This window comes from Mycoplasmopsis arginini, assembly GCF_965278885.1.
Lineage (GTDB): Bacteria > Bacillota_I > Bacilli_A > Mycoplasmatales > Metamycoplasmataceae > Metamycoplasma > Metamycoplasma arginini_B.
The window spans coordinates 1-46,867 of the sequence record NZ_CBDIHE010000006.1; the positions used below are offsets into that span (position 1 = coordinate 1).

The following is a 46,867-nucleotide window of genomic DNA, read 5'->3' on the forward strand; positions in this document are numbered from 1 at the left end:
TATATATTTTTACAAAAACAGAAATAACTGGAACGCCAATGTTTTAAATTTTAAAAATATTAGCCAATTAAATATTTTTTTAAAAATGGGTTTTGCAAGTAAAATTTTTTATATTTTTTTGCACAAAAGTTTTTATTTATAATATAATATATCTTGCAATATTTGCGGAGGGGTAGCGAAGCGGCCAAACGCGGGTGGCTGTAACCCACTTCCTCACGGTTCGGGGGTTCGAATCCCTCCCCCTCCACCATTTTGCCCTTTAGCCAAGTGGAAAGGCAGCGGTTTTTGGTACCGCCATCCGTTAGTTCGAATCTAACAAGGGCAGCCATATCATTAAGTTGATTAATAAAAGTCCATTTTTGGGCTTTTATTTTTTAAAATTTCAATAATTTAACTTAATTAAAAAAAGGCAATTTTAAATTTTGCCTTTTTTAATTATTTAACAATAATATTTAAAATCTTGTTTTCAACATATATAACTTTTGCTATCTCTTTATTTTCAATTCATTTTTGAATTGAAGGTAATTCAGTGGCATTTTTTATAACTTCTTCCTTATTTCAAGTTGGAAAAATTTCAATTTGGCCTCTTACTTTACCATTAATTTGAACGCCAATTTGGGCATTTTTAACTAAAATCTTATTAGTATCTGCAAAAGGTCATTTTTGCTCTTGCAATGGTTTTTCATTAATCATTGCTAAAAATTCTTCAGAAATATGTGGCGCAAAAGGAGATAATAAAATAGCAAAATTTTTAATTATTGTTGTTGAATTTATTACCTCTAAACTAGATAAATAATTTATAAACACCATAAATTTACTAATTGCAATATTAAACTTATATTTTTCAATATTTTCATTAATATCTAATATTAGTTGATTAATTTGACTATCTAATTCTTTATTTTCAACAGTTAAATCAATATTATTTCTTAACTTATCAATAGTTGTATATATTTTATCTAATCATTTTCTTATTCCATTTAATGAATCAGTATTTCATGATTTAGATTCAGTTAAAGGTCCCATGAACATTTCATAAAGTCTTAAGGCATCTGCACCATGTGATTCAACTAATCCATCAGGATTAATTACATTTCCTAAAGATTTTGACATTTTTTGACCATCAGGTCCTAAAATTAAACCTTGATTAATTAGTTTTTGGAATGGTTCTTTAGTATTAACAATACCTAAATCATATAAAAAGCGGTGTCAAAATCTTGCATAAAGTAAATGTAAAACAGCATGTTCTTGACCACCAATATATAAATCAACTGGCATTCAATTCTCAAATCTTTCTTTTGCTTCTTTACTATCTAAAGGTAGATAAGATCCGTCAGGATTTTTTAAAATATAAGCTAAAAAGTATCAACTTGATCCAGCTCATTGTGGCATAACGTTTGTATCATGACGATATTTCTTTCCATTAATTTTTACATCTAATCATTCCGAAACATTAGCAAGAGGACCTTCTGTTGATCCGGAAGGTTTAATATTATTTATTTCTGGTAAGCTAACTAATTCTTTTACTAAATAAATATTGTTATCTTCATCAAATAAAACGGGGAATGGTTCACCTCAATATCTTTGACGTGAAAATACTCAATCTCTTAATTTGTAATTAGTTTTCTTTTCAATAACATTTAAAGTTTTTAATTCTTCATAAATTGCATTTTTAGCATTTTCGATTTCCAAACCATTAGCAACATTTGAATTAATATGTTTACTATCTTCTAAATAAGGTAAGGTATCAGCTTCTAAAACTTGTTTAATTTCTAAATTATATTTTTTAGCAAATTCATAATCTCTTGCATCATGAGCAGGAACAGACATCACCGCACCAGTTCCATAGTTCATTAAAACATAATCTGATACCCAAATTTGAATTTTCTCATTAGTTAGAGGATGAATTGCATAAGCCCCAGTAAATAAACCGCTTTTTTCTTTGTTTAATTGGGTTCTTTCAAGTTCATTTTTTGTTTTGGTAATTTCTAAATATTCTTGAATAGATTTTTTATTATCTAATGAACAGATTTTTAAAAGTAATGGGTGTTCTGGACTAATAACAATAGCAGACACACCATAAATTGTGTCTAATCTTGTTGTAAAAGTTTTTAAACTTTTATCTGAGTTAAAAATTTTTCATTCAACAACGTGACCTTCTGATTTTCCAATTCAGTTTTTTTGCAATAATTTTAAACTATCAGGTCAATCTAAATCATTTAGACCTTCTAATAATTTTTCAGCATAAGCAGTAATTTTTAAAACTCATTGTTTCATTGGTTTTTTAATTACTGGGAAGTTACCTCTTTCTGAAACTTTTTGACCATTAACTTCAATAATCTCTTCATTTGCTAAAACTGTGCCTAAACCTTCACATCAATTAACATCAATTTCCTCAATTGAAGCTAAACCTTGTTTATATAGCTCTTTAAAAATTCATTGTGTTCATACATAAAATTTAGGATCAGTAGTGTTAACTTCCTTATCATAATCATATGAAAAACCCATTAACTTTAATTGTCTTCGGAAATTATTGATATTTTTAATTGTAAATGGTGCTGGATGATTTCCGGTCTTAATTGCATATTGTTCAGCTGGCAACCCAAAAGCATCTCAACCAATGGGATGTAAAACATCAAATCCATTTAATCTTTTATATCTTGAAATAATATCAGTTGCTGTGTAACCTTCTAAGTGACCAACATGCAAACCTGCTCCAGAAGGATATGGAAACATATCAAGAATATATGCTTTTTTATTGCTTTTTTCAGTTGTTTGGAATGATTTATTTTCTTCTCAGAAATCTTGTCATTTTTTTTCAATTAATTTGTGATTATACATGTTATTAATTTTACATTAATATATTTTTTTACTATATAAAATAGTAATTTTATTTTAGTGTTTAAATTTAAAAGAAAGAATAAAATCAATTTGTTCAAAATCATAACACGTACATTTTTTTATTGAAATGTTGTAAAATTTATATATTATTTTTAAATAACATATAAAAAGGAAAAACATGGAAGAAAAAAATAAAGATTATAAAAATACATTATTAATGCCACAAACTGATTTTTCAATGAAAGCAAATCTAGCAGAAAAAGAAGTTGTTTATCGCCAAAAATGAGAAGAAAATAATTTATACAAGAAAATTTTAGAATCAAATAAAAACAATCAAAGTTTTATTTTACATGATGGGCCACCTTATGCCAATGGTAATATTCATGTTGGTCATGCTTTAAATAAAATTTTAAAAGATATTATTGTTAGATTCAAAAATATGCAAGGCTTTTATAGCCCTTTTGTTGCAGGATGAGATACTCATGGCTTGCCAATTGAACATAAAATGTTATTAGAAAGAAAAATGACTGCGAAGGATTTTTCTATTTTTGAATTAAGAAAAGCTTGTGAAGAATATGCACTAAGTCAAGTAGAAAAACAAAAAGAACAATTTAAAAAACTTTCATTGTTAACTGACTTTAAAGAAATTTACATTACATTAGATAAAAAATTTGAAGCGCAGCAATTAAGATTATTTAAAAAAATGATTTTTGAAGGTTTAATTTATAAAGATTTAAAACCAATTTATTGATCACCATCATCACAATCTGCATTAGCAGAAGCGGAAGTTGAATATGCTGATCATATTTCCCCTTCTTTATATGTTGCTTTTAAGATTATTGAAGGTAATGATGTTATTATTCCTAATGAAAACCTTGTTATTTGAACAACAACTCCATGAACTTTAATTGCGAACTGTGGAGTTGCAATAAATAAAGATTTTGATTATCTAAAAGTAAAAATTAATAATCAAGTTTATATTGTTGCTAAAGATTTATTAGAATCAGTAGCTAATATTTGTAGATGAGAAAACTATGAAATTTTAGGAGATAGTTTTAAAGGCGAAAAATTATTAGGAATTAAATACCAAAGTCCTATTAATAATTTAGTTTGCCCTGTTGTTGAAGGTCACCATGTTACTTTAGAAAATGGTTCAGGTCTAGTTCATATGGCACCTTTATTTGGTGAGGATGACTTTATCATTGGAAACAAAAATAATTTAGTTAAAATAATGCATGTTAATGACGATGGGATGCTTAATGATAAAGCTTGCCAATTTAGTGGTGTGTTTTATGATGATGCAAATCCATTAGTAGGAAAATTTTTAGAAGAAAATAATTTACTTTTAGGATTTAAAAAAATTAAACACTCTTATCCACACGATTGAAGAACACATTTACCAATTATGTATCGGGCATCACCACAATGATTTGTTTCTCTAAAAAACATTAAAGAAAACATTCTAAATGAAATTAAAAATGTAAAAACTTATAATGACTGATCAAAAACAAGATTAGAACTAATGCTTGAAAATCGTGATACATGATGTATTTCAAGACAAAGAAGTTGAGGCGTTCCAATTATTGTTTTTTATGACAAAAATAAGAATCCAGTTTTAGAAGAAGAAATTTTTGATTATGTAATTAAATTAATTGAAGAATTTGGTTCAAATATTTGATATGAAAAAACTGTTGACGAATTATTACCAGAAAAATATAGGGGATTAGGTTTTAGTAAAGAAAATGATATTATGGACGTTTGATTTGACTCAGGTTCAACTTCGTTGGGTGTAAAACCTTCTGGAATTGAAGCACCTTTCGACCTTTATTTAGAAGGTTCCGATCAATATCGTGGATGATTCAATAGTTCAATGATTAACTCTGTAGCATGACGTAACAAGAGTCCTTTTAAGGCTTTCTTATCTCATGGTTTTACTTTAGACGGAAAGGGTCGCAAAATGTCTAAATCATTAGGTAACACTGTTGATCCGTTAGAAGTTGTTAACAAATATGGTTCTGATATTTTAAGATTGTGAGCAGCAAATTCAGAATATACAGCTGATATTACAATTGATAACAAGATTTTAGATCAAAATGTTGAAATCTATCGTAAATTAAGAAACACAATTAAATTTATGTTAGGTGGAATATCTGATTTTGATTTCAATTTTGTAGAATTAGATTCAATTCATGCTTTAATGATTGAAAAACTTAATAATTTAGAAGCTAAAGTTGTTAATTTCTATGATAACTACAAATTTGTTAACGTAATTAAAGAAGTAAATAACTTTATTATTGATTTAAGTTCATATTATATTTCAATCACAAAAGACATTTTATACTTAAACAAAGTAGATGATTTAGAAAGAAGACAAGTACAAAGTGTTTTTGCTAAGATTATTAAATCATTAATTCAAATATTAGCTCCAATATTACCAACAACAATTGAAGAAGTATACTCATATTATAATGAACCTAATAAATTAGAATCAGTTCATTTACTAAAATGAAATTTAAATAAGGAAATTTCAACAAAATTAAGTGATCAATGAAATGAATTTTTTGAATTAAAAAATGAAGTTTATAAAATGATCGAAGAAAAAATTAAATCGCAAGAAATTAAGAGACAAAATGAAGCGTTTGTTACAATAATAACTAATTCAGAATTTATCAAGTCTTTACCTTTAACCAAATTATTAATGGTTGCTAAATTAACTATTGGCAATGAAATGAAAGTTGAAAAATTAGAATCATATAAATGTTTAAGATGTTGAAATCATTTTGAAGCAAACGATTTTAATTTTGATCTTGAAATTTGCCAAAGATGCAAAGGTGTAATTGATGGAAGAGAATAAAAAAATAAGTTACTTTTCTAAAGAGTATTGAAGAAGAAATTGAAAATTTATTTTAATAAACATATCAATCTTTTTAGCAATTTTAGGAAGCTTTTTACTAATTGATTTATTAACAAAAGAATTTATCTTTAGATGAAAAGATAAAGAAAATTTAATAGTTGATACAGATTATCAAAGTGGAAATGCTTTTATCATCTTTAAATCCGTTTTACACAAAGGTACAACAATTGGTGTCTTTGAAAGCAATTTAACAGTTTTACATATAATTAGCTTTGTAATTGTTTTTGCCTCTTTATGAGGTGTAACATTTATTAAAGAAAAGAAATCAATTGTTATTACCTTCTTTTTAGCGATGGTCAGTGCCGGTTCACTAGGAAACATGGTCGATAGATTTTTATTTGCTGGAGTTAGAGATATAATGAATTTCCCATGAGTGAATCAAGGTGTTTTAAACTTTGCTGATGCTTGATTAGTTTTAGGTGCTGTTGGTATTTTATTATCAATAACAATTATTAATCTAGTTAACCATTTTAAACATAAGAAAGAAAAAGAGAAAATATTAGAAAACAGCCAAATATAAAATGGCTGTTTTTTATTAAAATCTAAATTATTGGTAAGTTTTTATAATCTCAATCACTATATTCTTCATTTTGATTATTACTTTTTTTACGATATTGAAGATAAGAAATAATTGTTGCAACAAAAGCCATAATTGGGATAAACAAAGAAGTGCCAATAATGATTAATCTTGCTAAAACTTTTTGTTTTTTTCTAAAACATCAAATCGCACAAGGAATATTAAATAAAAATAATGCAAAACCAATTAATAAATAAGTTCCAATTGACATTAATAAAATAATAAGTGTTATTGTTCCTTCTGATTTTATTTCAAAAGGTGTTCCGTATATAGAAAGATATATAGGTGCCACTATCAATATAATCAAAAATATTAATGAATGAACTCCATTGATAAAAATAGATTCAAATCTAACCTTCTTTTCATTTTGAACTCACATTAAATAAGACATAAAAACTCCAAAATATTAATATATTAAAAATTCTAATACATTTGATATATATTTTTTTGATTAATACAAAAAAGAAAATAACCTTATTTTTTTCGTCATTTTTTCCTATATTAATCTATTTTAATAGAAAATCAATTAAAAAATTAGTGGAGGTAAAATGGAAAAACTTAGTAAAAAAGAATGTGATGAAATATCTGGCGGGTTTGCAATTAGTGCTTTAATAACTTCAATTGCAGCCGCCATTCCGATTGTAACTTCAGCAATTAGTTCCACTGTTGGTTTAATAAGAAGTGTTAATTCTGCAAAAGGTGAAATTAAAACTAAAGATTTTAGTGCTAAGTGAGAAGATAGCGATAATAAAATCGGTTTTAATGTCGGTTTTCATTATTGTCTTTAAATATAAAAAACTAGGAAGTATCCTAGTTTTTTATTATTAATTTTCTTTTGAAATAGTACTTATTTTCTTGATTTTTCTAATATCTTGTTAAATCTTTCTACACGACCACGAGCCTTAACATCTGTACGGTTTCCAGTGTAAAATGCATGACAATTAGAGCAAACATCTAAAGTAACTTTTTCAGCAGTTGAACCAAAAACGAATTCTGTGTTACATGATGAACATGTTGCATGAATTTCAGCGTATTTTGGATGAATTTCTTTTTTCATAGAATGCTCCTTTTATGTTTAAATAAGTTAATTAACTAGCAAATATTTTACCATAAAAATAAATATTTTTATTCATTAATATTTTTTCATTTTCATTCAACAACTTCAGGCATATCATAGCCATATTCATGAATATAATCATTGTGTTCTTGAATTTTTTGATCCATTAGATTTAAAAAGTCTTGTGCTTCTTTACCATAGAATTTTGCAATAGCATCTTTTGCAATATGATATCTATCCATTTGACTTAATTGTCTAATATCAAAACTTGTAGTAATATCACCATTTTCTCTATAACCATGAATAATTAAATTTCGATTTTTTCTTGTGAAGAAAATATCTCTAATTAAACCTTCAAATCCATGGAAAGCAAAGACTACTAATTTATCTTTTGTAAATACTTGATCAAATTCATCATCGCTTAATCCTCTTGGATCAATTTCTGGACTTCTTAGTTTTAATAAGTCAACAACGTTAACATACTTAATTTTTAATTTTGGAAAATGATTGTGAACAATCGAAATAGCTGCTAATGTTTCTAGGTTAGGCTCAACACCAGATGAAACAAAAACAATATCTGGTTCCTCACTTGATTTAACATTCGAAGCTCAATCGATTACTTTATAACCTTTTTCAACAAGTTCTTTTGCCTCATTTACATTAAAGAATTGTTCTCTTGGTTGTTTTGAGGCCACAATTAGATTAATAACATTTCTTTCCTTTAAAGATTTTTCCATTACCGCTAAAAGTGTATTTGAATCGGCAGGTAAATATTCTCTTATTAATTCAGGGCGTTTATCAGCTAAATGACCTAAAAGACCAGGATCTTGGTGAGTATAACCATTATGATCTTGTTGGAATGCTGTCGAAGTAGCAATAACATTTAATGAAGGATAGTCTTTTCTTCACTTTAATTCAAGAGATTTTTTTATTCATTTCATATGTTGAGTTAACATCGAATCCACTACTCTTAAAAATGATTCATAAGATGCAAAAAATCCATGACGACCAGTTAGAACATAACCTTCTAAAAATCCTTCAGCTTGATGTTCACTTAGTTGTGAATCAATTATTCTTCCTTCAGGACCAACTCATTCATCATATTTGTTTGAATATTCTTCTAATCATTGACGTTTTGTAACATCAAATAAAGCAAATAGACGATTTGATTTTGTTTCATCTGGACCAAATACTCTAAAATTATCTGGATTTTTAACAACAGTATCAGCCATATACTTACCAAGTTCGACCATATCTTGACCTTTAATTTGACCTGGATATTTAATATCAGTAGCAAATTTTTCTCAACTAGATAAATCCAATTCACGGGCTTTTATTCCGCCATTAGTAATTGGATTTGTAGCCATTCTTTGATTTCCTTTTGGAGCCAAATCACTAATTTCAGTTAAAATCTTTCCATTTTCATCAAATAATTCTTCTGGTTTGTAAGATTTTAATCATTTTTCAAGTTCTTTTATATGTTCTAATTTAAAAGCACTAACTGGCAAAGGAACTTGGTGTGCTCTAAAGCTACCTTCGATTGCTTGACCATCTCATTCTTTTGGGCAAGTTCATCCTTTTGGAGTTTTGCAAATAATAACTGGCCATTGTGGTCTTGTAGCATTTTGTGCACCTTTAGTTTTAGCCTCATTTTTAATTGCTAAAATTTCTTCAATGGCACTATCCATGATTTTTGCCATTTCTTTATGAACTTCTAAAAAAGTTTTTTCTTCACTTCATTCAAAAAAGTGTGGTTTTCATCCCATTCCTAAAAAGTATTGTTCAATTTCTTTTTTAGGTTTTCTTGCTAATAAAGTAGGATTAGAAATTTTACCTCCATTTAAATGTAAAATCGGTAAAACTACACCATCATTGACGGGATTAATAAATGAATTTGAAAATCATCCTGAACATAAAGGACCTGTTTCAGCTTCTCCATCACCAATTACTGTAGCAGCAATTAAATCAGGATTATCAAAAATTGCACCAGTGGCATGAGATAATGAATAACCTAATTCTCCACCTTCATGAATTGATCCGGGTGTTTCAGGTGCTGTGTGACTGGCGGTTCCGCCTGGAAATGAGAATCTTTTACACATTTTTTGAATTCCGTCTTCATCTTGTGAGATTTGTGGATAAATTTCTGAATATGATCCATCAAGATAAGAGTTAGAAATCATTACTTGACCACCATGTCCGGGTCCTTCGATATAAAACATATTTAAATCGTATTTATTGATAACACGGTTTAAATGAGTATAAATAAAGTTTTGTCCAGGGATTGTACCTCAGTGTCCAATTGGATATAATTTAATATCTTCTTTAGTTAATTCTTTTTTTAATAAAGGGTTATTTCTTAAATAAATCTGAGCAACACTTAAATAGTTAGCAGCTCTAAATCATTTATCCATTAGTTCAAAATATTCTTTTTTATCAAATTTTGTTTTCATTTTACCTCCGTAATGTTTTTTGTTATAACAAAAATAGTACTAATATTTTACCCTATTTAATTTTAGTTTTAGACAATTCATATATAATAAAACAAAATAAAAAAAATGCCAGTAATGGCATTTTATAGTCCTAATTCTTCATCAGTTGGAATATTTAAATTAGATCCAACATAAGCAAAAATTTCAGGGCTTTGTTTTAGATATTTACCATCTAGAATTCTTTGAACTGATTCAACTGTGTCTTTTAATGAAACATAAACACCAGGTGATTTAGTAAAGTGTTCGGTCATAAAAAAGTTTTGAGTGAAAAAGTTTTCAAGTTGTAATGCTTTCTTAACTGTATTTTTACTTTGTTCATCAAGTTCGTCAAAACCTAAAATCATAATAACATCTTCTAAATCTTTGTATGCTTTTAAAACTCTTTTAGTTTCTAAAATTGCTTCAAAGTGTTTTTTACCAATAATTTTTTCATCAACTGAGTTAGATGAAGAAGCTAAAGGATCAAAAGCAGGGAAGATATTTTTAGATGTTTGATTACGTGATAAAACAAGGTTACCATCTAAGTGATTAAATACAGCAACAGCAGAAGGGTCACTTAAATCATCCATCGGTAAGAAAATTGTTTGGAATGAAGTGATTGAACCATTCTTATTTTTAAACAATCTATTTTCAATATTAGCAACATCAGATTCTAGAGTTGATTGATATCCTCCAACTGATGGTTTTTTTCCTAATGATGCTGAAACTTCATTTTCTGCTTGGACAAAACGGTAAATGTTATCAATAAATAATAAAACATCATCTTTTTCGTAGTCCCTCAAGTATTCAGCAGCAGTTATCCCAATTGGCACAATTGACATTCTGGCTCCAGGAGATTCGTTCATTTTTGAAATATACATTGCTGAATTTTTCATTAAATTAGAAGATTCTAATTCGTTAAATAATTCGATAGCTTCACGTGATCTTTCTCCGGAACCGATAAAAATATTTGATGTTTTAGTTGATTTTTTATTAACGTTAAAAATAATTTCTTTCATTAAAACTGTTTTACCAACACCTGCTCCACCAAAAATACCAAGTTTATAACCTTTAATAATTGGCATGAAAAAGTCAATTGCTTTAATTCCGGTTTCAACAATTTCTAAATCATTTTCTAAATATCTTTCTGAATTTATAATCGAATTCATTTCAATATATTTAGGATTTGTTTTACGATCTTGTAATAATGGTTTACCTTCGAATGAATAAATATTATTTTTTGAATTTGAACCAACAGGAACCATGAAACTTTGTTTTGTGTTAACAATTTCATCGTCAATGTTAATTTCTTTTGAAGAATAAATAATAATTGCTCTAACAGTTTGCTCATCAATAATTCTTTTTACTAATAAAAATGTTTTTCCATTATTTGTAGTTAGTAATTGATTGATTAAAGGTAGATTTTTTTTGTCAAATTTTACTTCAACAATATCTGATCATAATTTAATAATTTTACCCATTATTTATCTCCTAATCTTTTAGCTACTTCTTCTAAATATTCTTGACTAAATTCAACAAATTCATGTTCATATTCTACTTCTCAACCTAAATTTAAATAATCAGAATATTGTTTTAAAGCATAAGCAAAAAAGTCTTTCATGATATGTTCATCATAATTTGTACTTGTTTGAATTGTATTATAAGCGTTTTTAGCTTCTTGATTTGTTTCAATTAAAATATCAATAAATTTTAATGCTTTTTCTTCATCCTTAACACCACGTAAAATGGTTCAAGAAATAAGTTTTGACATTAATAAAACAAATTTATTTGAATATAATGAATACCCCTTTTGGATAAACATTTTATCAATCATTTTACCTTTATATAATAATGCTGCGGTCTCTTTATTTAGTTCATAATCTAAAACTGCTAATTTTAAATGTCTTTTATATTGTTTAAAAATCTTCCCAACTTCTGAAGCAACTTTTGACATAATTCTATTTTGAACTGAAGAACCTGTTCTTGAAACTGATAAATTAATATTAATAGCTGGTAATACACCTTGAGAAAATAAATCAGCACTAGTTACAATTTGGCCATCAGTAATTGAAATAACATTTGAAGAAATTAAAGAAGTAATATCTCCATCAATTGTTTGTAAGATTGGTAATGCAGTAATAGTTTTTCTTCCAACAAATGATCCAGCTCTTTCTAATAATTGTGAGTGTGCAAAAAAGATATCACCAGGCATTGCTTCTTTACCAACTGGTTTATCTGTTAATAAAGCAATTTCACGAATAATGTTAGCATGTTTTGTTAAGTCATCAAAAATAATCACAACATCATCTTTTTCTGAAATATTCTCAGCATGAGCCATACCTACGTAAGGTGCTAAATATTGTTCATAAGCACTTGTAGCAGGCGCATCAACGATAATAGTATTTTTTAATGCATTATGTTCTTTTAAAATATTATAAAGTCTTGAAATACTTTCTCTTTTTTGACCGATTGCTACGTAAACACATTTTGTATTTGTTTTAGCTTGATTTAAAATTACATTAATTGCAATATGAGTTTTACCTGTTTGTCTATCACCAATAATTAATTCACGTTGTCCCTTACCAATAGGAATTAATAAGTCAATAGAAGTAAAACCAGTATATAATTGTTCATTTAATGTTTTTACATTCATTAATTGATGAGCTAATTTAAATGTTGCACTTTCTGGATCATCACTTTGTTTTTTAACTACAGATTTTTGAGGTAAAACAACATTCCCAAAAATATCAATAACTTTTCCAAAATGTTCTTTTGATGTGAAAATGTTTTGTTTTTCTGAAACCTCAATTGTGTCGTTAATTTTTAGTTCTTTATTTTCATTGTTAGCTAATAAAAAGGCACCATCTTTAGTTGCACTAATTAATATTAGTTTAATATCTTTATCTCTTTCGCAAACAAATTGTTGCCCTTGTTCATATGAAAATTCGCCAGATACTTCAACTATGTATCCAAAAATTGAAACAATTTTAGGGTTCTTAATTAATTTGTTATTTTCCATTTTTTTCTTCTTGGCTACTTAAAAAGTAATCTTTTTTAATATATATTTTTAAACTTTCGGTATTGTTTGAAAAATATAAAATTACGTTAGGTAAAAATTCAACATAATATTTTTCATTTATTAATTTTTCTAATTCTTCATTATAAACTGCTTCAAAATTATTTTCAAATGATAATGCTTTTTGATCATATAAAATAATAGGAATATTTTGTTCAAAACTAAACATTGAATTATTTTCATAATCGATGGCAAATTTTTTGAATTTTAATAATTGTTTTTCAGCTATTGACTTATTTATCTTTTCTAAAAACTCAGCCACTTTAACATCATCTTTTTTAAAATTATTTTTTAATAAAACAGTTGATAAAAATTTTTTAAAATCAATTATTTCAATATCATTTTGATAATTTTTATCCTCTAATCAAAATAAAATCTTATCTTTATTTCTTTCAATAAAAAATGTTGATTTTTTAGCCATTTTTCTCCTTATTTCTTGTTTAAACAATAAATATAATTATAAACCAAATGAAATAAAAAAGTTAGGTGTTTTTTATATTATAAAAAAAATAACGGCATTAACCGTTATTTTTCTTCAACAGCATACACAGATGCAAATTTACGATTGATTCTGTTTTCGAATTTAACAATTCCATCAATTAAAGCATATAGGGTATCGTCTTTTCCACGACCAACATTGTTTCCTGGAAAAATTTTTGTTCCTCTTTGTCTATAAATAATGCTTCCTGCGGTTACAAATTGACCATCAGTAGCTTTAACACCAAGTCTTCTACCGGCTGAGTCTCTACTATTAGAGGTTGTTCCACCTGATTTCGTATGTGCCATGTCTTATTTCTCCTTAATTTCTGTAATTTGTACTCTTGTATAAGGTTGACGGTGACCTAATTTACGTTTATGTGTTGACTTTGCATTATGTCTATAAACAACGATTTTTTTTGCTTTTCCTTGTTTTTCAATTGTTCCTAAAACAGAAGCAGTTTCTAAATAAGGCGCTCCAATTTTATCTTCAATAGCTAAAACTTTATCAAATAAAACTGTTTCACCTTCATTGCCATCGATTTTTTCTATGTAAATAACATCGCCTTTTTTAACGATTAATTGTTTACCACCAGTTTCGATAATTGCAAACATTTAAAATCTCCTTATATTTTGTCACATCTTTAAGGTACTTTAAAAAGTTTAAAACCTGTTTAGAATGGTTACTCTATAAGTAACGCTACAATTATACCAAAAAATAATTAACTTTTTTATATATAAAAAACAAGGAAAAAATTTCCTTGCTTTATAAGTTTTATTATTCGTAATCGAAATCTTCGTCAAGATGTTCTTCAACGTCTAAATCATCACTTTGATTGTATTCGTCTTCTACGTAGAATTCATCGCTATTTTCTTCATCTTCAAATTCTAAATTATGTCTTTCATGATCATTATATTCTTGAGTTAGTGTATCTAAATCAATCATATTTTCATCATCAAAATCATTATTGTTTTCATCATCGTTTTCAACAAAATTTGTGAAGTATTTTATTGATGGCTTAATATCATATTTTGAATGCTCTTCAAATGAATATAAAGCTGTTCCTGAAGGAATTTTCTTACCAACAATAATGTTTTCTTTTAGACCTGTTAAATTATCAGTTCTTGAAGAAATTGCAGCATTAACTAAGATTTTTGATGTTTCTTGGTATGAAGCAGCAGCTAAGAATGAATCCGATAGAAGAGGAACTTGTTTAGCACCTTTAATTACAACATTACCGTATGCAGGTTTTTTGTTTTCTGATAATAATAAAGCGTTTTCTTCTTGATAGTCAAAGATATCAACAATTGCTCCGGCGAAGAATTTAGATTCTCCAGGATCACTAATAACAATTTTTGACATCATTTGTCTAATAATTATTTCAATATACTTATCACTAATTGCTATACCTTGAATACGGTAAATTCTTTGAATTTCTTTTAGTAAATAATTTTGAACTGTTCTTACGTCAGTTAAAGCTAATAATTCTTTTAGAATAATTGGCCCTTCTGATATTTTTTGACCAATTTTGATTTCGCTACCAGGAGCAACTCTTAATTTCTTATTAGTATTTACTAAAACAGATTTTTTAACTTTTTCATTATCACTAGTTATTGTTTCAATTGAAACAATGTAGTCATTATCAGTTTTTTCAACTTTTTCAATATCAGTAACAACACCTTCATATGGAGAAATTGTTGCTGGTCTACCTCATGGTTGTTCGTGAGCATCAATTAACTCAATTAAACGAGTGAAACCACCAGTAATATCTTCAACCCCAGCAACCCCACCAGTATGGAAAGTACGCATAGTTAGCTGTGTACCAGGTTCACCAATTGATTGAGCAGCAATAATACCAACTGCTTCACCGATATTAACAACACGGTTTGTTGCTAAATCCTTACCAAAACACATTTTACATACACCATTACGTGTGTTACATCCTAAAATTGATCTAATTTCAACTTCTTCAATACCTGCATCAATAATTCTTTGAGCAATTTTGCTTGTAATTAAAATGTTTCTTTCACAAATTAATTCATTATTTTTATCATAAATTGGTTTGTTTGAAAAACGTCCAATAATTCTTTCTTTTAAAGGAACAATAATTTGTTTTGTTTTTGTATCAGCAATATTTCTTGCTAGAAAACCATATTCAGAACCACAGTTTTCTTCTCTTACAACGATGTTTTGAGCAACGTCAACTAAACGTCTGGTTAAGTAACCTGATTTAGCAGTGTTAAGAGCAGTATCGGTTAGACCTTTTCTAGCCCCATGGGTTGATGAATAGAATTCAAAAGCTGTTAGTCCTTCAATAAATGAAGATTTAACTGGAACTTCAACTGTTGAACGAACAACACGATCATTTTTAGCATCGGCTTTAGTTGTTTTGGTGTTGTTAGCCATCAGACCACGCATACCTGCTAATTGAACATAGTTAGAAATATTTCCCCGAGCTCCAGAATTAATCATTGTAATAACTGGGTTTTGAGGATTATTTTTAATTATTGTTTGTAATTCTTGTTGAATTTTATCCTTAATTTCAGCTCATTTTTTAATTGTCAATGAATATCTATCATCATCAGTGATATAACCTAATTTGTAGTAGTTCTTTAGTTTTCCGATATATTCATCACCTTCAGCAATGTATTCTGATTTCTTTTCTGTTTCTAAAATATCTGAGAATGAAATTGAAATACCTGAAGTTGTTGAATAATCAAAACCTAATTGTTTAACATTATCTAATATTGAAGCAACGATGTTTGTATACTTAAATCAAACACCATCAAGCATTTTAGCTTTTTCTTTAGCAGAAAATGGAATATTGCTTTGACCACGATATCTTTCTTCGTTTTCTAAGTTTAATTTTTCTTTTTCTTCTAAAACAAATTCAGTTAATAAATCAGCGTGATCTTTTTCAAGATTTTGACCTTTATATGTTTTAATTTTTAAAAATTCTAAAACAATATCAGAGTCTTTTAAATCATTAATTTTATCAATAACGCTTGCCACATTTCCGATACTAATTGTTGCAACATAATTATCAAACATATAACGAATAATTTTAGCAATGTTCTTTTTATTAAATGCTTCTTGAATTGGTAATGTTTTAATGTATTCAGGAATATTTGTTCCAGCTGAAACAACATATAAATCATTAAATTCATTTTTATATTCTTCTAAGTTAATAGCTTTTGTTACTTTATTATCAAAAATAAATGGGAAATCTTTTGGAAAGACATTGTTAAAGATAAATTTACCAACAGTTGAAATTACATAAAGCTGTGTACCAGATGTTGACTTGTTAAATACTTTAGAGTTTTTAACTTCTTGGGCAGGCAAAGCAACTCTAGCATGTAGAGAAACTTTTTTAGCTTCCAAGTTTCTGATCATATGATCATAATTATCAAAAACTCTTCCTTCACCCTTAGCATTTTTTTCTTCAATTGTTAAGTAGTATAGACCAAGAATCATATCTTGTGAAGGGTTGATAATTGGTTCTCCATCTTTTGGACCTAAAATATTTTTATTAGCAAGCATTAATTCACGACTTTCTAATAAAGCTTGTTCTGAAATAGGAACGTGAACAGCCATTTGGTCACCATCAAAGTCAGCGTTAAATGGGGTACATACTAATGGGTGTAATCTAATTGCTTTTCCACGTACTAAAACTGGTTCAAAAGCTTGAATTGATAAACGGTGTAGGGTTGGTGCCCGGTTTAAAAGTACTAATCTTCCTTTAATTGCTTCAGCAACGTGTGGTCAAATAATTGGGTTTTGGTCTTCAATTATTTTCTTAGCATTCTTAACTGTTGTTGCAACTTGTTTATCGATTAAACGTGCAATGATTCATGGTTCAAATAATTTAGCGGCCATTTCACGTGGAATACCACATTGGTACATTTTTAGATTTGGACCAACAACAATAACTGAACGACCTGAGTAGTCAACACGTTTTCCTAATAAGTTTTGTCTAAAACGACCTTTTTTACCGGTTAAAGCATCTGAAATCGATTTAAATGGTCTGTTGTCTTTAGATAAAACAGGATTTGGTGTTCTTCTTTGGTTATCGATTAAAGCATCAACTGCTTCTTGAACCATACGAAGTTCGTTTTGAGTAACAAGTTCAGGAGCATCCTTTTCTTGTCATTCTTGTAAACGATTATTTCTAATAATTACTCTACGATATAGTTCGTTAATATCACTTGTTGAGTGTCTTCCACCATCTAATTGAATTAGTGGTCTTAAATCAGCAGGAATAACAGGTAAATTGTAGATTAACATGTTAGTTGGTGATTGTTTAGATTCAATAAATGCATTAATAACTTGTAATCTTTTGTAAAGTTTTTCTCTTGTTTGTCTTGTTGTAGTAGCAAATTTTTCTGGGTTTTTAGATTCTTGTAAATTTAATTGATTAATTTGATCAGTTACATAAGCTTTTTCCGCTTGTAAATCTAATTTTTTCAATAAATATTCAATAGCTCTAGCACCAGTCATGATTTTAGCTTCTGAATAGTGTTGAATAATATCGTTTAATTCATAAAAGTCAATACCATATTCTTGACCGATTTTCGAAGTTGCTTTTTCAACTAATTGCTCAATTGTTTCTGAAATTTCTTCATAAGCTTGTTGATGGTCAGGATTTTTTGGATCAAAACGAGTTAATAATTCATCTAATGCTTCTTTATAAATAACGGCAGCATCATTGATTTCGATAATTAAGTTTTTAGGTAATGATTTTAAACCACCATCTTCAACAACAATATGGTTCTTGTAATAAATTAAATTTTCTAATTCTTCTCTTCTAACAGTTTCTGAACCATTTTGACTTGAAATTCTTAAACCTAATAATTTATAAAGAATTGAATGGTCAACCTTAAAGTATCAAAAGTGTACAACCGGGCTATTTAATTTAATATGACCCATATGATTTCTACGGGCTATTTTAGGTAGAATTTGAACATTTTCTTTTCTACATAAATCTGTTCTTGTACAGTATGAGCCTTCATTGATTTTCTTGTATTTATATCCACAAGTTGGACAACGATAATCAATCATTGGACCAAAAATAATTTCATCAAATAAACCGCCCCTTTCTGGTTTATATGATTTATAGTTAATTGTTTCTGGTTTGGTTACTTCACCATGTGATCAACTTTCTACATCTTCAGGAGTAGCTAAAGATAGAGAAATCTTAGTAATTTTTGATTCATCCAATAAGTCGTATTTTGAATTATTTTTCATTATTCTGTTCCTCCATCTCAATCTTGTTGATATTTGGTGTCAACTCTTTCGATTTCATAATCATTTTCGTCTTTAATATCATCGTGAGCTTCAAGTTTAATTCCTAATCCTCTTAGTTCATAAGCTAAAACGTTAAATGATTCTGGCATACCTGGTTTAGGTAGTTTAGTTTTTCTTGCAAGTGAGTTATACAATTGGTTACGTCCGTTAATGTTATCTGATTTGTATGTTAATAACTCTTGTAATAAATTAGCAGCTCCATAAGATTCAATAGCTCATGTTTCCATTTCCCCGAATCTTTGTCCACCATTTTGTGATTTACCACCAAGTGGTTGTTGAGTAATTAATGAATATGGTCCAACTGAACGAGCATGCATCTTGTCATCAACCATGTGGTAAAGTTTTAGATAATACATGATTCCAACAGAAATTGGTTGATCAAATGGTTCACCAGTTCTTCCGTCATAAACAACAGATTTTCCTGAAGAATTAATATTTGCTTCTTCTAAGATTTCTTTAATTTGATTATGGGTAATACCATCAAAAATAGGAGTAACAAATTTTGTATTTAATTTTTTAGCTGCTAATCCCAGGTGTAATTCAAGCACTTGTCCAATGTTCATACGTGAAGGTACCCCTTGTGGGTTAAGAACAATATCTAATGGTGTTCCATCTTCTAAGTATGGCATTTCTTCAACTGGTAAAACTATTGAAACAACCCCTTTGTTACCATGACGACCAGCCATCTTGTCACCGACTTTGATTTTTCTCTTTTGAGCGATTGAAACTTTAACAATTTTTTCAATTCCGTCTTCTAATGTGTCACCAAATTCACGACTTAACACTTCAACAGCAACAACAGTTCCATTATGACCGTGTTTAACTTTTAATGAAGTATCTTTTCTTGAAGCGGTTTTTTGTCCAAAAATAGCGCCCATAAGTTTTTCTTCTGGAGTTGGGTTTTCTTCACCTTTTGGTGATGTTCTACCAACTAAAATATCTCCAGCTGAAACTTCTGAACCAACTCTAACAATACCATTTTCATCTAAATAACGTTTTGAGTGGTTAGAAACATTAGGAATATCAGCAGTTAAAATATCTTCACCGGCTTTTGAATGTCTAAATTGAATTGTTTGTTCTTCGATATGAATAGAAGTATAAACATCGTCTTTAACTAATCTTTCTGATAAAACAACGGCATCTTCATAGTTAAAGCCGTGTCATGTAGTAAATCCAACTAAAACGTTTTTACCTAAAGCCATTTCACCATTTTTCATCGATGGTCCATCAACTAATAAATCACCAGCTTTAACTTCTTGATTTAATTTTACTAATGGTACTTGGTGAATTAATGTGCCTTGATTTGATCTTTCAAATGTTCTTAAATAATAGTGATCTTTCTTGTTTGATCCTTCTCTTTTAACGATAATAACATTAGCATCAACGTATGTTACAACCCCATCAAATTTAGCAATAATGTTTGTCGAAGAATATTTAGCAATATCAGCTTCAACTCCTGTTGCAACCAATGGAGCTTCTGGGAATAAAACAGGAACAGCTTGACGTTGCATGTTTGATCCCATAAGTGCACGGTTAGCATCATCATTTTCTAGGAATGGAATAGCAGAAGCGGCAATAGAGGTCATTTGACGGTTTGAAACCCCGACAAAATCAACTTCATTAGCTGGCACTTCTAGATATTCATTGTCACGACGAACCATAACAAAATCGTCAACAATTTCATCATTTTCGATTTTTACAGTTGATTGAGCAAAACTATAACCTGCTTCTTCAATAGCAGTTAAATAATATGGTTTTGAAAAATCAACTTTTTTGTTAACAACTCTAAAGTATGGTGATTTAATAAATCCATATTTATCGATATCAGCAAATGAAGCTAAGTTAAGAATTAGCCCGATATTTGGTCCTTCAGGTGTTTCAATAGGACAAATTCTTCCATAATGGGTAGGGTGAACGTCCCGAACCTCAAATTGTGCGGTATCACGATTTAGACCTCTAGGTCCTAATGATGTGATACGACGTTTATTAGAAATTTCTGCCAATGGGTTACATTGGTCCATAAATTGTGAAAGTTTCGAAGTGTTAAAGAATGATTTAAATTGATTAAAGATTGGTTTGTTATTAGTTACATTTTTAGGTGTAATTTTTGAAGTTTCTTTAGTCGAAATTCTTTCACGAGTATTTTTTTCTAACTTAATTAATCCAATTCTAAATTGGTTTTGTAATAATTCACCAATTGTAACAATTCTTTTGTTTACTAATGAATCGGGATCATCATCCACACCGATGTTAAATAGTAAGTTAAAGTAATATGAAATTGTTGCAATTAAGTCTGGAATTAATAAAAAGTTTTCATCGGCATTAGGATCATTTCCTAAAACTTGAACTTTATTAATATCATTTATCATGTCATTTTCGGTAGGATATACTCAAACTCTAGGAACCGATAAACGTAATGCTAATTTTTCATTACCAGGAATATCTAATTGACTTCCATAAACTGAAGCTTCAACATCAGGTAATTTTCATAAAGGTAAAATTCCTAATCTAAATTCTTCAGCAATTTTTCTAGCAATTTCTCAAGTAATTAGTAAACCTTTTTGATATTTTACTTCACCTTCCATACTAATAATATTTTCAGCTAAGTAAGTATTCACTAATCTTTCAGCAATATTTAATTTACGGTTTAAAGTAAAACGACCTGTTTCAGTTAAACTATATCTTTTTTCATTAAATAATGTTGAAGGAATTAAATTACGTGCAGATTCTGCAGTCATTCTATCACCTTTTCTAATTAAACGGTAAATAGTTTCTTGTGCATCTCTTGTAATTTCTTCATCAGTTGTGCCAACTGTTTTATCTTTTCTTAAAGTTTCATTTAATTCTGGAATATCACCAAACATTTTCTTAATACCTTTTTCAGTAAAACCTAAGGCCTTTAAGAAAGTAGTTAATAAAAATGACTTATTCTTATCAATATGAACTTTGATAGTATCTGGGTTAGATGAAGTAGTTTTATGGTATATTTCAACCCATGAACCCACTTGAGGGATAATTTCTACTTTGTTAAACAAGTCATTGGCTTGTTTATTTCTAACATTCACTCCAAAATAAGCACCAGTTGAACGAATTAATTGTGAAACGATAACTTTTTCAGAACCATTAATTACAAATGATCCTCCATAAGTCATAATAGGAATTTCTGCAAAAACAACTTCTGCAGGTGTAACTTCCCCAGTTTCTTCATTAACTTGTTTTAATTTTGCTTTTAGCTTACCTTGATATGATGAACCTTTTTGTTTTGCTTCTTTAATGCATTCAAATTCCGTTTTATTTGGATATTCAAAAGTTGCTGAATTTTCAATATATTCAATTTTAACTTTTCCACGAGCCTCAATTGGATATATACTTCTTAATTCTTCTTCAACACCTTTTGTTAGAAATTGTTCAACAGAATCTCTTTGCATTTTTAAAAAGTCAGGTGTGTCAAATTTCTTTTGACTAATTGAATAGTCTCTACGTTCAGTAACAGGCCCAAATTTTCTTAAAACGTATTCTGGTTTTTTGCTCATATCTAACCTCATATAAATTAATTTGTTTTTTTTATTTTTTAATTATTTTTTACACGCTTTAAATTTTTTTACATATACTATATGCGTGTGTATATGTATGTATATAAAAAAACACAAAAACGGCTTATAACAAGCCCGTTTTTTATGTTTATATTATTAGTCTAAAACAACTTCAGCTTTAACTTCTGCTAATTTAGCTTTTAGTTCTTCTGCTTCTTCTTTCTTAACGTTTTCTTTTAATAATGCAGGTGCTGATTCAACTAATTTTTTAGCGTCCATTAGACCTAAACCTAATAAGTCTTTAACTGCTTTAATAACAGCAAGTTTGTTTCCACCATCTGATTTTAATGTTACGTTAAATGTTGATTTTTCTTCAACAGCTTCAGCAGCAGCTGGAGCAGCAGCAGCTACAACAGCAGTAGGATCAATTCCGAATTCTTCTTTTAATCCTTCTACTAATTCCATAACTTCTTTAATGTTCATTTCTTTTAATGCTGAAACGAATTCTTCTTTTGTTAATTTAGCCATAATTTTGTCTCCTTAAATTTAATTAATTATTCTGATACTTTTCCTTGTTTAACTAACTCATTTAAACCAATTGCAAGATTCTTGATTGGTGCAAGTAATGAGTTTCCAAGAATCATAAGTGATTCTTCGTATGAAGGAAGTTTTGATATTTCATCTAAGTTTTTTGCATCAACAACTTTGTTTTCATAGATACCTGCAACTAATTGTAAAGCAGGGAATTCTTTTTTAAATTTCACTAAAGCTTTTAAAGTTGTTAAACCGTCTTCTTTTGCAAAAATAAATAAGTTTTGACCAACAAGTAAATCATTTAAAGATTGTTGTTCTGTTGACATTAATGCTTGTTTAACTAAACGGTTTTTGTAAACTTTAATTAAAACACCAAACTTAGCTAATTCTCTACGAATTGATTGTAAAGAAGCAACATCTAAAGTTTTGTATGAAGCAACATATAAAGCTTTAGATTCATTTAAGTTTTTAGAAATTTCATCAACAACTAAAACTTTAGCATCTCTTAATGCACTCATTTTTCCTCCTATTAAAATTATTAATTGCAATATTAAAAACTGATAACATACTCGGTAACTTTATTAAGCTTACGCCGTTACTGTCTTCATATATTGCAGTAGCATTATAACACAAAGTTTAAAATTATTTAATAATTTAAAAAAATAAGAGAAAACATTCCCTTATTTCGTTATCTTATTAGTTGTTTTTTATAAACTTAAATTCATTTGGCACATTGTCTAAACCAGTTTTAAATAAGTTAGTTTTAACACTTGGATCTGCATAGATTTTCTTTAATGCTTCACGGTAAGAATTTTTTTGATTTTGTCCACCACCATAAATTAAGTCATATTGTGGTAAATTATATGTTCCATATAATCCTTTATAATCATACCCCTCTGATCTAAAGGCAGCTGAAATTCCCACACGAGCAAGTGAGTTAGAAGCATAAAATACAGAAACTAATTCATTATTTTGATTTCTGATTGATGTTCCTGAAGATCCACCAATTGGTGCATAACAACGAGGCATATAAGCTAAAGCCATGTTTACATATCTTTTACCATTTAGATAATAGAAATCTTTACCCAGCTTAGGAAGTGCAATAAATGTATCTAAAACACCAGGTTTATCAATAAATGAACGATATCCAATTTGATATGATAAGAAACTACCACGATTTAACTTTTCTTTTGGATATGAAGATGGACCATTTTCACCATCAGTAATTTTAGCATCATAGTATTCATTTTCGCTGTTGATTCATAAACTAAAACTGTAGTCAGTTCTTTTTCTTTGGTCATCGTCAATATATTGTTTTAAGTAATAATCTTCACGAGAAGAAGGTCATCCAACTGCGTATAGAAAATCTAAATCGGCTGGCAATGAACCCTTGATAGGATAATCAATTTTTTGATAATTTTTTAAGTAAGAATTTTGTTTAAATTTAATATGTTTTTCTTGGTTATTAGCATAATTATTTGTAATTATTTTTGCTAATTCGCTAGCGAAGTTTGCTGAACCAACTTGTGGATATTGACGAGTAGTATCAATATCATTTGAAATAGCAAACATTTTATCAATCTTTGTAAAATCAATTTCTAAAACAGCAAAATCTACAAATTCTTCTAAATCCCCTAAAGTCTGTTTTTGTCTATCACTTAAGAAATCTGATGGCTTTGAATTTAAATAATCAATTCCGTCAAAAACTTTTCTAATTGCTTTTGGACTTTCAAATGAAAATCTTGTAATATTATCATCCATTTGTGAAATTCTTAATTTAGATCCAACTTTTAAATTATTATCAATTTTTGTTAGAGAAAAACTAGTTAAATTTTCGGTTAATGCTTTAGCAACGTGAGAGTTAGTTCCTAAATATCATTTTGTTGGATAACCATTTTCATCTAATTGGAAATCCATAATTCAAGCAGTTCCACTTTCAGGAACACCAATTCTTCTTTCAGCTGCTTTTACTTTATATTCTTCAATTTGTTGTCTTAAAAGTTCGATTTCAGTTTGTGGAGTTCTACTTTGATATGAAGCAATTGTATCGTCATATTTTTTAAGTTCGGCGGTTTTTTGGTTTTGTAATGACTCGGTTAAATGTTCATCTTGGTTTTCCGCAATTTTTTTATCTCACTGTTCAGTTACTTTTACTTTTTCTTCTTGAAGTTCTTTAATTTTTTTATCAATTAATTTTTGATATTCAGGAGCATTAGCAGAATCTTCTCAATGTCTAATGGATGCTTCAGCTTGTGCTATTTCATCTTTGAAATCTTTAATATTTTGTAAAGTAATTGAGAAAGTTTGTTTTGCAATATCAAGATAATTTTGGTTAACGATAGTTCTAGCTAATCCATTAGTTTTATAAATATCTTTTTTCCCTAATGAATCAACCAATGAAGCTTGTTTTCCCATTTCTGGGCCATCAATAATTTCTAAGCCATCTACTTCACCATTTTCACGATATGAAGTTAAAGTAAAACCTTTATAAGCTGCACTTTCATATGAATCTTGGCCAACTTCTTGTGCCTTTTGATTATGTTTTGTAATTTGTTCTGCTGATGCTTTAGCGTGTTCTCTTAGTTCATTTCAATTGTTAACACCGGCTGAATATGCTAAATATTTTTTCAATGAATCAACATATTTTTCATTGTCTTTTTCGAAACGTTGTCTTTGAGAAAGTGCTATATATTTATCAACTTCACTAGCATTTAAATTATCTGCTACTTTATTATTTGGTTTATCACCATTATGATCGGTATTATCAATTGAAGTTTTTAAGCCAGATAAGTTATAAATTTTATTTTTTCTCTTTAATGTTGCTTTATTTTTGAAAACAACATTTAAACGTATGCTTCCTGTTTGGTTAGCATTATCTTCAGCAATAACATTTTCAATTGAGAAATCAATTTTAGTATTTAAAGCTTCATTCTTTGCTTTAATACCAATATTTGATGTTGATTTTTGAAGTTCACTAGCATAAAGATGTTCTTTTTGACGGCCTGTCAAAAAGTTTTCGAACGAAAGAACAAGCTTTTCTTCAACATTTACTGAAGATGATAATTCATTAACGTCAGCTTCAAATTCTTCATCGCTATATTTTATGTCAGTATTTGGTTTTTCTTCAGACTCATTTTGTTCTTTAATTTTTCTAATGTTGGCAATTTCTGTTTCAACTGCAGTTATTTTAGCGTTTAAATTATTTTTAGCCTTTCTTAATTCAATTAAAGAATTTTCATTATTATCTATTAATTTTTGAGCTTCGTTCTTTGCTTTTTGACCTTCGGTATAAGCTTGAGAACTGGTTGCATTATCAGCAGCACTAGACAACTGAACTAATAATTGAGATAATTTATCCAAAGATTTTTTAAGTTCAGTTTTTTCTTTCTCTTCATCTGATTCACAAGCAATTAATGATAATGCAGGTGAAACAAATAGTGGCATTGCTAATAAAGAAAGAAAAAGCTTTTTATTATTTTTTTTCTGTTTCATATTATCTTTTTTCCCTATATTCTAATTAGTTAAATGTTTCATCAACAGCATAAGATACGGTGTAGCCGTTTGATTGAAGCTGTCTTTTTAGATCTTCAGCACCTTGTGGCACTTGAATTTCTCTTGAAATTTTTGATAAATTAATTAAAGTACTTAAATTAGATAAAGCTGAGTTAGTTAAACGATTTGAACTAGTAATTCTAATCAAGTTAGTTAAATTGCCATTACTAAATTCAATCTTTGTTGGAGGCATGCCTGGCTCACCTAAAGCCATAACAGTATTAAATTGTGCATTATCTAAATCATCACCGCTAATTTCATATCAACTTTTATCATTAAAGAATTTAACATTTTTCAATTTTCTTTTCTTATTTGTTGGTTTAATGTAATCATAAAAAATTATATTTTTTAAAGAACGAATTGATGGCGCTCTAGAAAAGTCTAATCTTGTTGGATAACTATTATCACCTTCATTTGTATCTGGATTAAGTCCCGGACCAAAACTTCCTTGAAAAATACCCTCATTATTTCTTACATAATAAGCCATTCTTAAACCGTTGTTAATTCTTTCAAAAGGCTTATCAGTATTTTTTAGAATATCACTTTCTTCAAATGCAAGGGTATTAAATGTAATTCTTGAAGCAATATCTGCTCCTGGTTTATTTTCTCAACTAACATTATAGTCAATTGTGTTAACTCATTCAACATTACGCAATGCTCATGGGTTTAATGATCAATCATCTAATAAAGAATTTCCTAAAGTAAATAAAGCTAATTCTTTGATTTTTTTGTTTTCTAGTTCAACTAAAGAAGAAGTGTTTGTTGCACGATGGTCAAAGAATAATTCTAGTTGAGGTAATTTATCTGGTAATGCTCTAAGAATTTCTCTAAATTTTTGATTAACATCTTTTTTACCCATGTTTTTGATACGATAAGATGTAATTTCAATTCCTTTTGCTTTTAATTGTTCAATTAGATTTTTAGTTTTTTCATAACCTTCAAAATTAGCTGCATCAATTTCAACAATATAACCTTTATTTAGTTTTCCTTCTTCAGGTTTTTCTCTTGTTAATTCAGTAATAACTATTCCGTCATTATTTCCAACGTTAAATTCTTTAAACTTTTCTGATCTAGTTACGTCTCTCTTAGTTCAACCACGATAGTTTCCATTTGCTATTTCATCTGGAGTTCTACCATAGTAACCTTCAATACCGAAAGCACGTCTTTCTTTATTATCTCTTTCCATTCTTGTTGTAACGCTATTATAACCAGGCGCAGGTGAATAACTATATGAATCAATTTCCCCATTTTCATTAATATAAGCATTATCAGGAGATGCGGTATAACCTTCTTTTAGATATTTCTCAGCTCCTTTACCTAATTTTGTGAATTTAGAATAATCTAGATTTTTTATTAGTCAAGCATATTTAATATTTTGACTTCTAAATTGTTTTGGTTTTTTATATTCAATTGCAGCTTCAGGTAATAAGAATTTAACAACATTAGGACTATCTAAAAGACGTTTAAATTTATCCATTAATCTCAATCAGATTGTTTGGTTATGGATAATATTAAGCTCTGGGTCATATTTATCGTTTGGTTCTAATAATAAATCATCAATATAACCAGGGAAATAATTTTTTAATCCAGTTGATGGATGATTAATTAAATCTTTTAAAGTTGCATCTCTTAACTCTTTAGTTACTTCAACACTTTTTATGTTTCCAACAATAACATTCATATATGGATTAGGATTTGTAATTCCTGCTTCAATATCTCTTGGGTCTAAAGGACGAGAAGGAGCTGGTGTTACTTCAGCAACAACTTTAACACCGTTAATTTCAATAACAACTCTTTCAGTATTCTTTTTAGGTGGAGTTGGTGTTGGTTTAGGCGGAACTGGAGTTGGCTTAGGTGGCACTGGTGTTGGTTTTGGTGGAACTGGAGTTGGTGTTGGTTTTGGTGGAACTGGAGTTGGTTCTGGTTTAAGTGGAACTACAACTGGCGGTTTTGGTACTTCTTTTAATTTATGATCAGCAATTGACACATTAGCATTTGTTGTATCTGGTGTTCCTTTGTGAAAAATTTCTGGATTAGCTCCATTTTGATTATTATAATCGACACCGTTTGCATTTTTTTGATTAGCAGAAAAAACTGCGCTTCCAAAAATTGCAGATGCCATTATTACTGATCCTAAAGATAGCAATACTATTCGATTCTTTTTATTTTTTAATAATTTCATATCATTACCCCCGTATTAATTCAAAATATGAAATAAATAAAATTATACTTTGATTATAAATAATTAAATTAATTTAGTTCTTAAGAAAGAAAAAAGCCTAATCTTTAAATAATCGTTAAATTATTTTAAAACTAGACTTTTATAAAAATTAATTATTTATTTTTGCTTATTTTTTCTTCTTTTAATAATGTATATTGTTGATAAAATTATAACAACTAATATTAAAACAATTACTGAACTATAAATTAAAATATGTATCCAATCTTTTTTAGGCGTTTTTTGTTCTTTTGTTTTAATTTTTTCTTCAATTTGTTTTAGAATAGGCTCTGTTTTAGTTTTAATTTCATTATATTCATCAATATTTGTTGTGTAAATACTTTTACTGTATTTTTTCAATTCATCAATTAAATCTTTATATTCAGCCTCAAGAAAATTAATATCATATTTCTTAGTAATTAATTCTAAATCTTCATTTAATTTTAAGGCATCTTTTGTAGAAATGATCTTTATATTTTCAATTTTTTCTTTAATTAATTCTTTAGCTATTTTCGATGTTTCAATCACTTTTAATTGAATTTTTTGATTCAATTTTTTGATTTCACTAACTAGTTCTATTGGAAAATCATAAGGTAATTCAATTTCAGAAATTCCGCTATTATTAAATGTTAAAGCATTAAATTTATTGGTTCCTAAATCTAAAATTACTTTTCTTAAATTATCATATTGGCTTAATGTAAAATCACCTAAAATAGATCCTTTTGCAAGCCTAATTTCGCTTGCTCCACCAGGAATTGAAATTACATTTTGTAATTGTTTGTCATAAAGTGGATATATGTAATTTTCAGAAAATATAGAAGCGAAGTTTTGATTATTTTCATCAACTTTAATTTTCTTAATATTATTTGCTCTAAATGATTGTTTTTCATCTAAATTTGTTGTGTTTTTATGAATTGTCACAACTTTGTTATAATTAGCCGGAACGTTTAAAAGCGTACTATAATCCTTAGAATATAATATTCCATTATAATCACTATATACTTTGTTTTCTTTACTAATATTAAATGATTCAACTAATGATGTACCTGATTCAAATTCAATTTTCGAAATAGTAGAACTTACATTAATTGTTAATTTTTGATTTGGAAGTGCTTCTTTTTGTGTTTCATTATTTAAAGCATGATTGGAAATCGAAGTTACTTTTAATCCATTAATTTCGCTAGGAATATTAACAACTTTTTGTTCAAGATTATTAATTTTTTTAATAGAAATTCCATGGAAAAATTCATATTCAAATTCTTTAGTTTGTAAAGAAACACCATACATTTTTTGGGGTTCATGATCTTTTGAAAAATCTTCGATAGTTTTTTCAAAATAAGCTTTTCCTCATGTTGCATCTGAATAAAAAATTTCATTATCGTCTAAAATAATTAAATTTCATTGATGAGCTCCATAAATAGAATTCCCTGTTAAGATAACATTAGCAATATTAGCCTCATCTAACATTACTTTATAAAGATTAGAAAAACCACCACATACTGCTACTTTTCTTTCTAATACTTTAATTGGTTCAATTTCTGGAGCTGGGCCATTAGGGGTTGCATACTTAACATTTTCACAAATTCAATTGTGAATTATTTTTGCTATTTCTTTTTTATTTGTTGTGTTCTTAATTAGCTTCTTAACAAAGTCTTTTATTATTTCTTTATCTTCGCTAGTATATTTTCCAAATGAGTCATCTCAATTTTTAACATTTTCTAATGAAACTTGTTTAATAAATTCAATACCAAGTTTATTTTCTGATAAATTTTTTTGATATTGCTCATCCTTATTACTTGCAGAAATAACAAGTAAAGGAGAAAAAGTTGTCGATAGTAATATTGTTCGTAATAATAGTTTTTTCATAGTAATAATTATAAAAATATTTAGTGTTTTTTTAATAAAAAAGTTTAAGGTAAATCTTACCTTAAACTCTAAAATTATTATTTTAAATTTTATCTAAATTAGTCTTCGTCAGCAGAAACTTTTCCACCACGTTTTTTGATAATTTCATCAGCTAAATTACGTGGTAATTTTTCATAGTGATCGAATCACATTTGGTATGTACCACGACCTGTAGTCATAGATCTTAATTGTGTTGCATAACCAAACATTTCGCTCAATGGAATATATGCTTTAATAACATGTGCTCCATCGTTTCTTGTTTCGTTATCACGAACTTGTCCTCTTCTACGTGAAATATCACCCATAACATCACCAAAGAAATCTTCAGGAACAACAACAGCAACGTCCATAATTGGTTCTAATAATACGGTACCTAATTGTTCACGACCTTTGGTCAATGATTTAGAAGCAGCAATTTTATATGCTAATTCTGAAGAGTCGACTTCATGGTATGATCCATCAAATAATGTAGCTTTAATATCAATCATTGGGTAACCAGCAAGAATACCGATTTCCATTTTTTCCTTAAGACCTTTTTCGATTGATTTGATGTATTCTTTAGGAATTTTACCACCAACAATCTTATCGATAAATTCAAATCCACCATCTGGATTTGGTTCATATTTAATTCAAACGTGACCGTATTGACCTTTACCACCAGATTGTTTCTTATGAATACCTTCAACTTCAGCAGCTTTGGTAATTGTTTCACGGTATGAAACTTGAGGTGCACCAACGCTTACTTCAACTTTAAATTCACGTTTTAATCTGTCAACAATAATGTCTAAGTGTAACTCACCCATACCAGCAATAATTGTTTGACCTGTTTCTTCATCAGTGTAGTATTTGAATGTAGGGTCCTCTGCACCTAAACGTTGTAATGCTAAAGATAATTTTTCTGAAGCATCTTTTGTTTTAGGTTCAATAGCTTGAGAGATAACTGGTTCTGGGAAATTCATGTTTTCTAAAACGATATCTTTATGTTTTTCATCGATTAATGTATCACCAGTTGTTGTGTATTTTAAACCAACAGCAGCAGCAATATCACCTGTTCTAACTTCATCGATATCTGTTCTTGAGTTAGCGTGCATTAATAAAATACGGCTAAATCTTTCTTTTTCGCCTTTTGTTGAGTTAGCAACATATGAACCTTTATTAATAACCCCACTGTAAACTCTAAAGAATGTTAAGTTACCAACAAATGGGTCGTTCATAACTTTGAATGCTAATGATGAGAAGAATTCATCATCTGAAGCGGGGATAGAAATTTCTTCTTCACCTTTGTATGCCTTCATATCAGGAATATCTAAAGGTGATGGTAAGTATTCAACAACAGCATCTAACATTAATTTAACACCCTTGTTTTTGAATGATGTTCCACAAACAACTGGGAAGTATGTTGATGTTAAAGTAGCTGTTCTAATTGCCTTTTTCATTAATTCTGCAGGAACTTCTTGTTCTGTTAATAATAATTCCATAATTTCTTCGTCAAAATCAGCTAGTGATTCTGCTAAAGAAGAACGCATTAAGTGTGCTTCATCTTTTAAGTGTTCTGGAATTTCAATTTCTTTCATGTTTTCATCAACACTACCATCAAATTCATAAGCTTTTAATGTTACTAGGTCAATAATACCTGTAAATTGTGCTTCTTCACCGATGTTAAGTTGAATAGCATGAGCGTTAGCTCCTAATAATTTTCTTAATGATTCAACTGATGCTTTAAAGTTAGCACCCATTTTATCCATTTTGTTAACGTAAACAATTCTAGGAACTCTATAGTTTGTTGCTTGTCTTCAAACTGTTTCTGTTTGAGGTTCAACACCTGATTGAGCATCTAAAACTGCAACTGCACCATCTAATACCCGTAGTGAACGTTCAACTTCGATTGTAAAGTCAACGTGTCCTGGTGTATCGATAATGTTTAATCTTTTATTTTTTCAGTAAGCTGTTGTAGCAGCTGAAGTAATGGTAATTCCACGTTCTTGTTCTTGAACCATTCAATCCATTTGTGAAGCACCTTCATGTGTTTCACCAATTTTGTGAATTTTACCTGTGTGGTATAAAACTCTTTCTGTAGTAGTAGTTTTACCAGCATCAATATGAGCCATGATTCCAATGTTACGATAATCTTCTAATTTATATTCTCTTGACATATTTTTTTCCTAATCTTAAAAATAATTTAAATAAAATTTGTAATTATCATCTAAAGTGAGCAAATGCTTTGTTTGATTCAGCCATTTTATGAGTATCTTCACGTTTTTTAATAGCTCCACCCATTTTATTTGAGGCATCAATAATTTCATGTGCTAACTTTTCTTCCATTGTCTTATCGTTTCTTAATCTTGCATATTGAATAATTCATCTTAATGCTAATGTTTGTTTTCTCTTAGCACTAACTTCACAAGGAACTTGGTAGTTTGATCCACCAACTCTTCTTGAACGAACTTCTAATTGAGGGCTTACATTTTCTAAAGCGGTATTAAATACTTCTAAAGGTTCTTTTCCGGTTTTTTCTTTAACAATTTCAAATGCGTTGTATAAAATGTTTTCAGCAACAGATTTTTTACCATCAAGCATAATTGCATTGATTAATTTGGTAATAATTTTTGAGTTAAAAACTGGATCTGCTAAAACATCTCTAACTGGTGCTTTATGTTTTCTTGACATATTTTTTCCTTTCTATTTAACTTTTAATTAATTACTTTTTGGTTTTTTTGTTCCGTATACTGAACGAGCTTGTTTTCTATTGTTTACACCGGCAGCATCTTGTGTACCACGAACGATTGTGTATCTAACCCCAGGTAAATCTTTAACTTTACCTCCACGAATTAAAACAACTGAGTGTTCTTGTAAATTGTGTCCTTCTCCAGGAATGTAAGCTGTAACTTCTTGTCCGTTTGATAATCTAACACGGGCATATTTACGAATAGCTGAGTTAGGTTTTTTAGGTGTCATTGTTGCAACCCGAGTACATACACCACGTTTAAATGGTGCTGGAATTGCTTTTTCTTTTTTTTGTAAAGAGTTGTACATCTTTAATAAAGCAGGAGCTTTAGATTTAGTTGTCTTGTCTTTACGACCTTGCTTAACTAGTTGAGCAACTGTAGGCATATTTTTTTCCTTTCTTTTTAGTTTAATATTTTATTTGTTTATATATTCAATATTTTTAATCTGTTTTAAAAATACTTATAAATTATACAACAACTAAACCGGTGTTTTACATTTTTTTTAAAAATTTTTAAATAAAAAATAATAGCCTTATTTTTAGCTATTATCTTGCGTCTGTTGTATTATCAATTTGTTCTTTTTCTTGTTTGATAGAAATTATAAAGGTATTAAAATTATTAATTTCCTGTTCAATTCTTTCATTTTCTCAAGTATAGTTAAATTCATTAGTATCAAAATAATTTTTTATTTTATTTACCAATGAATTATACTTGGGATTAATTAGATTATTTAAAACTCATTTTGAAAAGTCAGAATACTTAACGAAGTAGGTTTGAACTAGTTCAATTTTCTTCGATCTTATTGTTACAAAGTCATTAACAAGTTTTTTAAATTTAGCTTTTGCTTGATCTAAAAATTCTGTTAAATTCTTTTCTTTACTAATTCTTTCGTTTCTTAAAGAAGTTAATAATTCTCTAATATCATTCTTTAGCTTTACAACATCCTGATCCAAAACATCACCAAAAAATTCTTCAACATTTGAAATTAACTTTAAAACATCGGCCTTAATTGCATTAATTAATGTATATTTAATTTCTTCTACTTTACTACAAGAAACTAATGCCGGAGTAAATGTTATAAATGGTAAAAACCCTAAAAATCCTTTAGTTATTTTTTTCATCTTATTCCTTTGTTAATAAAAATTTTGAAACTAAATAATCTTTATATTCTTTAAAAAATTCACCTAGTTCTTTTTCATAAACTTCTTTATCTTCGCCTAAAGAATAATTTACAGTTGTGTTAGGATTGAAGAATAAATCCTCAACTTCAGAATCACGATAAAATAATCATGAATTTTTAGTTGCTGATTGATATAGTGGGTCATTAGCACGAGCACTATAAACATATTCTTCGTATTTTTTATTAAACTCTTCTTTTGACATTCTAGCTAATTCCTTTGTTTCATTTAAAATCTTAGCTTTCTTGTCCATTTTATCCATTCAGATAATTTCTTTTTCAATCTTATCTAAATTAGATTTTTCAACATCAGGTAAAAGTTCATTTTCAATTTCACTTTGTTTTTCGATATATTTTTTAATTTTTAATTGGACTTCGTTAAAATAATTAATCTTAAATAATTGATCTAAAAATAAACTATATTGTTTCTTAAATTTCACTTCTTCCATTGTGTTATAGAAAGTAATTCATTTGTTTAAAACATTTGATAATAAAACATTAGATGATTTTAATTTTTCAACATCTAAATCTATTTTTTTAGGATATTTATTATCTAATGTTGGTTTTTCAATTTCTTTTAATGAAATAATTTCACTATAAATATCAGATTCTTTTGATTTGTATTGTGGGTAATTAAATTTAATATGATAAATAACACCTAATGCGATAGCAAATGATAAACCTAATAAAGTCGCAAAAGCAATACCGGCTATAAAAAATGAAATGTATGTCTTACTTGTTTCATTTAGATTTGCATACACTTTAGAAAGTGCTACTGAAGAAAAAATTATTTGCACAGATAATAAAATTGAAATTAAAATAATGTTATAAAATGCATTACTTTTAAAATTGAAACCTTGAACGTATTTTTTCACCAAGTACTTATCTAATACTTCCTTTGTTTTACTAATGCTTCTTTTATAATTAACAAAAAATTTAATAATTAAATAAATATTAATAATTGCTAATAAAGTCAATACCAAAGAATATATTAAAAAAGAACCAGAACTTGTATTTGAAGTTTCTGGTGTTGGGCTTGATGATTCTGATTTTAAAAATAAATTAATCATGGTAAGCTCCTTTTATTTTTTAAATTTTAAATTAGTCAAAATCAACTTCGTCTTCATCAGTTGTGTCTGAATTATTTTTTACATCTTTAGCTAATTCTTCATTATTTTTTTGATCTGCTTTTTATTCTTCAGCTTGTTTTTCTTTTATGCTTTGTTCCTTAGCATTATCAATTCCACGATAAATTAATATTATTTTAGTAATTAGTTGTTCTCTACTTAATTCTTTAGCGCCAAAAATGTTTAGTTTTTCAGCCATTAAAATTAATTTTTCATCTGACAATGTATTTAATTGATTTTCATAATCGACATACTTTTGTTCTTTTGAATCAACAGTTTGATTTAAAATTGGACTATTGTTGTTGTTCGGCATATTATTAAAGGCATTTTCATTTTGACCAAACATTTGTGAAAAAATATTCATTGGACTATTTTGAAATTTTAAAAGTTCTTGGTTTATTTTAAAGGTTCTAAATAATTTTATTATTCTTGAACATGGTCAATAAAGTCCAAAATAACCAATTGGTAAAATAATTGTAAATATAACATTTAATAATTTATTAATGTTTCAAGATTCAATAGAGAAAAAGCCTCCTGAAGAAAAGAATAAATTAATGATTAAGAAAGTAATAATAAAACCATATATTGATGATAATCATGGTGAATACTTTGTAAAATCTTTTTGTTTCATAGCACTAATTAATGAAACGGTATGTCAAACTAACATTCCAGCCGATAATAACATCATAACAACTGAAAAAGAAATCTTTCTTACATACAATACTTCAGCATTTTCTCTCACTGATGACGGTGCTAGAGTTGGATATGCTTTGCTTATTTCAATCATATAATGACTTATGTAGTTTTGCTTATTAATAGAAAACTCAATAAAAGCAGCCATTAATAAAGCTAATACAATAACTATAAAAACAGTAAAAATAATTCATCTAACTTTAAATTTTTTACTGTTAGCATCATACAATTCTTGAGTCGAATTATATAAAGATAAATCAATTTTCATAAAAACCTCCTTGGTTTATATTTCTTAAGTTTTAAAATTAAAATATACTAAAACTTAACTAAAATTATATACTAATAATTTTATTATTTCTATTGTTCAATTTCTCTTAACATAATTTCAGGAATTGGTGCTTCGAAATGAACTTTGTTTCCTTTATTATCAATAAAATCAAGTGAAACAGCATGCAATCTTTGATTAAACTCATCAACTTTCTTATTATAAATTGGATCTCCGTAAACTGGATGCTTAATATAGTTTAAATGAACTCTAATTTGGTGTGTTCTTCCTGTTTTTAAATTACATTTAACTAGAGTTTTATCTTTGTTATCAATTTTTAAATATTTAATAACTTCAACCATTGTATAAGCATTTTTTGAGTTTTGATCAGTAACAGCATATTTTTGTCGATTCTTAATATCTCGACCAATCGGCAAATCAATATGCATTTTTTTATTAGCAATTTTTCCATCAACTATTGCTAAATAAGTTCGGTCAATCTTATGCTCCTTTAATAAAGACGCAAAATAATTATGTGTTGGATTATTTTTAGCAATAATTAGTAACCCACTTGTATCTTTGTCAATTCGATGAACAACACCCATTCTTAAAAGACCATTTACATTACTTAAGTTATTTTTAAAATGATACATAAGACCATTTACTAAAGTGTTATCATGGTGGCCTGGAGCAGGATGAACAACCAAACCAGATGGTTTGTTAATTACTAAATAATCTTCATTTTCATAAATAATATCAAGTTCAATTTTTTGTTCTTCAACATTAATTTGTTTATTTATAACTTTAATAACTTCAATCTCATCATTTTCTTTGACTACAAACTTATTCTTATTAATTTTAGTACCATTAACAAAAACTGCACCCTCTTTAATTAATTCTTGAATATCATTTCTAGTTATTGTAGAATTATTTGTAATATATTTATCAATTCGTTCAGAATAATTAACAATTAGTTTTAACATAATTTTAAAATTATAACAAATGTTATAATAATAAAATGAAGATTTTGGAAATCAAAAAATCAAAGTTTATACCGTTATTATTTGACGTAAATTCAAAAGAAGACGTAAAAAAAATAATAGATACTCTTTGAAAAGAACATAAAAAAGCAAGGCATATTGTCTATGCTTATATTATAAAAAATAATAATGTTATTATTAATGGATACACCGATGATCGCGAACCAAAAGGCGTGGCTGGAATACCTCTTTATACTTTTCTAAATAGTAAAAATTTAGAGAATAAATTATTAGTAGTAATTCGTTATTTTGGTGGTATCGAATTAGGAAAAAGCAACTTATTAAGAACTTATTTACAAGCCGTTAAATTGCTTTTTGATAATAACTAAAAAATTAAGCCCGCTTAAAAAAGAGTGGCTTAATTTTTTTAATATAATGTTTAAATATTCTTTGTTTTAGCAGTTAAATTTTGTTTGAATTTTTCTGCTTCAAATAATTTAAATCTTAAACGGAAAAATTTATTTTTAACTTTTATTGTCACACGGCCAAATTTATTTAATTTTACATTTTCAATATCTTTGTAATTAGTTTTATGAGTCTTATTTCCTCTAACAATTTCTAAATTTTCTTCAGTTAGAGAAATTCCCTTTAAATTATATAATCTAACAATATCAAATATATTTGCAATAACGATACCTAATGATGCAAACATAAAAATAAGTGAAAAAGCAAGTGCAACTTTTCTAGCGCTTTCAAGATTATCGCCTTCAAAAGCAAAAAATTTAACAAATTTAATTAAAGTTTCATCTTCTGAAAAAAGTAAATTTTTTAAAGAACTTAAATAATATGATCAAATTGCAAATCAAATAAAGAATGGTATAAAAATTGCAAAATATGCACCTAATATAATAAATGATGACTTTTTATTAATTTTAAAATTCATTTTTTTCCTTTCAATAATATAAAAGCGGTTTAATTTAAAATAAAACCATTTATATTTAACCATTTTCAAAAAAAAAAAAATGGCTGTTTTTTCTTTAATTTTCGACATTTTGACTGTTTTTGTACTAAAAAACAAGGCTTTTTGCCTTGTTCTTAAGTTTTATAATGTTGTTACTTGCTTTTGTTGGTTTTGCTTTTCCATCTTTATTTCATAAGATAATATAAATGAGAATTGAACTGAATATACAATTGTTGAAATAATTTGTCATGTTAAAGCACCAATTAATGCATTTAATGTTGCTAACTCTGATTCAGTTCCAATTTGTTTTGCTCTAATAATGCTTAAACTAAAAAAGAAAATTCAAAATGTATTGTTAATTAAGAATAAAAATGGCATTCATGGGCTTAATCCATTAAAATTCTTTGTTTTAAATCCCTTAATTAATTGTGGAGTAAACGCTAATGTTGTGCAAGCTGGAGTAATTAATCCAATAATTAATGATGTTGTTTTGTCAAAAACAGCAATTTTACCAATATAAACTTTTGTTGTTGGATCTACTGGGTAAAACATTCCATAGTGTAGCTTTTGATGTACAATAACAAAGAAAACAGCAAAGAATGCAAATACTAATAGTTCTGAAATTGCAATTGCTAATGTTGCATAACCTTTTTGCTTTTTAGATAATTTATCATTATAGTAATATAAGAAAAACATTGTAAAAGCATAAATAAATGAACAAAATAGGTTAGCTAAGAAAATATATCAACCGTTTTCATTTGGAGTAAAAACTCCATAAATAATTCAAACTATAATACCTAAGTGAAAAATTCAAAATGAATAATAATTTACATTTTCAGCCTTTTTAGTTTTTATTAATCTAATTAATTGTGGAACTCCTAACAAGATAGTTGCTATTGATCCAAGTGCTCCAAAAAGCTGGATAAAAATCTCTAACGTATTCATAATTAACAATTATACATTATTACTTTTTTTACAGTTAACAAAACTGATTTATTTATTATTTTTTAAATAAAAAATAATTAAAAATAAGGTTAAAAACAAATAAAAAAACACCTTGCGGTGTTAAGTCATTTCTGAAATGGTGGCTCCGGCAGGAATCGAACCAGCGACACACGGAGCTTCAGTCCGTTGCTCTACCAACTGAGCTACAGAGCCATGGCGGTCCAGACGGGAATTGAACCCGCGATCTCTTCCGTGACAGGGAAGCGTATTAAACCACTTTACCACTGGACCGTGGTTGCGGAGATTGGAATCGAACCAATGACCTTTGGGTTATGAGCCCAACGAGCTGCCGTCTGCTCTACTCCGCTATATAAATGGCGGGCAATGAGGGATTTGAACCCCCGCGGGCCGTGAAGCCCCTGGCAGTTTTCAAGACTGCTCCCTTCAGCCTCTTGGGTAATTGCCCACTGGTGGACCCAACAGGACTCGAACCTGTAACCGACCGGTTATGAGCCGGTTGCTCTAACCATTGAGCTATGGGTCCTTAAAAAATCCCTATTGGGTTTTACATTTGGTAGCACCGAAGAGAGTCGAACTCTTGACCTTCCGGGTATGAACCGGACGCTCTAACCAACTGAGCTACAGTGCCATAATGGTGGAGAGGAAGGGACTCGAACCCTCTACCTCCTGCGTGCAAGGCAGGCGCTCTGGCCAGGTGAGCTACCCCCCCATAAATGGTGAAGAAGACAGGATTCGAACCTGCGACCGCTTGAGCCCAAGTCAAGTGCTCTACCAAGCTGAGCTACTTCTCCACGCACAATTTTTGCTTAAATGCTTAATTATTATATATTATTTTTTAAATAATTAAAATTTTTTTTAAAAATCTTCACTATTTCAAACAAACTCATAATCCCTAATTTTAATAGTGTCGCCGTCTTTAACTTTTGAATTTTTAATTAATTCAAAAACACCTAAAGATTTTAATTTAGCATTAAATCTTCATAAGTTATCTAAAGAAATAACAGGAACCTTATCATATACCTTATAAACATCATCACCAATAATTTCATAAGTGTCATCTGATAATTTAACTATTTCAATTGGTTTTTTATCTAATGTAATAACAACAACTTCTTCTGATTCTTTTAATTCATCAATTACATTTTGTTTTGAAACTTGCAATGCATTTCATAATGCCTTTTTAATTTCATCAATATGAGAATCTACTAAAGCAGAATTTTCAATTAATATTAAGTTTGGATATTTTTCTTTAAATTCTTTAACATGAATATCATAACTTTCTAAATCAGATTTATTAGCCACAATAACTTGTGGTAATTTTTCTAATTTTAAGTTATATGATTTCAATTCATTGTTAATAATTTCATAATCATTAATCGGGTCTTTATTTTCATCACCAAAGTCAATGATATGACAAATAACTCTACATCTTTCAATATGTTTTAAAAATTGAATTCCTAAACCTCTTCCTTCCGAGGCTTTTTCAATAAGACCCGGTAGATCAGCAACTACAAAATTGTTTTCATAATATTTTACAAGCCCTAACTGAGGAACTAATGTTGTAAAATCATAATCAGCAATCTTAGGTTTTGCATTAGATATTTGCGATAGAATTGTACTTTTTCCGGCACTAGGTTTACCAACAAATCCAACATCAGCTAAAACCTTTAATGTTAAATGAAGGTCCATTTTTTCGCCAGGTGTACCATTTTCACAAATTCTTGGAGCAGTATTTCTTGAAGATTTAAATCTTAGGTTTCCTTTTCCACCTTTTCCACCTTTAGCAATTAAATATTTTTCTTCAGAAATAACATCAGCAATTAGTTGTCCATCTTTATAAACCATGGTTCCTAAAGGCACTTTAACAACTAAATCTTCGCCGCCTCTTCCAAAAGCGTTTTTAGGCTTTCCGTTTTCACCAGGTTCAGCAACAATTTTATTTTGGTAATAAAAAGGTAATAATGTGTTTTGACCAGGGTCGCCTTGGAAATAAACTGAACCCCCATTTCCACCATCACCACCATCTGGACCACCTTTATCAACATTAGCTTCACGGCGAAAACTAATTATTCCATCTCCACCCTTACCAGCTATTACTAATATATCAACTTCGTCTATAAATTTCATGTGTTTATTTTACCAAAAATCTATAAATTTTATTTATAGAAATTTTATATATCAAATTAAAATGATAAAAAATCAAAGCACTTATAAAATGCTTTGATTTATTTTTAAGATACTCCGAATTATATGCACCGGTTTTTATAATAGTAAGTTATTAAGATTTTATTTTTTAGCGAACACTGATACAAATTGGATAATATAGAAAATTGATATGAAAATATTTTTTTGATAATAATAAAAATAAATAAGTTTTTTCATTTAAGTAAGATATTGTGAACTTCTTAATAATTAATATCGACACTATTTTTTAAAGTTCTAAAAACGTTTATACATTTCACCTCAAATAATTTTAACCCCTGAAAATAAGGTGAAAATGCTTTATAGTTTTAAAAGAAAAAAATCTTTTTTAAAAGGAAATAAAGGAGCTTAAATAAAAGAGAAACTATTAAAAAAATACCAATTATTACACTTAAATACTAAGTTTTTTTCTATATTAAATTGTTCCTATAACTTTTGTTATTTTAATTTGTATCAAACTTATTATAGTTAATTTTCACGGGCATTATACATTTTATTTTTTTATTGTGCATTTGTGCATTTTTTGCACAAAAAGCGTGATCATAATTACTTCTTAATTATTCTTGAAAATAAAATTTCATCTGCTTCTGGTGATAAATTGTCAAATTTATCAAATTTATTTATTAATGAGTAGTGGTTTTCTTGTTGTTTAATAAAACCTAAAATTTTATTAGTTTTTTCTGGTAATACCACTGATAACATAAAATTGATAACATAAATTCCGTTTAATAAAGTATTTAAAACACAATTTAATCTAACTAAATCCTCTTTTAATAATCATGGTTTTGTTAGATCGATGTATTCATTTAATTTTGAAGATAAATTGATTGCAACCTTAAAAGCTTTATCGGCATGGAAATTATCAAATTCATTTTTGTAATTTTCATAATAAATCTGAAGTGAATTAAGAATATCTTTATCAATATCTTGCAGATCATTTTCTTTAAAAGTAGTTCCATTGGCAAAGTTTTGATTAATCATTTTGATTGTTCTATTAACTAAGTTACCAAAATTATTAGCTAAATCTGCATTAAGCACATTTATTAATAAATCTTCACTAAAAGAAAAGTCATTATCAATATTAACTTGCGAAGTAAAGAAATATTTTACTTCTTCAGCACCATATTTTGTAACAAGTGGAATTGGTTCAATAATATTTCCTTTGGATTTAGACATTTTTCCTTCAGGAGTAATAATTCAAGAATGAACAACTTCTCTTGTTGGTTTGTTAACTCCAATAGATTCTAAAAATATTGGTCAATAAATAGCATGAAAACGTGAAATTTCTTTAGCTAAAACGTGAATTCTTTCATCGCCATTTACTCAAAAGTCTTGATAGTTTTGGTCATTTTCTTCTTCAAAACCTAGAGCAGTTAAATAACTAAATAGCGCATCTAATCAAACATAAATAACATGTTGTTTTTTATCGCTATATTTTTCTTTGGGAACTTTTATTCCTCAATTAAAAGAAATTCTTGTAACAGATAAATCTTCCAATCCTTTTTCCAAAAAGTTATTATTCAATTCTTTTTCAATATTTTTATTAGTTAAAAAAGCTGGATTGTTTTCAAAAAAGTTTTTTATTCAAGGCTCCATTTTTTTCATATTAAAGAAATAACTTTCTTCTTCAATTTCTTGAAGTTGATGATTTGAAGTTGGATGGTAATATTTGCCGTCTTTAAAAACAGCTTGACTCTGCGTTAAAAATTCTTCATCACTAACTGAATATAGACCAGTATATTTATCTTTAAAAATATATCCATTTTGATACATTTTTTCAAATACTTTTAGAACGGTTTTTTCATGATTTTTATTTGTTGTACGGCTATAAAAGTCATAATCTATTTTTAAAAGTTTTCATAAATCGATAAACTTTTCTGACTGCATATCAACATAATCTTGTGGATCTAGGTTATTTTCTTCGGCTTTTTTTTGTATTTTTTGTCCATGTTCGTCAATACCAGTTGCAAAAAATGTTTTATATCCTTGACTATTTTTATAATTTTTATAAACTCATGCTAAAGTAGTAGTTAATAAATGACCAATATGCAAATTACCACTTGGATAATAAATAGGTGTTGTTATATAAAAAGTTTTTTGTTTATTATTCATTATTTTTTCTCCTTTTCCTTTATTGGAACATAAAGTTTTTGTGTTTCTATACGATATGAGTGATCATTAATATCATCATTATGTAAATAAATATTTGGTTCAAAAAAAGTTCCTCATCCTGAATTAAATCTTGATTCAACTAAACAAAATTTTGGCTGTGAGTTGGTTCTTGTAAATACTAATTGAACTCGTTTAGGTTCAAAATTATATTTTCTTAATAAACAAATTAAATCAATATATCGTGCCATTGGAAGAACAATACTAAAATAACCTTTTTGTTCAATAATTTTTGATGATAATGAAACTAGTGTTTCTAAATCTAAATTAATTTCATGTGTAGCTAATTTTTGCTCATAAGTGCCAGTTTTTCTTATTTGATTAAAGTTTTCATTGTAATAAGGCGGATTAGCAACAATTAAAGAATATTTTTTAGCTTGTTTATTACCACATTTATAAGCATAATTCTTAGCATAATCCTTAAAATCAGCTGAAATAACATTTATTTGATCATCAAAATTATTTAATGAAACATTTTTCTTTGCTAATAAAACAGCTTTTTCTTGAATCTCAACTGCATCAATGTTTATTTTTTTGGACCTTGCAGCTATAAAAATTGATAAAGCGCCATTATTTGTTCCTACTTCTAAAATATTCGAAACATTTCGATTAATAGAAACAAAATTTCCTAATAAAATAGTATCAACCGAATAATTAAACATCTCTTTGTCTTGATAAACAAAAAGATCATTACCATATCCCAAATTATTCTTAAAAACACCTGTTTTTTTCATATTAATTAATTATAAATTAATTATTTTTAAAAATTAAATTTGTTAATAATTTAATTGTGGAATTAAATTTATTTTTAAAACAAATTTAAACAAATTTTGCATTTTTAATAACTTTTTCAAAATAAAATTAAACTTAATCTGTTTCTGTATTAAACTTTAAAGTATAAAAAAAATAGGAGTACAAAAAATGATTAATTCAAATGTTTCACCTTCATTATTAAGTAATATATTATTTTATGGTAAAAAAAGCACTAAAAGAAATACTATGTTATCCTTTAGCTTAATATTAAAATTAATGTTTTATATATTTTTAATTTTAGATATTATTGCATTTTCAACATTTTTATTTTCTAAAGAGCAAGTTAGTTCCTATTTAGTTTCAAAAATTGTAATCTTATTTTTAAGCTTTATTGCATTGTTTTTAATTTTAGTTCCTTTAACTAATAATTTATTAAAATCAAGCGATTTTTTAAAGGATAACAATAAACATTCAATAGCCAATTATTTAATAAAAAAAATAATGAGCACCAGGGAGTTTCTCACTTATTAAAGACACAGTTTTGAATAAATATATTATTTAATTTCTTATATTTTCTTACAATAGGTTTTAGTTTATTAGTAAACTATATCGGTTTATACTTTACTTGATCACAAAACATTATTTGCACAATTTCAGGTTTTATTTTATTTAAAAGTATTTTATTTTATGATATTTTAATTCCTTTATTATTTACAAAAATTTCAAATAAAAAAGTATCTTTTATTTCTTCTATTAATTTCATGTGAATTACTTTAACATTCTTAATAATGGTTTTAACCTCATTAATATTAAGCATTCTTGATATTTTTATACATCTAGGATGAAATGAACTAATAATAACAATATTTGCAATGCCAATAATTTTCTTTATTTCATATATTATAAAAGTTATGGCTATATTATTAGTAAATAGAAAAAAATTAAATAAATTTGTTTACATTTCAGCTTTCTTGATTGCTTTTTCTTATCAAAATTAAATTAGTAAATAAAATAAGATGTGAGTCAAACTCACATCTTTTTAATCTTATTTTAATATTAGTTATATTTAATTTCTTCTCACTTATTTGCACTAAAATCTTGAAGAAAATTGATTAATAAATCTCCTGCAGCCATTAAATCGGAAATAGCGCAAACACCAATAGGACTATGTAAATATCTTTGTGGTAAAGAAATTGTTAAGGTAGCAGCACCACCATGTGCAAATTGTAATTCATGAGCATCTGTACCACCACCCATTGCAACAAATTTATATGAAGGAATGTTATACTTACTTGATATATTTTGGAATTCCTTAACTAATTTTGGATCCATCATTGTGCCACGGTCTTTAATTCTTAAAGCAGCGCCTTTATATAATGAAGTATTACCTGGAATGGTATTTGGAGTATCATGCGATGCACATGTGTCTAATGCGATCGCTATATTTGGTTTAATTAAAGAAACACTAGTTCTAGCCCCTCTTGTCCCAACTTCTTCTTGGACTGTACCAACTAAATATAAATCAACATCTAAATCTTTATCAGAAATTTCTTTAGCTACATATTCTAAAACAGTAACGCCTGCTCTGTTATCCATAGCTTTCCCACCAATTAAGTTTGGATCATTAAATAAAACTGTTTCGCCTGACATATATACTAAATCACCAACACCTGCACCTTGTTCTTTTGCATCTTCATCTGATTTAAAGCCAAAATCTGCATATAATTCGTTGTTAGTAATTGCTTTAGATATTTCATTTTCTTGCATAATGTGAATGCTTGTGTGGCCAAATAAACCCAAGAATGTTTTACCATTATCGGTAACTAATTTAGCTTTTGTACCAATTACAGAAGAAGGTCATATACCTCCAACAGGTGATAAAAGTAATTGACCTTTTTTATCTATATTGCGCACCATAAATCCTACTTCATCCATGTGAGCAGCTATCATAACTCTTGGTGCATCAGGATTTTTTGATTTTTTTCTAAAAATAACTGAACCTAAGTTATCACGACTAACCTCAAAATTAGCATCTTTTAATGATAATTTTAATTCATTTACAACAGGTTCTTCATAACGAGACATTGCCTCAATTTCCATATATTTAATTAATCTATTTTTAAATAATTCTTTTTTATCCATAATTTTTAAACCTCTTTTTTAATAATATTTAAATTAATACATAAATTTTAACAAATTAAATTTGATTATGTTTGTTTATATTTTTAAGAAAAAATAAAGAATTATCAAAAATATTTAATTAAATTATTAAGTTATTGTTTGTTTTTTATAAGAGTTAAATAATAAAAGAAAAAGAGCCAATTTGGCTCTTAATTTCGTTCTCTGAAAACTGAATATCGATTATCTTTTAGATTACTTCTATAGAATCAC

At 27.8% G+C, this 46,867-nt stretch carries 35 protein-coding genes and 10 tRNA genes; 7 read left to right on the forward strand and 38 right to left on the reverse strand.

The window, feature by feature from the left end; all coding sequences use genetic code 4:
* Window positions 1–166: 166 nt before the first annotated feature.
* Together ACQW0Y_RS02400 and ACQW0Y_RS02405 are read left to right on the forward strand one after the other, a co-directional pair.
* Window positions 167–250: transfer RNA gene (locus tag ACQW0Y_RS02400), tRNA-Tyr, on the forward strand.
* A 3-nt stretch (window positions 251–253) separates the two neighbouring features.
* Window positions 254–328: transfer RNA gene (locus ACQW0Y_RS02405), tRNA-Gln, on the forward strand.
* A 107-nt stretch (window positions 329–435) separates the two neighbouring features.
* Here ACQW0Y_RS02405 and leuS read toward each other — a convergent pair.
* A complete protein-coding gene (leuS, locus tag ACQW0Y_RS02410) occupies window positions 436–2,841 on the reverse strand; it encodes a leucine--tRNA ligase (protein ID WP_427867586.1) in 2,406 nt (801 codons plus the stop codon).
* Between the two features lie 178 nt (window positions 2,842–3,019).
* On the opposite strand from leuS, the gene ileS reads away from it, so the two are divergent.
* Together ileS and ACQW0Y_RS02420 are read left to right on the forward strand one after the other, a co-directional pair.
* The gene (gene ileS / locus ACQW0Y_RS02415) at window positions 3,020–5,695 is read left to right on the forward strand and encodes an isoleucine--tRNA ligase (protein WP_427867587.1); all 2,676 of its coding nucleotides are present in this window, start codon (window positions 3,020–3,022) and stop codon (window positions 5,693–5,695) included.
* Window positions 5,682–6,275 carry a signal peptidase II gene (locus ACQW0Y_RS02420; protein WP_427867588.1) on the forward strand — a complete coding sequence of 198 codons (594 nt, stop codon included), beginning with the start codon at window positions 5,682–5,684 and terminating at the stop codon, window positions 6,273–6,275. Before ileS ends, ACQW0Y_RS02420 begins: the two co-directional genes overlap by 14 nt.
* A gap of 22 nt (window positions 6,276–6,297) precedes the next feature.
* On the opposite strand, the gene ACQW0Y_RS02425 is transcribed toward ACQW0Y_RS02420, so the two are convergent.
* Window positions 6,298–6,723, reverse strand: a complete 426-nt coding sequence (locus tag ACQW0Y_RS02425) for a hypothetical protein (protein ID WP_427867589.1) — start codon at window positions 6,721–6,723, stop codon at window positions 6,298–6,300.
* Between the two features lie 157 nt (window positions 6,724–6,880).
* Between ACQW0Y_RS02425 and ACQW0Y_RS02430 the strand changes: the two genes are divergently transcribed.
* Window positions 6,881–7,120: a hypothetical protein gene (locus ACQW0Y_RS02430; protein ID WP_427867590.1), complete on the forward strand. Its 240-nt coding sequence runs from the start codon at window positions 6,881–6,883 to the stop codon at window positions 7,118–7,120.
* A 59-nt stretch (window positions 7,121–7,179) separates the two neighbouring features.
* Here the strand turns inward: ACQW0Y_RS02430 and rpmE are convergent, their stop codons facing one another.
* From rpmE to ACQW0Y_RS02535, 21 genes are all read right to left on the reverse strand, one after another.
* Complete coding sequence (gene rpmE / locus ACQW0Y_RS02435; protein ID WP_004417112.1) at window positions 7,180–7,389, reverse strand: 50S ribosomal protein L31; 210 nt, start codon at window positions 7,387–7,389, stop codon at window positions 7,180–7,182.
* 68 nt (window positions 7,390–7,457) lie between these two features.
* On the reverse strand, window positions 7,458–9,839 hold the full coding sequence (locus ACQW0Y_RS02440) for a phosphoketolase family protein (RefSeq protein ID WP_427867591.1): 2,382 nt from the start codon (window positions 9,837–9,839) through the stop codon (window positions 7,458–7,460).
* A gap of 122 nt (window positions 9,840–9,961) precedes the next feature.
* Window positions 9,962–11,341 carry an MSC_0618 family F1-like ATPase beta subunit gene (locus tag ACQW0Y_RS02445; RefSeq protein WP_427867613.1) on the reverse strand — a complete coding sequence of 460 codons (1,380 nt, stop codon included), beginning with the start codon at window positions 11,339–11,341 and terminating at the stop codon, window positions 9,962–9,964.
* The gene (locus ACQW0Y_RS02450; protein ID WP_427867592.1) at window positions 11,338–12,876 is read right to left on the reverse strand and encodes an MSC_0619 family F1-like ATPase alpha subunit; all 1,539 of its coding nucleotides are present in this window, start codon (window positions 12,874–12,876) and stop codon (window positions 11,338–11,340) included. The genes ACQW0Y_RS02445 and ACQW0Y_RS02450 overlap by 4 nt, the downstream gene beginning before the upstream one ends.
* Window positions 12,866–13,354, reverse strand: coding sequence for an MSC_0623 family F1-like ATPase-associated protein (locus ACQW0Y_RS02455; protein ID WP_427867593.1), 489 nt, complete (start codon window positions 13,352–13,354; stop codon window positions 12,866–12,868). Before ACQW0Y_RS02455 ends, ACQW0Y_RS02450 begins: the two co-directional genes overlap by 11 nt.
* Before the next feature lie 104 nt (window positions 13,355–13,458).
* A complete protein-coding gene (gene rpmA, locus ACQW0Y_RS02460) occupies window positions 13,459–13,719 on the reverse strand; it encodes a 50S ribosomal protein L27 (protein WP_060823303.1) in 261 nt (86 codons plus the stop codon).
* Between the two features lie 3 nt (window positions 13,720–13,722).
* Complete coding sequence (rplU, locus tag ACQW0Y_RS02465; RefSeq protein WP_004417125.1) at window positions 13,723–14,025, reverse strand: 50S ribosomal protein L21; 303 nt, start codon at window positions 14,023–14,025, stop codon at window positions 13,723–13,725.
* A gap of 163 nt (window positions 14,026–14,188) precedes the next feature.
* Window positions 14,189–18,655, reverse strand: coding sequence for a DNA-directed RNA polymerase subunit beta' (gene rpoC, locus ACQW0Y_RS02470; protein WP_427867594.1), 4,467 nt, complete (start codon window positions 18,653–18,655; stop codon window positions 14,189–14,191).
* Complete coding sequence (locus ACQW0Y_RS02475) at window positions 18,655–22,248, reverse strand: DNA-directed RNA polymerase subunit beta (protein WP_427867595.1); 3,594 nt, start codon at window positions 22,246–22,248, stop codon at window positions 18,655–18,657. Before ACQW0Y_RS02475 ends, rpoC begins: the two co-directional genes overlap by 1 nt.
* Window positions 22,249–22,404: 156 nt before the next feature.
* Complete coding sequence (rplL, locus tag ACQW0Y_RS02480) at window positions 22,405–22,776, reverse strand: 50S ribosomal protein L7/L12 (RefSeq protein ID WP_004417132.1); 372 nt, start codon at window positions 22,774–22,776, stop codon at window positions 22,405–22,407.
* Window positions 22,777–22,802: 26 nt separating this feature from the next.
* Window positions 22,803–23,300 carry a 50S ribosomal protein L10 gene (rplJ, locus tag ACQW0Y_RS02485; protein WP_427867596.1) on the reverse strand — a complete coding sequence of 166 codons (498 nt, stop codon included), beginning with the start codon at window positions 23,298–23,300 and terminating at the stop codon, window positions 22,803–22,805.
* A gap of 178 nt (window positions 23,301–23,478) precedes the next feature.
* Entirely contained in the window at window positions 23,479–26,274 is a 2,796-nt protein-coding gene (gene mip / locus ACQW0Y_RS02490; RefSeq protein ID WP_427867597.1) for an Ig-specific serine endopeptidase MIP, read from the reverse strand.
* A gap of 25 nt (window positions 26,275–26,299) precedes the next feature.
* Complete coding sequence (locus ACQW0Y_RS02495) at window positions 26,300–28,516, reverse strand: putative immunoglobulin-blocking virulence protein (RefSeq protein WP_427867598.1); 2,217 nt, start codon at window positions 28,514–28,516, stop codon at window positions 26,300–26,302.
* Window positions 28,517–28,672: 156 nt separating this feature from the next.
* Complete coding sequence (locus tag ACQW0Y_RS02500) at window positions 28,673–30,418, reverse strand: transglutaminase-like domain-containing protein (RefSeq protein WP_427867599.1); 1,746 nt, start codon at window positions 30,416–30,418, stop codon at window positions 28,673–28,675.
* Between the two features lie 98 nt (window positions 30,419–30,516).
* On the reverse strand, window positions 30,517–32,610 hold the full coding sequence (gene fusA, locus ACQW0Y_RS02505) for an elongation factor G (RefSeq protein WP_004417441.1): 2,094 nt from the start codon (window positions 32,608–32,610) through the stop codon (window positions 30,517–30,519).
* A gap of 43 nt (window positions 32,611–32,653) precedes the next feature.
* The gene (gene rpsG / locus ACQW0Y_RS02510; RefSeq protein WP_004417445.1) at window positions 32,654–33,124 is read right to left on the reverse strand and encodes a 30S ribosomal protein S7; all 471 of its coding nucleotides are present in this window, start codon (window positions 33,122–33,124) and stop codon (window positions 32,654–32,656) included.
* Between the two features lie 27 nt (window positions 33,125–33,151).
* Window positions 33,152–33,568, reverse strand: a complete 417-nt coding sequence (gene rpsL, locus ACQW0Y_RS02515) for a 30S ribosomal protein S12 (RefSeq protein WP_004417446.1) — start codon at window positions 33,566–33,568, stop codon at window positions 33,152–33,154.
* A 160-nt stretch (window positions 33,569–33,728) separates the two neighbouring features.
* Window positions 33,729–34,304, reverse strand: a complete 576-nt coding sequence (locus ACQW0Y_RS02520; RefSeq protein WP_427867600.1) for a hypothetical protein — start codon at window positions 34,302–34,304, stop codon at window positions 33,729–33,731.
* A 1-nt stretch (window position 34,305) separates the two neighbouring features.
* Window positions 34,306–35,430: an ABC transporter permease gene (locus ACQW0Y_RS02525; protein WP_427867601.1), complete on the reverse strand. Its 1,125-nt coding sequence runs from the start codon at window positions 35,428–35,430 to the stop codon at window positions 34,306–34,308.
* A gap of 121 nt (window positions 35,431–35,551) precedes the next feature.
* Window positions 35,552–36,448, reverse strand: a complete 897-nt coding sequence (locus ACQW0Y_RS02530; protein WP_427867602.1) for a hypothetical protein — start codon at window positions 36,446–36,448, stop codon at window positions 35,552–35,554.
* Between the two features lie 89 nt (window positions 36,449–36,537).
* Window positions 36,538–37,428, reverse strand: a complete 891-nt coding sequence (locus tag ACQW0Y_RS02535; protein WP_427867603.1) for an RluA family pseudouridine synthase — start codon at window positions 37,426–37,428, stop codon at window positions 36,538–36,540.
* A 35-nt stretch (window positions 37,429–37,463) separates the two neighbouring features.
* Between ACQW0Y_RS02535 and ACQW0Y_RS02540 the strand changes: the two genes are divergently transcribed.
* Window positions 37,464–37,814: a YigZ family protein gene (locus ACQW0Y_RS02540; RefSeq protein ID WP_427867604.1), complete on the forward strand. Its 351-nt coding sequence runs from the start codon at window positions 37,464–37,466 to the stop codon at window positions 37,812–37,814.
* A gap of 50 nt (window positions 37,815–37,864) precedes the next feature.
* On the opposite strand, the gene ACQW0Y_RS02545 is transcribed toward ACQW0Y_RS02540, so the two are convergent.
* The 13 genes from ACQW0Y_RS02545 to ACQW0Y_RS02605 all read right to left on the reverse strand — a co-directional run bounded on the left by ACQW0Y_RS02545 (window position 37,865) and on the right by ACQW0Y_RS02605 (window position 44,457).
* On the reverse strand, window positions 37,865–38,368 hold the full coding sequence (locus tag ACQW0Y_RS02545) for a hypothetical protein (protein WP_427867605.1): 504 nt from the start codon (window positions 38,366–38,368) through the stop codon (window positions 37,865–37,867).
* Window positions 38,369–38,527: 159 nt separating this feature from the next.
* Entirely contained in the window at window positions 38,528–39,331 is an 804-nt protein-coding gene (locus ACQW0Y_RS02550; RefSeq protein WP_427867606.1) for a SemiSWEET family transporter, read from the reverse strand.
* Between the two features lie 137 nt (window positions 39,332–39,468).
* A tRNA-Phe gene (locus ACQW0Y_RS02555) sits at window positions 39,469–39,544 on the reverse strand.
* Window position 39,545: 1 nt separating this feature from the next.
* Window positions 39,546–39,622 (reverse strand) — tRNA-Asp (locus ACQW0Y_RS02560).
* A 1-nt stretch (window position 39,623) separates the two neighbouring features.
* Window positions 39,624–39,699, reverse strand: a tRNA-Met gene (locus ACQW0Y_RS02565).
* A gap of 7 nt (window positions 39,700–39,706) precedes the next feature.
* Window positions 39,707–39,797, reverse strand: a tRNA-Ser gene (locus ACQW0Y_RS02570).
* A gap of 2 nt (window positions 39,798–39,799) precedes the next feature.
* A tRNA-Ile gene (locus tag ACQW0Y_RS02575) sits at window positions 39,800–39,875 on the reverse strand.
* Window positions 39,876–39,903: 28 nt separating this feature from the next.
* Window positions 39,904–39,980: transfer RNA gene (locus tag ACQW0Y_RS02580), tRNA-Met, on the reverse strand.
* Between the two features lie 4 nt (window positions 39,981–39,984).
* Window positions 39,985–40,061, reverse strand: a tRNA-Ala gene (locus ACQW0Y_RS02585).
* Between the two features lie 5 nt (window positions 40,062–40,066).
* Window positions 40,067–40,143: transfer RNA gene (locus ACQW0Y_RS02590), tRNA-Pro, on the reverse strand.
* Window positions 40,144–40,207: 64 nt separating this feature from the next.
* The gene (gene obgE, locus ACQW0Y_RS02595; protein ID WP_427867607.1) at window positions 40,208–41,479 is read right to left on the reverse strand and encodes a GTPase ObgE; all 1,272 of its coding nucleotides are present in this window, start codon (window positions 41,477–41,479) and stop codon (window positions 40,208–40,210) included.
* A 621-nt stretch (window positions 41,480–42,100) separates the two neighbouring features.
* Window positions 42,101–43,666, reverse strand: coding sequence for a methionine--tRNA ligase (gene metG, locus ACQW0Y_RS02600; protein ID WP_427867608.1), 1,566 nt, complete (start codon window positions 43,664–43,666; stop codon window positions 42,101–42,103).
* Window positions 43,666–44,457, reverse strand: a complete 792-nt coding sequence (locus ACQW0Y_RS02605) for a tRNA1(Val) (adenine(37)-N6)-methyltransferase (protein WP_427867609.1) — start codon at window positions 44,455–44,457, stop codon at window positions 43,666–43,668. Before ACQW0Y_RS02605 ends, metG begins: the two co-directional genes overlap by 1 nt.
* A 187-nt stretch (window positions 44,458–44,644) precedes the next feature.
* On the opposite strand from ACQW0Y_RS02605, the gene ACQW0Y_RS02610 reads away from it, so the two are divergent.
* Window positions 44,645–45,007 carry a hypothetical protein gene (locus ACQW0Y_RS02610; RefSeq protein WP_427867610.1) on the forward strand — a complete coding sequence of 121 codons (363 nt, stop codon included), beginning with the start codon at window positions 44,645–44,647 and terminating at the stop codon, window positions 45,005–45,007.
* Between the two features lie 154 nt (window positions 45,008–45,161).
* Here ACQW0Y_RS02610 and ACQW0Y_RS02615 read toward each other — a convergent pair whose 3' ends face one another.
* Together ACQW0Y_RS02615 and ACQW0Y_RS02620 are read right to left on the reverse strand one after the other, a co-directional pair.
* Window positions 45,162–45,293 carry a hypothetical protein gene (locus ACQW0Y_RS02615; protein ID WP_427867611.1) on the reverse strand — a complete coding sequence of 44 codons (132 nt, stop codon included), beginning with the start codon at window positions 45,291–45,293 and terminating at the stop codon, window positions 45,162–45,164.
* A 239-nt stretch (window positions 45,294–45,532) separates the two neighbouring features.
* Window positions 45,533–46,618, reverse strand: coding sequence for a M42 family metallopeptidase (locus tag ACQW0Y_RS02620; protein WP_427867612.1), 1,086 nt, complete (start codon window positions 46,616–46,618; stop codon window positions 45,533–45,535).
* Window positions 46,619–46,867: the final 249 nt, after the last annotated feature.